The 57,671-nt window shown below is 43.4% G+C and carries 57 protein-coding genes (1 of these 57 only partly in view); 35 read left to right on the top strand and 22 right to left on the bottom strand.

Features of this window, described 5'->3' with window-relative positions:
* Together MP3633_RS02440 and MP3633_RS02435 are read right to left on the bottom strand one after the other, a co-directional pair.
* A protein-coding gene (locus MP3633_RS02440; protein ID WP_176334334.1) for a 4'-phosphopantetheinyl transferase family protein crosses the window boundary here: on the bottom strand, positions 1 to 23 show its start. It extends 625 nt beyond the left edge of the window; 23 of the gene's 648 nt are visible here — the first part of the coding sequence; the start codon lies at positions 21 to 23; its stop codon lies beyond the left edge, outside the window.
* Positions 24 to 210: 187 nt separating this feature from the next.
* Positions 211 to 648 carry an excinuclease gene (locus tag MP3633_RS02435; protein ID WP_176334333.1) on the bottom strand — a complete coding sequence of 146 codons (438 nt, stop codon included), beginning with the start codon at positions 646 to 648 and terminating at the stop codon, positions 211 to 213.
* Between the two features lie 383 nt (positions 649 to 1,031).
* Between MP3633_RS02435 and MP3633_RS02430 the strand changes: the two genes are divergently transcribed.
* From MP3633_RS02430 to MP3633_RS02340, 19 genes are all read left to right on the top strand, one after another.
* Positions 1,032 to 1,748: a beta-ketoacyl synthase chain length factor gene (locus MP3633_RS02430; protein WP_176334332.1), complete on the top strand. Its 717-nt coding sequence runs from the start codon at positions 1,032 to 1,034 to the stop codon at positions 1,746 to 1,748.
* Positions 1,749 to 1,754: 6 nt separating this feature from the next.
* Complete coding sequence (locus tag MP3633_RS02425; protein WP_176334331.1) at positions 1,755 to 2,522, top strand: lysophospholipid acyltransferase family protein; 768 nt, start codon at positions 1,755 to 1,757, stop codon at positions 2,520 to 2,522.
* Positions 2,515 to 2,778, top strand: coding sequence for a phosphopantetheine-binding protein (locus tag MP3633_RS02420; protein ID WP_112136499.1), 264 nt, complete (start codon positions 2,515 to 2,517; stop codon positions 2,776 to 2,778). Before MP3633_RS02425 ends, MP3633_RS02420 begins: the two co-directional genes overlap by 8 nt.
* Positions 2,779 to 2,787: 9 nt before the next feature.
* Complete coding sequence (locus tag MP3633_RS02415; protein ID WP_176334330.1) at positions 2,788 to 3,036, top strand: acyl carrier protein; 249 nt, start codon at positions 2,788 to 2,790, stop codon at positions 3,034 to 3,036.
* A gap of 11 nt (positions 3,037 to 3,047) precedes the next feature.
* Positions 3,048 to 3,587 carry a COG4648 family protein gene (locus MP3633_RS02410; protein WP_176334329.1) on the top strand — a complete coding sequence of 180 codons (540 nt, stop codon included), beginning with the start codon at positions 3,048 to 3,050 and terminating at the stop codon, positions 3,585 to 3,587.
* Positions 3,584 to 5,281, top strand: coding sequence for an ApeI family dehydratase (locus MP3633_RS02405; RefSeq protein WP_176334328.1), 1,698 nt, complete (start codon positions 3,584 to 3,586; stop codon positions 5,279 to 5,281). Before MP3633_RS02410 ends, MP3633_RS02405 begins: the two co-directional genes overlap by 4 nt.
* A complete protein-coding gene (locus MP3633_RS02400) occupies positions 5,259 to 6,023 on the top strand; it encodes a glycosyltransferase family 2 protein (RefSeq protein WP_244959785.1) in 765 nt (254 codons plus the stop codon). Before MP3633_RS02405 ends, MP3633_RS02400 begins: the two co-directional genes overlap by 23 nt.
* On the top strand, positions 6,016 to 6,969 hold the full coding sequence (locus MP3633_RS02395) for a lysophospholipid acyltransferase family protein (RefSeq protein ID WP_176334327.1): 954 nt from the start codon (positions 6,016 to 6,018) through the stop codon (positions 6,967 to 6,969). The genes MP3633_RS02400 and MP3633_RS02395 overlap by 8 nt, the downstream gene beginning before the upstream one ends.
* Positions 6,970 to 6,999: 30 nt before the next feature.
* Complete coding sequence (locus MP3633_RS02390; protein ID WP_176334326.1) at positions 7,000 to 7,407, top strand: acyl-CoA thioesterase; 408 nt, start codon at positions 7,000 to 7,002, stop codon at positions 7,405 to 7,407.
* Positions 7,404 to 7,967, top strand: a complete 564-nt coding sequence (locus tag MP3633_RS02385) for an outer membrane lipoprotein carrier protein LolA (RefSeq protein WP_176334325.1) — start codon at positions 7,404 to 7,406, stop codon at positions 7,965 to 7,967. Before MP3633_RS02390 ends, MP3633_RS02385 begins: the two co-directional genes overlap by 4 nt.
* A complete protein-coding gene (locus tag MP3633_RS02380) occupies positions 7,964 to 10,282 on the top strand; it encodes an MMPL family transporter (RefSeq protein ID WP_176334324.1) in 2,319 nt (772 codons plus the stop codon). Before MP3633_RS02385 ends, MP3633_RS02380 begins: the two co-directional genes overlap by 4 nt.
* Positions 10,283 to 11,512 (top strand): NAD(P)/FAD-dependent oxidoreductase, encoded by a 1,230-nt coding sequence (locus tag MP3633_RS02375; protein WP_176334323.1) that lies wholly within the window; start codon positions 10,283 to 10,285, stop codon positions 11,510 to 11,512.
* Positions 11,500 to 12,054 (top strand): DUF3261 domain-containing protein, encoded by a 555-nt coding sequence (locus MP3633_RS02370; protein WP_176334322.1) that lies wholly within the window; start codon positions 11,500 to 11,502, stop codon positions 12,052 to 12,054. Before MP3633_RS02375 ends, MP3633_RS02370 begins: the two co-directional genes overlap by 13 nt.
* Positions 12,051 to 13,217 carry a beta-ketoacyl-[acyl-carrier-protein] synthase family protein gene (locus tag MP3633_RS02365; protein ID WP_176334321.1) on the top strand — a complete coding sequence of 389 codons (1,167 nt, stop codon included), beginning with the start codon at positions 12,051 to 12,053 and terminating at the stop codon, positions 13,215 to 13,217. The genes MP3633_RS02370 and MP3633_RS02365 overlap by 4 nt, the downstream gene beginning before the upstream one ends.
* On the top strand, positions 13,217 to 13,675 hold the full coding sequence (locus MP3633_RS02360) for a hotdog family protein (protein ID WP_176334320.1): 459 nt from the start codon (positions 13,217 to 13,219) through the stop codon (positions 13,673 to 13,675). The genes MP3633_RS02365 and MP3633_RS02360 overlap by 1 nt, the downstream gene beginning before the upstream one ends.
* The gene (fabG, locus tag MP3633_RS02355) at positions 13,668 to 14,393 is read left to right on the top strand and encodes a 3-oxoacyl-ACP reductase FabG (RefSeq protein ID WP_176334319.1); all 726 of its coding nucleotides are present in this window, start codon (positions 13,668 to 13,670) and stop codon (positions 14,391 to 14,393) included. The genes MP3633_RS02360 and fabG overlap by 8 nt, the downstream gene beginning before the upstream one ends.
* Positions 14,393 to 15,622, top strand: coding sequence for a beta-ketoacyl-ACP synthase (locus MP3633_RS02350; RefSeq protein ID WP_176334318.1), 1,230 nt, complete (start codon positions 14,393 to 14,395; stop codon positions 15,620 to 15,622). Before fabG ends, MP3633_RS02350 begins: the two co-directional genes overlap by 1 nt.
* A 215-nt stretch (positions 15,623 to 15,837) precedes the next feature.
* On the top strand, positions 15,838 to 16,575 hold the full coding sequence (nfsA, locus tag MP3633_RS02345) for an oxygen-insensitive NADPH nitroreductase (protein ID WP_176334317.1): 738 nt from the start codon (positions 15,838 to 15,840) through the stop codon (positions 16,573 to 16,575).
* A 357-nt stretch (positions 16,576 to 16,932) separates the two neighbouring features.
* The gene (locus tag MP3633_RS02340; RefSeq protein WP_176334316.1) at positions 16,933 to 18,585 is read left to right on the top strand and encodes an EAL domain-containing protein; all 1,653 of its coding nucleotides are present in this window, start codon (positions 16,933 to 16,935) and stop codon (positions 18,583 to 18,585) included.
* Position 18,586: 1 nt separating this feature from the next.
* Here MP3633_RS02340 and MP3633_RS02335 read toward each other — a convergent pair whose 3' ends face one another.
* Both MP3633_RS02335 and MP3633_RS02330 read right to left on the bottom strand, forming a co-directional pair.
* Positions 18,587 to 20,128 carry a cache domain-containing protein gene (locus MP3633_RS02335; RefSeq protein ID WP_176334315.1) on the bottom strand — a complete coding sequence of 514 codons (1,542 nt, stop codon included), beginning with the start codon at positions 20,126 to 20,128 and terminating at the stop codon, positions 18,587 to 18,589.
* 186 nt (positions 20,129 to 20,314) lie between these two features.
* On the bottom strand, positions 20,315 to 21,253 hold the full coding sequence (locus MP3633_RS02330; RefSeq protein WP_176334314.1) for a LysR family transcriptional regulator: 939 nt from the start codon (positions 21,251 to 21,253) through the stop codon (positions 20,315 to 20,317).
* A gap of 170 nt (positions 21,254 to 21,423) precedes the next feature.
* On the opposite strand from MP3633_RS02330, the gene MP3633_RS02325 reads away from it, so the two are divergent.
* Entirely contained in the window at positions 21,424 to 22,077 is a 654-nt protein-coding gene (locus tag MP3633_RS02325) for a nitroreductase family protein (RefSeq protein WP_176334313.1), read from the top strand.
* Between the two features lie 111 nt (positions 22,078 to 22,188).
* On the opposite strand, the gene MP3633_RS02320 is transcribed toward MP3633_RS02325, so the two are convergent.
* From MP3633_RS02320 to hutU, 5 genes are all read right to left on the bottom strand, one after another.
* Positions 22,189 to 22,725, bottom strand: a complete 537-nt coding sequence (locus tag MP3633_RS02320; protein WP_176334312.1) for a DUF924 family protein — start codon at positions 22,723 to 22,725, stop codon at positions 22,189 to 22,191.
* Between the two features lie 24 nt (positions 22,726 to 22,749).
* Positions 22,750 to 23,565 (bottom strand): N-formylglutamate deformylase, encoded by an 816-nt coding sequence (hutG, locus tag MP3633_RS02315; protein ID WP_176334311.1) that lies wholly within the window; start codon positions 23,563 to 23,565, stop codon positions 22,750 to 22,752.
* A complete protein-coding gene (gene hutI, locus MP3633_RS02310) occupies positions 23,565 to 24,800 on the bottom strand; it encodes an imidazolonepropionase (protein WP_176334310.1) in 1,236 nt (411 codons plus the stop codon). The genes hutG and hutI overlap by 1 nt, the downstream gene beginning before the upstream one ends.
* Before the next feature lie 81 nt (positions 24,801 to 24,881).
* Positions 24,882 to 26,420, bottom strand: a complete 1,539-nt coding sequence (hutH, locus tag MP3633_RS02305; RefSeq protein WP_112136455.1) for a histidine ammonia-lyase — start codon at positions 26,418 to 26,420, stop codon at positions 24,882 to 24,884.
* A gap of 66 nt (positions 26,421 to 26,486) precedes the next feature.
* Entirely contained in the window at positions 26,487 to 28,184 is a 1,698-nt protein-coding gene (gene hutU / locus MP3633_RS02300) for a urocanate hydratase (protein ID WP_176334309.1), read from the bottom strand.
* 309 nt (positions 28,185 to 28,493) lie between these two features.
* Between hutU and MP3633_RS02295 the strand changes: the two genes are divergently transcribed.
* Positions 28,494 to 29,903: a formimidoylglutamate deiminase gene (locus MP3633_RS02295; RefSeq protein ID WP_176334308.1), complete on the top strand. Its 1,410-nt coding sequence runs from the start codon at positions 28,494 to 28,496 to the stop codon at positions 29,901 to 29,903.
* Positions 29,893 to 30,504: a HutD/Ves family protein gene (locus tag MP3633_RS02290; protein WP_176334307.1), complete on the top strand. Its 612-nt coding sequence runs from the start codon at positions 29,893 to 29,895 to the stop codon at positions 30,502 to 30,504. Before MP3633_RS02295 ends, MP3633_RS02290 begins: the two co-directional genes overlap by 11 nt.
* On the opposite strand, the gene hutC is transcribed toward MP3633_RS02290, so the two are convergent.
* Both hutC and MP3633_RS02280 read right to left on the bottom strand, forming a co-directional pair.
* On the bottom strand, positions 30,481 to 31,236 hold the full coding sequence (hutC, locus tag MP3633_RS02285; protein ID WP_244959783.1) for a histidine utilization transcriptional repressor HutC: 756 nt from the start codon (positions 31,234 to 31,236) through the stop codon (positions 30,481 to 30,483). The two genes, MP3633_RS02290 and hutC, sit on opposite strands and share 24 nt — an antisense overlap.
* An 85-nt stretch (positions 31,237 to 31,321) precedes the next feature.
* Positions 31,322 to 31,981 carry a cytochrome b/b6 domain-containing protein gene (locus MP3633_RS02280; RefSeq protein WP_176334305.1) on the bottom strand — a complete coding sequence of 220 codons (660 nt, stop codon included), beginning with the start codon at positions 31,979 to 31,981 and terminating at the stop codon, positions 31,322 to 31,324.
* A gap of 182 nt (positions 31,982 to 32,163) precedes the next feature.
* On the opposite strand from MP3633_RS02280, the gene MP3633_RS02275 reads away from it, so the two are divergent.
* From MP3633_RS02275 to MP3633_RS02255, 5 genes are all read left to right on the top strand, one after another.
* Positions 32,164 to 33,195, top strand: a complete 1,032-nt coding sequence (locus MP3633_RS02275) for an SRPBCC family protein (protein WP_176334304.1) — start codon at positions 32,164 to 32,166, stop codon at positions 33,193 to 33,195.
* A gap of 387 nt (positions 33,196 to 33,582) precedes the next feature.
* A complete protein-coding gene (gene pepQ, locus MP3633_RS02270; RefSeq protein ID WP_244959781.1) occupies positions 33,583 to 34,872 on the top strand; it encodes a Xaa-Pro dipeptidase in 1,290 nt (429 codons plus the stop codon).
* Positions 34,873 to 35,157: 285 nt separating this feature from the next.
* Positions 35,158 to 36,153 (top strand): tripartite tricarboxylate transporter substrate binding protein, encoded by a 996-nt coding sequence (locus MP3633_RS02265; RefSeq protein ID WP_176334302.1) that lies wholly within the window; start codon positions 35,158 to 35,160, stop codon positions 36,151 to 36,153.
* A gap of 80 nt (positions 36,154 to 36,233) precedes the next feature.
* Positions 36,234 to 36,749 (top strand): tripartite tricarboxylate transporter TctB family protein, encoded by a 516-nt coding sequence (locus MP3633_RS02260; RefSeq protein ID WP_176334301.1) that lies wholly within the window; start codon positions 36,234 to 36,236, stop codon positions 36,747 to 36,749.
* A 7-nt stretch (positions 36,750 to 36,756) separates the two neighbouring features.
* Entirely contained in the window at positions 36,757 to 38,265 is a 1,509-nt protein-coding gene (locus MP3633_RS02255; protein WP_176334300.1) for a tripartite tricarboxylate transporter permease, read from the top strand.
* A 265-nt stretch (positions 38,266 to 38,530) separates the two neighbouring features.
* Here MP3633_RS02255 and MP3633_RS02250 read toward each other — a convergent pair whose 3' ends face one another.
* The gene (locus tag MP3633_RS02250; protein WP_176334299.1) at positions 38,531 to 40,384 is read right to left on the bottom strand and encodes a bifunctional sugar phosphate isomerase/epimerase/4-hydroxyphenylpyruvate dioxygenase family protein; all 1,854 of its coding nucleotides are present in this window, start codon (positions 40,382 to 40,384) and stop codon (positions 38,531 to 38,533) included.
* A 309-nt stretch (positions 40,385 to 40,693) separates the two neighbouring features.
* Here MP3633_RS02250 and pcaQ point away from each other — a divergent pair, with 309 nt between their 5' ends.
* Both pcaQ and MP3633_RS02240 read left to right on the top strand, forming a co-directional pair.
* Positions 40,694 to 41,659, top strand: a complete 966-nt coding sequence (gene pcaQ, locus MP3633_RS02245) for a pca operon transcription factor PcaQ (protein WP_176334298.1) — start codon at positions 40,694 to 40,696, stop codon at positions 41,657 to 41,659.
* A 34-nt stretch (positions 41,660 to 41,693) separates the two neighbouring features.
* Complete coding sequence (locus MP3633_RS02240) at positions 41,694 to 42,635, top strand: AEC family transporter (protein ID WP_176334297.1); 942 nt, start codon at positions 41,694 to 41,696, stop codon at positions 42,633 to 42,635.
* Between the two features lie 47 nt (positions 42,636 to 42,682).
* Here the strand turns inward: MP3633_RS02240 and aroQ are convergent, their stop codons facing one another.
* From aroQ to MP3633_RS02220, 4 genes are all read right to left on the bottom strand, one after another.
* Positions 42,683 to 43,135 (bottom strand): type II 3-dehydroquinate dehydratase, encoded by a 453-nt coding sequence (gene aroQ, locus MP3633_RS02235; RefSeq protein ID WP_176334296.1) that lies wholly within the window; start codon positions 43,133 to 43,135, stop codon positions 42,683 to 42,685.
* Between the two features lie 47 nt (positions 43,136 to 43,182).
* Positions 43,183 to 44,115: an AEC family transporter gene (locus tag MP3633_RS02230; RefSeq protein ID WP_176334295.1), complete on the bottom strand. Its 933-nt coding sequence runs from the start codon at positions 44,113 to 44,115 to the stop codon at positions 43,183 to 43,185.
* An 86-nt stretch (positions 44,116 to 44,201) separates the two neighbouring features.
* On the bottom strand, positions 44,202 to 44,900 hold the full coding sequence (locus MP3633_RS02225) for a GntR family transcriptional regulator (RefSeq protein ID WP_176334294.1): 699 nt from the start codon (positions 44,898 to 44,900) through the stop codon (positions 44,202 to 44,204).
* 159 nt (positions 44,901 to 45,059) lie between these two features.
* Entirely contained in the window at positions 45,060 to 45,914 is an 855-nt protein-coding gene (locus MP3633_RS02220) for a shikimate dehydrogenase family protein (protein ID WP_176334293.1), read from the bottom strand.
* A gap of 347 nt (positions 45,915 to 46,261) precedes the next feature.
* Here MP3633_RS02220 and MP3633_RS02215 point away from each other — a divergent pair, with 347 nt between their 5' ends.
* From MP3633_RS02215 to MP3633_RS02190, 6 genes are all read left to right on the top strand, one after another.
* A complete protein-coding gene (locus MP3633_RS02215; RefSeq protein WP_176334292.1) occupies positions 46,262 to 47,476 on the top strand; it encodes a LysR family transcriptional regulator in 1,215 nt (404 codons plus the stop codon).
* 152 nt (positions 47,477 to 47,628) lie between these two features.
* The gene (locus tag MP3633_RS02210) at positions 47,629 to 48,576 is read left to right on the top strand and encodes a Gfo/Idh/MocA family oxidoreductase (protein WP_176334291.1); all 948 of its coding nucleotides are present in this window, start codon (positions 47,629 to 47,631) and stop codon (positions 48,574 to 48,576) included.
* 106 nt (positions 48,577 to 48,682) lie between these two features.
* Entirely contained in the window at positions 48,683 to 49,663 is a 981-nt protein-coding gene (locus MP3633_RS02205) for an aldo/keto reductase (protein WP_176334290.1), read from the top strand.
* A gap of 254 nt (positions 49,664 to 49,917) precedes the next feature.
* Positions 49,918 to 50,715, top strand: a complete 798-nt coding sequence (locus MP3633_RS02200) for a PAS domain-containing protein (RefSeq protein ID WP_176334289.1) — start codon at positions 49,918 to 49,920, stop codon at positions 50,713 to 50,715.
* Between the two features lie 32 nt (positions 50,716 to 50,747).
* Positions 50,748 to 51,898, top strand: a protein-coding gene (locus tag MP3633_RS02195; RefSeq protein WP_176334288.1) for an IS3 family transposase whose coding sequence is annotated in 2 segments (ribosomal slippage) — positions 50,748 to 50,985 and positions 50,985 to 51,898 — 1,152 coding nt in all. Because the reading frame shifts where the segments join, the coding sequence is not laid out codon by codon here.
* A gap of 90 nt (positions 51,899 to 51,988) precedes the next feature.
* Entirely contained in the window at positions 51,989 to 52,465 is a 477-nt protein-coding gene (locus tag MP3633_RS02190) for a methyl-accepting chemotaxis protein (protein WP_280526396.1), read from the top strand.
* Between the two features lie 92 nt (positions 52,466 to 52,557).
* Here MP3633_RS02190 and MP3633_RS02185 read toward each other — a convergent pair whose 3' ends face one another.
* Genes MP3633_RS02185 through MP3633_RS02160 form a run of 6 tightly spaced genes read right to left on the bottom strand, consistent with a single transcriptional unit; the run spans position 52,558 to position 57,539 of the window.
* Complete coding sequence (locus MP3633_RS02185; protein WP_176334287.1) at positions 52,558 to 53,412, bottom strand: class III extradiol dioxygenase family protein; 855 nt, start codon at positions 53,410 to 53,412, stop codon at positions 52,558 to 52,560.
* Positions 53,412 to 53,774, bottom strand: a complete 363-nt coding sequence (locus MP3633_RS02180; protein ID WP_176334286.1) for a protocatechuate 4,5-dioxygenase subunit alpha — start codon at positions 53,772 to 53,774, stop codon at positions 53,412 to 53,414. The genes MP3633_RS02185 and MP3633_RS02180 overlap by 1 nt, the downstream gene beginning before the upstream one ends.
* 43 nt (positions 53,775 to 53,817) lie before the next feature.
* On the bottom strand, positions 53,818 to 54,690 hold the full coding sequence (locus MP3633_RS02175; RefSeq protein ID WP_217909038.1) for an amidohydrolase family protein: 873 nt from the start codon (positions 54,688 to 54,690) through the stop codon (positions 53,818 to 53,820).
* Positions 54,691 to 54,742: 52 nt separating this feature from the next.
* Positions 54,743 to 55,831, bottom strand: coding sequence for a 4-oxalomesaconate tautomerase (locus tag MP3633_RS02170; protein ID WP_176334285.1), 1,089 nt, complete (start codon positions 55,829 to 55,831; stop codon positions 54,743 to 54,745).
* On the bottom strand, positions 55,824 to 56,501 hold the full coding sequence (locus tag MP3633_RS02165) for a 4-carboxy-4-hydroxy-2-oxoadipate aldolase/oxaloacetate decarboxylase (protein WP_176334284.1): 678 nt from the start codon (positions 56,499 to 56,501) through the stop codon (positions 55,824 to 55,826). The genes MP3633_RS02170 and MP3633_RS02165 overlap by 8 nt, the downstream gene beginning before the upstream one ends.
* 30 nt (positions 56,502 to 56,531) lie before the next feature.
* Positions 56,532 to 57,539, bottom strand: coding sequence for an amidohydrolase family protein (locus MP3633_RS02160; RefSeq protein WP_176334283.1), 1,008 nt, complete (start codon positions 57,537 to 57,539; stop codon positions 56,532 to 56,534).
* Positions 57,540 to 57,671: the final 132 nt, after the last annotated feature.

The following is a 57,671-nucleotide window of genomic DNA, read 5'->3' as shown; positions in this document are numbered from 1 at the left end:
AAAATTTGTATGTCACGCAGCATAAAAATCCATATGATTCTTGATATTGTTTTTGCCGTTGCCACAAGACGTATAGTTAATAAGCGGCAGGGTAACAGTATTTAATTTATAGCGTTATTTCTGAAACGAAAAAACCGCTTTCACGGCTTTTCATTTCAAAAAATAGTGCCACATGGAATCGCCATACACGCATTATTTGTTAGCCATTATTTATTCTAGTGTCACAACCTTGCCTGTCAACGCAACGCCAGCCATAACCGCACCTGCACCACATTGAAACGTTTCAGAACTGGAAGTCAGGTTGTTTTTGTAGTTAGACTTGATATCCACCACCGCATTACCACCTTCTTTTATCGCTCTTTCTTTAAGTGCAATCATTGCAGAAAGAAAAACCCAATTACAGGCATCTTCATCGCTCTTAGCAAAAGCATTCGTTTTTTTATTGGTCTTAAATCCACCAAAATCCTTAAGCGCTTTACCATAGGACTGATCACCAAAATAAAACGAGACATCCGTTCCTAACTTTGATTTGGCTACCTCTGAACTCATGATACTGGAAATTGAATAAGCCCTAATAGAATCACGGGCAAAGCTGTAAGGTGAGCAGAAAACAAGAACTGAAAGGGCTAGAATTGCAGCTTTCTTCATAATAGTCATTTCCATTTAAATATTAATGTAGCCGAATGATAACGCTCAATGAATTTAGCAGCAATACACCTACAGCAGCCTCTTTAAGCCGACTAGCTCCAGTTCAAAAACCATACTCACGAAGGACATTATCAAGTTGTCATAGATCAGTGGATCTAAGCGGCTTAAAGATAGGGGCAAGCTACTCACCATCATTCTTAGTGATTAAAATCGCCATCAAATATAGCCGACCACACCCACCTCATTTAGGTCTGTGTTTTTAATTACCCGACCCTTAAAATATGTAAATCCTATGTAAATATAGATAAAAAAACAGTATCCTTAACGGATATTTAGAAACAGGATCGCTGTGTAAAACACAGTCAAATCAGGGATAATTATCAGTGTTAAGCTTTAAAATACGCGGTTGGAATGCCTATACTCCAGGCTTAGAGTCTGCAGAGTCTTGGGGGAATTGGTTACAAAAAAAATATATTTTGCCCACTGACGCACCAAAACCCGGATTAAAAAACATCCCTTTAATGCTCCGAAGACGCTTTACCACCATTGGCAAGTATTCAGTAGAAGCGGCGATGCCAATATTAGCTGAAAACGAACATATACCCTTGGTTTTCGCTTCTCGTCATGGTGATGTTGAATTAACACTCTCTTTACTTCAATCCATTGCCAACAATGAACCACTTTCTCCCACTAGTTTTAGCCTAGCAGTGCACAATGCAATAAGCGGGTTATTTTCAATTGCACGCAAAGATCGAAGTGAAGCGACGGCAATATCTGCAACAGAAAACCTGATTCCATTTGCCTTAATAGAAGCCGCGACTCAGTTGCAAGATAATAAACAGGTGTTATGCATCATTTGTGAATCCCCGCTACCTGATTTATACAAACCATTTGCTTCTTCGCCCCCCTTTCCTTACGCCATTGCAATGGTGTTAAGTCGTGAAGAAGGAGACACCTTTCATTTGAAAAGCGCGCCTTCAACAGTTTCTGAACAAGGCCAAAACAATGAGCTAGAAGAGCTAATGGCACTTCTTTTATCTCATCGTAATTGCGCACGCTTCCCTACCACTCAAGATGTCGAGTGGATCATACAAAGGTAGGGTATTATGCTCGATATAATCAAATACTATTGGCGCTGGCTAGCAACGGTGTTTAGCTTCATTATTTTTGGAGTCGGGGGCGTTTTGCTCCCTATTATTGCTTTGCCTATTTTATATTGTGTTCCAGCGACAGCATTGATTAGAGAAGAGAGAGCCCATGCTGTTATTCATCACACATTTCGTTTTTATATCGCAATGATGAGACGCTTGGGCGTCTTAAGTTATGACATTGAAGGGGAATCCAAACTAAAGAACGCACAGCTTATTCTAGCAAATCACCCGTCACTCATTGACGTTGTGTTTTTGATTGCCTTAGTACCAAACGCAAACTGTGTCGTAAAAGGGCGTTTAGCGAAAAACGTCTTCACTCGCGGCTCAATACGAACGGCAGGGTACATTATTAATGACAACAATGAGCATGTCATTGAAATGGCCGCAGACGCTTTTTTAAAAGGGCATGCGTTAATTGTTTTTCCTGAAGGAACACGATCTACACCAGAAGAAAAATTAACACTGAAACGCGGTGCCGCGAACATTGCTATTCGTGCAAAAGCAGAAATAACCACGGTTCTTATTGAGTGTAAACCGGCCACGCTCACAAAGAGTGATCCTTGGTATAAAATCCCAAAGACGAAAGCCCATTTCAAAATCCAAGTAAAAGATAAAATTGATGTACGCACTTACTTAGCGGAAGGTCCGCCTTCCGTTGCAGCAAGAAAGCTAACCGCCGATTTAACAGATTATTTTAATACGGAGTTAATATTGAATGACTGATTTGAAGTTAGACATAAAGAACATGATTATTGATGCGCTTGAACTAGAAGACATTAGCCCCGATGAAATTATAGATTCAGATCCTCTTTTTGTAGATGGCCTTGGCCTAGATTCAATTGATGCACTTGAAATTGGTTTAGCTTTACAAAAAAAATATGGCATTAAACTAAAGGCTGATTCTAAAGAAACACACGAACACTTCGCTAGTGTGAATGCATTAGCCGCATTGGTTGAGTCCTACAAAGAAAAAAATTAAGAGACAATTATGAGTAGTATTAATCAAGACGTGTTTGACAAAGTATCGGGTGTTTTACAAGAGTTGTTCGAGTTGTCTGCTGAGGACATTCACCCTTCTTCAAATTTATATCAAGACCTTGATATTGATAGTATCGATGCCGTTGATTTGGTCGTCGAGCTCAAAAAAATGACGGGGAAAAAGATCAACCCTGAAGATTTTAAATCCGTTCGAACTGTTGAAGATGTGGTTATTGCCGTAGAAAAACTGTTTGTATAAGGTCTTCAAAAGTGCCCCTCAAAATTATTTTAGTGATAGTCACCATTGTTTATCCTTTTATTGTCTATTTTGGGTTAGCGCACTTTGATTCGACTCTGGTCATGTTTTTCGTCATTGCTCTTTTGATGATAAGAGGTTTCACGGAGAAACAAAAAAACGCACGCAGCGTCATTTTCACATCGGCGTTTGGTGTATTGGTCGTGGCCTATTTTTGGGGCGACCAACAGGGATTAAAACTGTACCCGGTACTGGTGAATGCCTCCATGCTACTGCTTTTCGCCTCTAGCCTTTATGCGAAGCAATCGATCATTGAACGAATGGCAAGACTTAAAGAGCCCAACTTACCAGAAACTGGCGTTCAATATACTAGGAAAGTGACCATTGTTTGGTGTGTGTTTTTTACATTAAATGGCCTTACTGCCTTATTCACTGCATTCTGGACATCTAACGAAACGTGGTTATTTTACAATGGCTTTTTGGCTTATCTCCTGATTGGTTTATTGGTCGTTATAGAATGGATTGTAAGATTCAGAGTTAAGCATAAAGTATGAAAACGTTAACGCTTTTATCTCGATGGTTATTGGATGTTACAGATGAACACCCCATTGCAATGATGGATGACGTCATCGTAACAAAGGCACAAGTGTCTAATAAAGTGGCGATGTGGCAAGCCATTTTACCTTTATCATCAGGACAGAAATGGGCCGTGTACCATAGCGATGCGATTGAGTTTTTTACTCTTTTACTCGCCTTGTGGCAATCAAACTGCACTGCTTGCATTCCAGGTGATAATTGTACGTCGACGGTCGAACGCTTAGAAAATTCTGTGGCTGGCTTTCTAGGTGAGTTTGAAAACGCTTACTCTTCGGAGCAAAATAATAGTCAACTGACTAGAACAACATTTTCTTGGATAGAGATTGAACGCGGCTTTCCAGCAATAGAAGTTTATACTTCTGGCTCGACTGGAGAACCAAAACCAATCACAAAAACCATGGCTCAAATTGATGATGAACTGTGTTGCATTGAGGCTTTGTGGCCACTTTCTGACACGTCTATCGTTTTATCGACGGTTACTCACCAACACCTGTTTGGATTAACCTTTCGCTTATTTTGGTCATTAGCAAAAGGTCGGCTTTTACTTAGCAAACACAGTTCCTTCTCTGAAGAAATTTATCATCTTGCCTCACAATGTAATCAATTTATTCTGATCTCAACCCCCGCCCATTTAAAACGCTTAAATCATCAGCTTGACTGGTCGATTTTGCAGGGCAAGTGTGAAGCTGCCATTTCTTCTGCTGCACCGTTGCAATATGAAGAGAGTATGTACGCCGCTAAATTACTTTACACCCCGATATTTGAAATATACGGCAGTTCAGAAACCGGCGCGGTGGCGTGGCGGAATCAATCTAAAATAGAGGCAGATTACTGGACCTTATTGCCCCACATAACTTTGAACGAGACAGAAAAAGGCTATATTGTAAACGGGCCTCATGTATCGTCAGAACACCAGACTCTTTCAGATAATATAGAACAACTGACACCTGATTGCTTTCGCTTACATGGTCGAACAGACCGCATCGTCAAAGTAGAAGGAAAGCGTTTGTCTCTATCTAAAATGGAAAAGTGTTTAGAACAAAGTGATTGGGTTACCATAGCACGAGCCTTGGTTGTCACTAAAAAACGGGAAGAAGTGGCCATTGTCGCAGAGCTTAGTGACAAGGGAAGAGCGTTAGTCCAACAACATTCACAGAAATGGTTAATTGCGCGGCTCAAACAGAGCCTAAAAGCGTCTTTTGAACTTGTGTTGATTCCCAGAAGATGGCGCTTTGTCAGCACACTCCCCTACAACCAGCAAGGCAAGCTTCCTATGGAATCGTTACAGGCATTATTTGACAATCAAGAGATGAAATGGCCACAAGTACTAGATCGCACTCATACAAGCGAGAATACTTACCGGCTTAATTTTTATATTCCTAAAGAACTCATCTATTTTGATGGTCACTTTGAGAACAATCCTATTTTACCCGGCATTGCTCAAACACATTGGGCCCAGCATTATGGCAAAGAAGTGTTTGCTTTCAAGGGGCGTTTTAGTCGCTTAGAGGCCGTCAAGTTTCAGAGTGTTATCTTCCCGGATTCTAAAGTGACATTAACATTGGAATACCATCCCATTAAAGGGAAGCTAGTCTTTCAATATATATCAGAAAAAGGAGTGCATTCTAGTGGAAGAATCTGCTTTGAATAACCCGTTCAAACCGGCAATCGTTATCCCGGTGTACAACCATGAAGACGCCATCGAAAACACGCTAGAACAGGTGCTTGAATATGGCTATCCGGCGGTTTTAGTTGATGATGGTTGCGGCGCTAAATGTCGGGAAGTGTTAGAAAAATTGGCTGAAAAATACCGTGATCAGGTTTACCTAGTCCAGCTCGCTACTAATAGTGGTAAAGGGGGCGCTGTGAAAGCCGGTATGCGTTTTTTACTGGACCAAGGCTTTAGTCATGCTCTACAAGTGGATGCTGACGGGCAACATAATATTAGCGACTTGCCTATTTTTATACAGGCCGCGGAAAAAGAGCAAGAGAGCCTGATTTGCGGATTTCCTATTTATGATCACAGCGTTCCGAAACACCGCTATTACTGCCGTTATTTTAGCCATGTCTGGGTATGGATAAATACGCTGTCTTTTTCTATTAAAGACTCAATGTGTGGCTTTCGAGTTTACCCCTTGGTTAAGATCTGCAAGCTAATAGATCGTGCCTCTTGTGGTAACCGTATGTCATTTGATACCGAAGTTGTCGTACGCTGGGTCTGGTCTGGCCATAAAATAAAGAACATGCCGACCAAAGTTATCTATCCAGAAAATGGGGTTTCTCATTTTAATGCCATAAAAGACAATGTATTGATCAGTTGGATGCATACACGTTTATTTTTTGGCATGCTTTGGCGTTCGCCTGCTTTGTTATGGAATAAACGACATGGATAAGCATTGGTCAACAATCACTGAAACAGGAACGGTTTTCGGCATGCGTATCCTATTGATGTGCTACCGACTATTTGGACACAAAGGCTTCCGTCTACTTCTTGCGCCCGTCATTCTGTATTTTTATTTTAGAAAACACGCTACCCGAGCGGCGTCCAAAGAATACCTACAAAAAATTGCCCCTTTTTTACCCGAACATAAGCGCAAAAAACTCACACCTTTCCGCCACTTTTGGATGTTTGGTGAAGTGTTGTTGGATAAATTCTTGGTCTGGATGGGGAAAATCAAACCTCAAGACGTTGTCTTTGAAACTCCAGACACTTTTCAAAAAATCGAAGCGTCGAAACTTGGCGGTATCATAGTTGTATCACACCTTGGTAACACTGAAATTTGCAGTGCCCTTGCGCATCAATTACCCGATATTAAAGTCACCATGTTGGTTTATACCCAGCATGCACAAAAATTTAACAAGATGTTACAGCGCACCAACGCCAATGCCACCATTAACCTAATCCAGGTAACGGACATGTCTCCTGCAACAGCAATGATTCTTTCTGAGCGCGTTGTCGCGGGTGAATTTGTCGTTATCGCAGGGGATCGAACACCGGTTAATAATGGGGGACGCGTTTCTATTGTAGACTTTCTTGGGGCTCAAGCCGCGTTACCGCAAGGCGCGTTTATATTAGCTAGTTTGTTACGTTGTCCGGTGTATTTGATGTTCTGTTTAAAACAGGACTCTGCTTATCATATTTATATGGAAACCTTTTCGGAAAAGCTCTCTTTTGCTCGAAAAGAACGAGAACAGAAGTTAGAAGAAGCCGTGACGCTTTACGCTAAACGCTTAGAGTATTATTGCCAGTTGGCTCCGTTACAATGGTTTAATTTTTTCCCCTTTTGGCACGTGGAATCAAAAGACCAGCAGGCGTTAATAAACAACCGTGACGCATAGTTTTGTCTTCAATGACGGCAGGATAAAGTAATGATAGACGTTGAAATAGAATTAGAAATACCTTTTCATGACGTAGATGCTATTCGAGTGGCTTGGCATGGGCATTATGCCAAATACATGGAAATAGCCCGTTGTAAACTAATGGATAAAATCAACTACAGTATTGTTGAAATGGAAGAAAGCGGCTACGTGTGGCCAGTCATAGATATGCGCATTCGTTACGCTCATCCATTAATATTTGGACAAAAATTCAAAGTTCGAGCAACCTTAACCGAATGGGAAAACAGACTAAAAGTGGACTATGTCTTTCTTGATGCCCAAACTGATAAGCGCTTAACAAAAGCCTATACCATTCAAGTGGCGGTTGAAAAAACATCCGGTGAAATGCAATATGCCTCTCCTCCCATTCTCCTTGAAAGACTAGGTGTCTCTATATGAGAAAAATTTTCCTCGGTATTATTTTTTCTGTGCTAAGCATCTCAGTATTCGCCAATAATTTGGATGACTTGAAAGCGCTTACAACAACCCCTGAAAAACTGTCAGGAACGTTTTCACAAAGTAAATATTTAGCGCAATTAGAAACCTCAATAAACTCTTCTGGATCGTTCAATTATATACGCGATAAAAAAATTGTCTGGCATACCTTAACACCCATTAATAGCACCTTAGAGCTCACGCCAAAGACGATGTTGAGTTATCAAGATGGTGAACAGGTTAACAAACTTGATTCGGATACCAATCCGGTTGTCGCGGTGTTTAGTGACATTTTTTTTGGGGTTATGACCGCTCAATGGCAAATATTAGAAGCGTACTTTTCTGTTAGCGCGGAGGTTTCTGATGGCCAGTGGAAAGCAACACTTGTCCCCGTAGATGAGAGTATCGGTGGATTTATTAATAAGGTAACGCTGGAAGGTGATAAGTACTTACAACAAATTACTCTGTATGAACCAGAAGGCAATATCACTCACATTACGTTTGATAAATTGCAGCAAAAATGAAAATGAATTTTAAATTAGGCGCTCTCATTTGGGCCATTATAATTCTTGTGATTTGTATTTTCGCCGCATTAAAACAAACAGCCGTTGATACCAGTATCATGGCGTTATTGCCAAAATACGACCAAAAGCCTTTGGTCAACGAGCTGCAAGAGCAACAAACAGCAGAGTATGCCAACCATGTGTTTATTATGGTATCGGCAGATAATAAACAAAGTGCTCGGTCTGCCGTTAACACCATTTCATCAGAATTAGACGTACTTGTTGGCATCGCTGACCTCACCCAATTTGTTGATTCCTCTAGTACACAAATGGACGCTCTGTATCCATTTCGTTTTGCTTTATTAAGCGATTCTGTCACTAAAAAACTGCAAATAAAAGATTACGAAGGTCCATTTCAATCAGCATTAAATGCGCTATTTTCGCCTATTGGAGCCGGAAAAGCAGACCTAATAAAAGATCCATTCTTTTTGTATTCCGATATGCTGTTGGAACAAAAAATAAACATTCAGGTAAAAATAGAAGACACCCTGTTACGTTTAACCAATGTCGAAAAGCCGAGTTATCTTTTAGTATTAGAATTGCATAAGAACCCTTTCGACTTACCCACACAAGACCACGTGATGCCGGTACTGAAGAAGATCCAGCAACACATGGGCGAACAAGGTATCCGTGTTTCCTATTCCGGTTTATTACTCCACGCAGCGAAAGGAGCGGAGCAAGCTAAATTCGAAATTTCAACCATTGGACTAGGCTCTCTTCTGGGCATCGTTTTAATCATTTTATTGGTTTTTCGTCGTATTGTTCCGTTATTTCAAGTGTTACTTCCCGTCATGGTTGGCTGTCTGGTTGCAGTGGCTGTTACCTGTTTATGGTTTGAGCGAATACATTTAATCACCATCGCCTTTGGCGCAGGGTTAGTTGGCGTTGCGGTTGATTATTCTATGCATTTTGTCTGCGAAAGTTACCTATATACGGGGGTCGCTGTCGTACGTAAGCTCTTTTCGGGATTGTTATTGGGATTGATTTCCAGTGTATTAGCTTATGGTGGTTTAGCGTTAACGCCCTTCCCAGGCTTACAGCAAATAGCGGTTTTTTCAGCCACCGGCTTGATTGCGGCTTGGTTAACGGTCTTACTGTTTTTACCGTTAATGACCACAAAGAACGCGCCGAAAAATAAACAACGCCCACTGCCCGCCGCTCTCATCTTGAATCGCGGTAAAGACGCTTTTCCAACATTAGACAAGCACCCCAAAATTGCGAGCGTATTGGTCATTACGGTAGGTTTTATTTCTGTCGGTTTGTTTTTTTGGGCAACGCCACAAGACAGTGTGCGATTGCTGCAAACGTCCCCGCCTGCTTTATTACAAGAAGATCAAAAAGTACAGCAAGCATTAGGTAATAGCGTCAATTCTGCTTTTTTGATCGTGTCTGGAAGTAGCCGTGAAGCGATGTTAGAAAATGAAGAGCTGTTTCGACAACAACTAGACTCATTGGTGCAAAACGATAGGTTAGCCGGTTATCAGGCCATCAGTCAGTCATTGCCATCGTTGCAATGCCAACGACAAAACATTGCCTTGGTGACGCAATTGTACCAAGCCAAGCTTGATGCTTATGCTCATGCCATAGGGCTATCAGATTCACAAAAGACATTGGCTTATCAGAGTTTACAAGAAAATCAGCAAACCTTATCCCCTGAAACATGGTCAGCACTAGCGATGAGTGCGCAATGGCAAGGTGCATTGGAACCTCGTTCAACGGGTGAATACGCCTCAGTCATTAGGTTACAAGGACATTTGTCGGAAGCGACCATTCGTCAATTACAAGCAGACGCCGCCGCTGATAACAATATTAACTATGTTGACCAAGTCGCTGACATTAGCGCGACCTTGGCTCAATATCGCACCAAGGTTGCAGAGTGGCTGTTCATTGCTTATGGCATCATAACGGTGCTGTTATTTTTCCGCTATCGACTTGATATATGGAGAGTCATGTTGCCGCCTATCACAGGCTCGATTATTGCTTTGTCATGCGCGGTATTGATTAACGGTGGGTACAATATTTTTAACCTAGTTGCTCTGATGTTGGTGTTTGGAATCGGACTCGACATGGGTATTTTTTTACAAGAGTCTCGAGGCGGTGTACACACTTGGCTGGCGGTGTCATTGTCAACGCTAACCAGCCTGCTCGCCTTTGGTCTATTAGCACTGAGCCAAACACCCGTTCTATACCATTTTGGTATCATCGTTTTACCTGGGCTATTAGTTATTTGGCTGTTATCCCCTTTAATGCAAACCAGTCAATTGGAGACACGATAAATGGAAAAACCACGACGTTGTTATGATGTGGTAGTGATTGGAGCTGGCCCATCCGGTGCGGTAGCTTCATCAATATTATCGGAAAAAGGTTATCGAGTATTAGTATTAGAAAAACAACATTTCCCTCGCTTTTCAATTGGCGAAAGTTTATTACCTCAATGCATGGAGATTCTAGAATCTGCGGGAATGCTTCAAGCAGTGGTTGAGGCGGGGTTCCAATACAAAAACGGAGCCGCCTTTGCAACGAATAACCAGTACAGTTCTTTTGATTTCAGAGAGAAATTCTCGACCGGCTGGGGCACAACTTATCAAGTTCAACGCGCCCAGTTTGATAAGGTACTGGCTGATTGTGCAGCAGAAAAAGGAGTAGAAATACGTTATGGTCACGACGTGGTTGCCTACAAAGATATGAGGGATCAAGTACAACTCGATGTTATTTCTGAAGACAATACTTATCAGGTAGAAGCTAAATTTATATTAGATGCCAGTGGCTTCGGGCGCGTTTTACCAAAACTTCTGGGATTAGAAAAAGAGTCCACTTTATCTCCCCGTGTTTCCCTCTTTACGCATATTGAAGACGGTATCAACCATTCAGAATACGATCGTGATAAAATATTGATTTCTGTCTGCCCTGAAAACAACCAAATTTGGTATTGGCTAATACCTTTTAGCGATGGCAGAGCATCCGTTGGCGTTATCTTACCAAGAGAAATTTACGAACAAAATCAAATAAGTAATCACGACTTATTACATCAGTACATTTCAAAAACAACAACCATGAATGCATTCCTTGAAAAGGCAAAATTTGACACCGATGTGAGAAAAATGGACGGTTATTCCTGCGATGTAACCCATTTGTATGGTGATAAATTTGCTTTATTAGGCAATGCAGGGGAATTCCTTGATCCTGTTTTTTCTTCTGGCGTGACCATCGCATTAAAATCTGCCGACTTAGCAACGCACGTGCTAGATAAACAATTAAAAGGCCTCCCCGTAGATTGGGAGACGGAATACGCCCAACCATTAAAACAAGGCGTAAATACCTTTAGAGCATTCGTTGACGGTTGGTACGATGGTACTTTGCAGGATGTTATTTTCGCTGAGGATAAGTCGATTCAAATCAAAAAAATGATCAGCTCAGTATTAGCCGGTTATGCTTGGGACAAAAAGAACCCTTACGTAAAAGACCCTAATCGACTAAAGGTACTCGCCGAATTATGCCGTACTTAATCAGAATTTTTTTATTATTGAGCCTAGTCGTTTTGACTGGCTGTAGTGTAGTTCCTACGGCTGAAAAACCTATTGACGGCTTAATCTTACTAACACCGATTAAGGGGGCTAATACACAAGTTCTAAAACAAAAAGTAACATTGAAAAAATACACACAAGCAAAACAATTTCTTGCCGTCACACGCTTTTCGGCACAGGAAACAAAGCTTGTTGCGCTATTACCTACAGGGCAAATTTTTCTCTATTTAGTTCATGATGAAAATGGTTTTGAAGAAAAAAACGAGTCCGGTATAGCCTTACCCAGCAAAGACATTCTCGCCATGATCCAATTTACTTTTTGGCCTGAATCAAACATCAAATTAGGCTATCCAGAGTCACAAGGATGGCAAGTGGAAATAACGACGAATACGCGAAATTTATATTACAAAAAAACCTTGTTATTGGAAGTGAAGATAGAAGGTGAAAACGTGTCCATTATTCACCATGGCGATCATTATAATGTAGATATTCATACATTCGACCAAGAGGTTCTCCCACTTTGACTCGTTGTTTTTTAAACTCAATGTCGATGATCAGTGCCCTAGGCGCTGATACAAGTGACGTGAAAAATCGCCTGCTTAGTGGTCTCCCTAAGCTGGCGTTTTCTCAAAAATACCATTCAGCAGGAAACGCTCTGCCCATAGCCTTAGTACAAGAAGCGTTGGCGCCAATCCCTCTTGATGACCAAAAATGGCATAGCCGAAATAACCAATTGGCTTGGACGGCAGCACAATCAATACTGCCGGATATCCAAGCCTTAATTTCGACATTTGGAAAGGAACGAATTGGTATTGTCATCGGAACCTCGACTTCTGGTATTAGTGATAACGAACACGATATGCACATAAACGCCCAATCAGGTGCATTGCCTGATTCTTATCATTACGGCAAACAGGAGATGGGCGCACCTGCCTCGTTTTTGGGAGCTGCTCTTGGTGTATGCGGCCCTGTTTTTGGCGTCTCTACCGCCTGTTCTTCTGGTGCAAAAGCGCTAGCGTCTGCCCGTCGACTTATTCGTTCCGGTGTTTGTGATGCCGTTATTGCTGGCGGTGTTGATACGCTATGCAAATTGACAGTGCAGGGTTTTTCTTCTTTGGAGGCGATAAGCGAGGAGCAATGCAATCCCTTCAGCGTGAACCGAAAAGGAATTAATATCGGCGAAGCTGCCGCCTTGTTTATTATATCTAAAGACAAAAGTGATATTGAATTAGTGGGGGTTGGAGAAAGTTCCGATGCTCATCATATTTCAGCACCAGACCCATCAGGACAAGGCGCAATCCGCTGCATGACGGCGGCATTAAAAGACGCCAATATCACCCCAGATAAAATACATTATTTAAATCTTCACGGCACAGCAACGCAACTGAATGATCAAATGGAAGCGAAAGCGGTCGCTGAAGTTTTTGGTAATAATACCCCTTGCAGTTCAACCAAGCCTTTTACAGGTCATACCTTAGGTGCCGCTGGCGCACTCGAAGCCGCTATTTGCTGGCTCGCCCTAAAAGAGGGATTCATTCCTAAACATCTCTGGGATGGTTGTCACGATGATAGTTTACCTAGCATTGGTTTGAGTGAAGGAGAGCAAAATTGCACCTTACAGTACGCGTTAAGTAACTCTTTTGCCTTTGGTGGAAATAACATTTCGCTTATTTTGAGGAAAGTATAATGGCATCGGATTACAGCGTCGCAGAATTGGTGCCTCACTCTGGCAAAATGAGTCTCTTAACCAGAATACTAGATTATGGCGATGATTGGTTGTCTGCTGACGTTGAGATTAAAACGGATTCCATGTTTTCTGATGAACACGGTGTACCCGCTTGGGTGGGTTTAGAATATTTGGCACAAGCCATCGCCGCGTATGCGGGTTTACAAGAACGTCTTCATGGTGGCGCACCGAAACTCGGCTTTCTACTGGGAACGAGAAAATACATTTGCACCAAAGAATACTTTTCTATTGGTTCAATATTAACGATTACCGTCAGTAAAAACCTACAAGCTGAAAATGGATTAAGCGCTTTTGATTGCATATTACACAGCACCGATGACTGTGATGCGTCAGCGCGATTAAATGTGTTTCAGCCAGAAAATGCTGAAGAATTTTTAAAGGATGCACAGCGTGAATAAGACAATATTAATTACTGGGTCAAGCCGAGGAATTGGCAAAGCCATTGCTCTTCGATTAGCGAAAGATGGCTACGATATCGTACTGCATTGCCGCTCTAGAATGGAAGAAGCAGAAGCCGTTGCAGAACAAGTCAGAGCATTCGGAAAGGATGTTCGCATCTTACAGTTTGATTTAACCGATAGAGTGCAAGCCTGTACCATTTTAGAACAAGATATGGAGGATTTTGGTGCTTACTTTGGCGTGGTTTGCAACGCCGGAATCGCTCGTGATAACGCGTTTCCAGCCATGCCTGGGGAAGAGTGGGATGAAGTACTAAGAACCAACCTTGATGGTTTTTATAATGTCCTGCACCCTGTCATCATGCCGATGATTCGCCGCCGAAAACCAGGCCGCATCGTCACCATGTCATCCGTTTCAGGTGTCATGGGGAATCGTGGACAAGTGAACTACAGTGCCGCTAAAGCAGGCATTATTGGTGCAACAAAAGCGCTATCAATAGAATTAGCAAAACGTAAAATCACGGTAAATTGTGTTGCTCCCGGCATTATCGAAACAGACATGACTGAACACTTACCTTTAGAAGAAGCACTGAAAATGGTGCCCATGCAACGAGCTGGCAGTACCAGTGAAGTTGCGGGGACCGTTAGTTTTTTAATGTCTGAAGATGCAGGCTACATAACGCGTCAGGTCATTTCTGTTAATGGGGGAATGTTTTAATGAAACGAGTAGTCGTCACTGGAATAGCGGGATTCTCCCCCATTGGCAATGATTGGGATACCATCTATCGTCATTTAAAAAGCTATAAGACTGGCATCAAACGCATGGATGACTGGGATAAATACGATGGGTTAAATACACGTCTAGCGGCGCCGGTTACCGACTTTACCTTGCCAAAACATTACTCACGTAAAACCTTACGCAGTATGGGGCGGGTTGCTCAGTTTGCCGTCTGTAGTACCGAACGAGCGCTAGAAGACGCAGGGTTGCTCAATTCCCCTTTGCTTAGCAGTGGTCAAATGGGGGTGGCTTATGGCTCTTCCGCAGGAGACTCAATCTCCTACATTGATTTTGGTAATATGCTAACCAAGAACTCAACCGATGGCTTAAACGCTAATTCTTATATAAAAATGATGGCTCATACTGCCCCCGTCAATATTGGAGTTTTCTTTGGTCTACAGGGTCGAGTTTTCACCACCTCTAGCGCCTGCACTTCCGGTAGCCAAGGCATTGGTTATGCTTATGAAGCGATTAAATACGGAATGCAAACAGCCATGGTGGCGGGTGGTAGCGAAGGCTTGTGCGCCACCGAATCTGCAGTTTTCGACACCCTCTTTGCGACAAGTGTCAAAAACGACACCCCTCATTTAAGCCCTAGTCCTTTTGATAAAAATCGCGACGGTTTGGTTATCGGTGAAGGTGGTTGCTCCTTAATTCTTGAAGAGCTAGAGCATGCTAAAGCCAGAGGGGCTAATATTTATGCGGAGATCGTTGGGTTTGGCACGAACTCCGATGGAACCCATGTCACTCAACCCAATGCTAACACCATGCAAGAAGCCATTCGCTTGTCTTTGACCGATGCGAAAATAGAAGCGGCAGATATTGGTTATATTAACGCCCATGGGACCGCCACCGATCGCGGAGACATTGCCGAAAGTCATGCCACAGCAAACATCATGGGTAATAAAGTCCCGATTAGTTCATTAAAAAGTTATACCGGACATACCTTAGGGGCTTGCGGTGCATTAGAGGCTTGGTGCTCCATCGAAATGATGAGGAATAATTGGTTTTGTCCTACTGTAAATCTAACCACCCTTGATCCGCAGTGCGGTGATTTAGATTACATTATGACTGAAGGCCGTGAGATAGAAACGGATTATGTGATGAGTAATAACTTTGCTTTTGGTGGAATCAATACGTCCTTGATCTTCAAACGCTACCAACACTAAAACCTAAAAAAGTAAGGTAATGGAGCCCCCTTTGCCTTACTTTTTCAACGTTATCTCATACAATGCTCTATTAAGTTTATAAAACAACACGTTAAAAAGCATTTTGTACAGAGTTTAGCCTTTACACCGTCACTCACACTTTCCATTAATCCATTTTGACCCATCGTCACTAAGCCTCTACTATCTACACATTCAATTTTCAAAAGCGATTTATCATGAACGCCATTCTTCAAGCACAAAGCACACACAAATCCATTCGTCAGTACACAGACAAAACCATTGATGACGCTTTGCTCAAGCAACTTATTCAATGTGCACAAGGTGCTGCATCGTCTAGCTTTATTCAGGCGTACTCCATTGTTCAAGTCATCAACAAAGAAAACCGTGCAAAAATCGCCGCCCTCGCAGGTGGTCAAAAATGGGTGGAATCCGCAGCAGAATTTCTCATCATTTGCGCCGACCTTACTCGTGTTGAACTGTGCAGTTTAGAACAAGGATTAGGGGAATTAGAAGGCAACGCAGAGCATTTCATTGCGGCGACAACAGATGCGACATTTATGGCGCAAAACCTGATGCTAGGAGCCGAGTCTGTCGGCCTAGGCGCGGTATTCATTGGCGGCATTCGTAACGATCCAGCACAAGTGGCCGAGCTATTACACTTACCTAAGCAGGTCTATCCTGTTTTTGGGCTTTGCCTTGGCTATCCAGACACGCAGCCTGATTTAAAACCACGCTTGCCCGTGGATGTTATTCTCCACAAAGACAGCTACGACAGCAGCCGTTGCGCAGACGATGTAAAAACCTACGACGCTCAAATGCAAGTCTACTATCAAAGTAGAGGTAACAATCAAAAAATGAGTAATTGGTCAGAACAAACCGCCGCGGCCGTACAGAAAAAGAAACGCGAACATATGCTAAGCTTTCTACAGGATCAAGGTTTCTTAAAACGTTAATCTGAATGATGAAATCCGTTAAATAGCGTAATACTTTAAAGTGTAGCCAGACTCAGATACCAGTCTTAAAAATCGCCAACTAAGGCATAATCTAAAGGAGTGTCGATACTGTCCAAAACGTCATCATTGGGTGACGTTTTTATCCAAATGCTAAGGTAAATAAACATGTTTCTATCCACTAGTGATACTTTGCCCTTTTTAACTTGAAAACGTGAGCTAGTTTGCCGTCTATATACAGAAAACATCTAAAACATTACAAATTCAAATTGCTTTTCGCTTTATCATTAACTCACTCTAAAAGATGATGAGTTAAGTGCTTTTAAAAATATCTAGACATACCCGTTTGAGGAAACCACGATGTTAAAATATGTTAGGAAAAAAACTATCATATTGGACATGATTCTATCCGCTCTTGTTTTACCTTCGTGGAAGAACCTACTTTTTTTCGTTCTATTTACTTTGTGCTTTAGTCTTTACATCCATCATTGGAGCGCGTTAACGGCTGAAAAAAAGAAGCTAGAATCCTACGTTAAAAAAATAACGGATCGAACGCAACAGTCTGTTTTTCAATTGAAAACCAGCTTAACACTGGCCAACCAGAGCAAAGCCGCTAGCTGTTCTCCTGAAGACATCAACATGCTGCGTGACATTCTAGCCAACTACCCTTATGTTAATGATATAGGTCGAATATCTTCCGCTGATGAAGTCACCTGCAGCGTGTTATGGGGCGTCTTATCTGAACCAAAAAAACTCCCCAATAAAAGCATTCAAGACAGCAGTTTTCAAAAATCATGGACAGAAGTAAGTGGCTTTTTTTCGGCTAACCAACAACGCTCTATTTTTAACATAGGCCATTCGTTTGCCGTTTCTTCACCAACGACTTTTTTAGACATAAGTCGGCACTCACAAAAAATAGGCGGAGTGCTTTACACTCCCACTGAAAAAAAGATTCATCATCTCTTTGATGACATCACTTATCAGCAAGCGCAAAGTGTTATCACTTCGCCGCCAAAACAGCATTTATGGTTACCTATTCCCAATAACTTTTTAGTTTCTACCTCCTGTCCTCCGCATTATGAATTTTGTGTCACGGGAATAGACACAAGGATAGGGATTTATGACATGAATATTATTGAATGGTTGAAAATAATCATCTCTGGCATTTTAGCTGGTGTCGTTCTTTCTTTTGGTGTCAGACTGTTCAAGTCAAACCGACGCACCTTAATTTACCGCCTAAAATACGCGATTAAAACGGATGAAATCTATTCTCTATATCAGCCTAAAATACATCTCAAAACAGGCAAAATTATTGGCGTAGAAGCGCTCGCTAGATGGGACGACAAAGAATTGGGGAGCGTATCTCCTGACGTATTTATTCATTGCGCCGAAGCGAATCAGCTGATTACGCCATTAACCAAAAAATTGATTGTAAAAAACCTAAAAGAAATAGGTTCTTTTTTAAAAAACGATCCTACTTTTCTGCTCAGTATAAACCTCTCGGTACAAGACTTATCGGACCAAAGCTTTCTGAATTTCGTCGACAATCATGTCAAAAAAAATGGCATAAACGCCGAACAAATCATCTTTGAAGTGACAGAACGCTCTGCGGCCGAAAATAACGTATTGAAAAGAGCCACAAAGCACTTTTTACGCAAAGGTTACCAAATCTCATTGGATGATTTTGGCACTGGCTTTTCCAACTTGTCTTGGCTAACCACATTTGAGCCAAATGAAATTAAAATAGATAAAATGTTCGTCCAATCAATAGGAACACAGACCGTCAGCCAAATCGCCTTAAACGGCATATTTCAATTGGTAGGTAACTTAAATGTAGCGCTTGTATTTGAAGGCATAGAGTCCGTTGAAGAAGCCCGTTACGTACTTCAGCACTCACCCAACGCCATTGGGCAAGGCTGGTTGTATTCCAAAGCGATTGATGTAGAAGCACTACAACATCTACTGGACACACAACCTTACATGGATGTGTCTTTTCTAGAGAGCCAGAAATAGGTTAAAAGTAAATGCTATCCAAATCATGACTCATTTTATCGGACGTTGTTTTGTATTCATCAATCGACTCTGTAATGATCACTAAAGAAGATAGAATCACATCAAAATGTTGATCTAATCCATTAGGCATTTCATCAAGCAAGCACGTTTGAGCCTGCACAACCTGCTCTATGTGCAGTTGCACACTGGCTAGATTTTCACCCAAAGACACTAAAGATAACCTCTGCTCTCCAAAAGAGTTTAAGTATTGAGCCAATCCCCTTTCAGATTGCTTTATTGATCCTTTAAGTGCTTCCACCCCTGCATCCAATTCAGACAACACCGCTTTAGCCTGCGCCACTGCTTCTGTATGTTTGACAAAAAAAACAGGGGGAGTATTTTCTATGGATATGTCTAGAGACGTTTCCACTGCCCCATTATCTGACGACTGATATTGATCATAAAAATCGTTAAACGCCTCAATTATCGTATCAAAACGGCGCAAGTTTTGGCTTAATTTAACTAATTCATTGGCATCACTGGCAATAGACGCTTCTATTTTTTGAATCTCTTTCTCATTATTCGTATTGATAATAATACTATCGGTGACTCGACTCGCCACAACCTCTAAATATTGCCCACTGCTCGCTAAGCTGGAATGGGTCTGCTGTATCTGTTTTTTATTCTCTGTCAGATTATCACCCACTCGCTTACCTTCAAGAGAGGCGGCATCTATCAAGCCTTCAAAACGTTTAGCGGAGCTGACCAGCTCGACGCTATTTTTTGAAATTGACTGATTTTGATGACGTAATGAGTCCAATACTGAATGAATATGTTGATAAAAGTTACTCATTAAATACAGCAAACTTGTTTTAGAATAAGACTCGTCAGTCGTACTGTGAAAACCTTCATGTTCCGCCCTAGTCACTAACTCAATCACTGTTAGAGGGTCGTCTCCCAACTGATTAATCACACTGCGATAAACCCAAAAGACAGCGCCAAAAATAACTACAAACATGATCAGCGCCGCGAAAATAAGAGACATAGCAAATTGATGTAATTCTGCCTCTAATTCATCAACGTACACTCCGATGCCCAATATCCAGTTCCATTCTGGCAACAGTGTCATCCCATTCACTTTAACGTACAGCGTATTTGAATTAGCTTTCTCGCTTTCCCCGACAATGAACATAAAGGGGTTTTGCTCAAGATAACCAATGTATTTGGCATATGATGATTGGAATACGCCAATAACACTGTCTTTAATGTGTACCCGAGCGATACCATTCGCATCATTTGCCCACAAAAAATAATTACCCTCTCGCATTTCAGAAAATATACGAATTACGTTTTTTTCTGCTTCCTCACGCGTTATTTTATTGGCTTTTTCGAGTTCCACAAAGTGACGGGCTTGGTTAACAGAAAATGTTAAAATAGATTGTATTTCATGTTTTCTAGAATCAATTAAATTGTTTTTCAGTATATTCATTGCAAATACACCAAAAAAAACCATGGTCACAATCAGCACCACAGCCACAATGCTAATTTTCCTAGACAGTTTCATACACTCTCACTTTGAAGATAAATAAGTAATTTAAAATAACTATACGTTCCAAACTCATGAAAAGAACGTTTATTTATGTATCAACTTGAAAAACGGCCCACCAATCAGAATGCCACATTGAATTCTACCAATAAAGAAACAGTCACAACCCTGTATAAAAGGCATTGTGACAATAAACAATACTCTTCAATCTTTTAAAACATCCGTGGCTAAAAAACCTTTTTCGACCAACTGTGTCAGCAGAGCCTTGGTTCGCTCTCTAAACATATCTCGCAATAAACGCACCGTTGGCGTAATGGATTGCCGACTAGGGCAAACCAACCAAAGCTCGCCTACATCAACTTTATAATCCGGCATTAAAGGCACCACACGACCCGCCAGCAAATCTCCCGCAATGTCCAACGAAGACTTTATCGCGACACCTTTTCCAGCCACACACCAACGGCGTACAAGGTCCCCATCGTTCGCTGCACAATAGGCTTTAGGTTTGATTTTGTAGGTATTATCCACGTCAGATAACCGCCACGTATCGTTCAAAATATCCTGTAGTTGATAAAAGAGACCTTGGTGATTCATTAAATCTTTAGGGTGTTGCGGCGTGCCATACTTTTCAAGGTACTCGGGACTAGCACCAAGAATACGCGGCACGTTACAAATTTTGAAACCATACAAATTCGAATCCGCTGGTGGCCCATAGCGTAACGCCATGTCCAATGCATCACGATAAAAATCAACATTACTATCACTAATGTGTACTCGTAATGTCACGTGCGGATGCAACGCCATAAACTCATCAATCCAAGGAATCGCAATGTTCCGCCCTAAATCCGACGACACGGCAATGCGTATTTCTCCGCTAACCTCACCCGAATCGGTGAATATTGTTTGTTTAGCTTGATCTAGCATAGAAAGCGCCGCCATACATTGCGGTAAATAGCGCTCACCCGCACTCGAAAGCCGGAGGTGCCGTGTAGTTCTCACGAACAACTCCACGCCTAGCGCCGACTCTACTCGCTTAACAGCAGCACTGGCGGTGGCCACTTGCATGTCTAAATGCGTCGCCGCTGCCGTAATACTACGAAACTCAGCCACCTTTAATACTACCTGAAGATCATCAAGCTGCATTACCTCCTCCTAAGAAAGTCAATTACCAACCTATTATCAAATATTTTTTGATAATAACTCAATCAAAACCCTATTTTTCCTTTCATAAAGTCTCGTTACTATGGCGCCATCAATGTCAGCGCTACTTATTTTGATAGTGCTGAACACTCAACTTTTTATGGAGACAAAACATGTCACATCAGATTATTACAGACCTAGAAAACCGCCACACAGTAAAGCACTACGATGCCTCTAAACGCATTTCTGCAGCAGATTTAGAGGTTATTTACGAAGCCTTACGCCTATCACCTTCTTCGATTAACTCTCAACCATGGAAATTTATCGTGATTGAAAGCGACACAGCAAAGCAACGCCTTCACGACACCTTTGCGAACAAATTTCAGTTCAACCAAAAACACGCGAAAACCGCATCACACACCATCTTGTTCGCCCACAAAACAAACTATCTTCGTGCCGATTACGAAAAAGTCATCGACACAGACATTCAAGCAGGCCGAACTAAACCAGAGAACAAAGAGCAAGCCTTTGGCGCTTTTGCTTTCGTTGATATGAACACAGACGATCAAGGCAACAACGCAGCTTGGACAAAATCACAAGCATATCTTGCCCTTGGTAGCACCATGCATGCATTAGCACGTCTAAACATCGACTCAACACCAATGGAAGGTGTCGACCACGAATTGATCAGTGAACTATTCCCAGAACTTGAGGGTTACCAGTGTGACGTCGCACTCGCAATGGGCTACAACGACGCCACTGAAGACTATAACGCTGCTTTGCCAAAATCACGCCTAGCGCTAGAAAACATAATGACAGTCTTGTAACTAATGAGTTAAAAACTCAAACACGTGTTAAAAACAAGAAAAGCTAAAAAAAGAGCAAGCCATGAAAATGGTTTGCTCTTTTATATGACACTTAGGTGGAAATAACTTTTCCTAAAAACTCGAATTGGGCTCTTGTAAAAAAGCCAACTCTTCAGCTGACGATGTCCGCCCCAAAATAGTATTTCGATGTGGATAACGACCAAAACGATCCACAATTTTTTTGTGTTTTAACTCAAATCCCAAAGTATTAGACGTTTCCAACGTCGTAAACAAAACCACCGCTATCTCATGTATTAACGCAGATTCACTGTGCATAAACGGCATATACAAAAAGCTTCGCTCTGATGAAGACAACGCCTTATCAAACCCTTTATCAATAGCCGTTTGCGCCAGCGCCAAAGCCATCGGATCCGCTGCAAATGATTCAGCTTGATCGCGATAAAGATTACGAGAAAATTGATCGAGCACAATAATCTCCGCCAACGCTCCTTGTGCCGTATCACGCCAAGAGAATAACTCCCCTTGAATCGCTTGCTGATGAAGCGCACCGAATCGAGTTTGGATGCTTTTGTCGAAATCGAGGTCTTTTTGAAACCATTTTTTTGGATCAATCTCGTTAAACCAAAAATCTAAAACGTCTTGATACATAAATCCCGCCAAAAAATGAATGAATTAAAAAGAAACGTGCTGACAGGCTTCTATGACGTCCTTCAATTGTTGCTGGATAAAAGCGCGTTTACTGTCATCAAGCTGATACTCTGACTGTTTAGCAAGTTCGTCGTTTATGTAGGTCGCTTGGGACAGTTCAAGCTGGATAGCATGAATACCATCGTTTGGTTGACCAAAGTGGCGAGTAATGTAGCCACCTTTAAAGCGGCCGTTTAGGACTTGTGTGTAGTTCGGTCGCATGATTTGCGTGACCGCATTCGCAATGGCCACATCACAAGATTCACCGGCATTGGTTCCCCAGTTAAAGTCCGGCAGTGTGCCGTCAAATAACATAGGCACTTGCGCAGCGATGCTGTGCGCATCGAATAAAATTGCGTAGCCAAATTTGGCTTTTAAACGCGCCAGTTCTTGCTCGATTGTCGAATGATAAGGCATCCAAATCTGTTCTTTACAAAACGCTTTGTGTTCGTCGCTCGGTGCTTTTTTCTCTACAAAAACCGGACTGTCTTCAAACAAAATATCTGGAAACAAGCCTGTGGTTTTCGTCGCATAAAGAGGTTTGTCGTCATAAGGTCGATTAAGATCGATGACATAACGAGAGTAGTTAGCTTTGATAAAACCCACACCCAGTGATTCTAGAAAGTCATAAAGTTCAGGAATATACCAATCTGTATCAGGTAATTTTTTAGCTTGATCAGACAAACCGGCTTGCACCTCGGCAGTCAGGTTTAATCCCGAATGCGGCATGCTAACCAATAAAGGCGAATCCCCTTGACGAAATTCGAATGCGGGTACGGTTAATGAGACCTGCGTTGCCATTATGCTTTTTCCCCTTGATGTTCTTCACCATGATAAACGCGATGTTTGACTAGGTTGCCGCCTAACCAATAACTTAGTTCACCTGGACTTTCTACGTCCCAGCAAACAAAGTCCGCGGTTTTACCGACTTCCAAACTACCATGAGTATCGCCCATCCCCAGCGCTTTTGCTGCATGAACTGTTGCGCCAGCGAGGGCTTCTTCTGGCGTTAAACCGAATAAGGTGCAAGACATGTTCATCATCAAGCGTAACGACAATGCCGGAGACGTCCCGGGGTTCGCATCCGTCGCAATGGCCATAGGAACATCGTATTGACGAAGTAAAGTAATTGGCGGGCGCTGCGTTTCTTTTAAGGTGAAAAATGCCCCCGGCAATAACACTGCCACCGTGCCCGATTCTGCCATGGCTTTCACGTCTTCTTCTTCGATAAATTCAATATGATCCGCCGACAAGGCTTTGAACGAAGCCGCCATGCGAGTTCCGCCCAAAGAAGAAAGCTGTTCTGCATGGATTTTTACGGGTAAGCCTAGTGATTTAGCGGTTTGAAAATACCGCTCAACTTGCTCTGTGCTAAACGCAATGCCTTCGCAAAACGCATCCACCGCGTCCGCCATGCCCAGCGCTGCCACCTTTGGTAATACCGTATCACACAGGAAATCAATGTAAGCGTCTTTATCATCAAATTCTGGCGGCATCGCATGAGCGGCTAAACACGTACGTTTGACCGTTACTGGAAATTGATTTTCCAATTCTGTTGCCACGCAGAGCATTTTTAGTTCGCTGTCGAGCGACAAACCATAGCCAGATTTGATCTCAATAGTGGTAACACCGTCTGCCATCAAACTTTTCAAACGACGTGATGCGCTGGCGATCAATTCCGCTTCACTGGCATCACGCGTGGCTTTTACTGATGACGCAATCCCGCCGCCTTGTTTGGCAATGTCTTGATAACTCACACCATTCAAGCGCTGCTCGAATTCCCCTGCTCGATTACCGCCAAACACCAAGTGTGTATGGCAATCAATCAAGCCGGGCGTAATCCAACCGCCGCCTAAATCATGCTCTTTCTGAGTCTGATACGTCGGTAAGTTGCTGGCGTCACCAATCCAAACAATACGACCATCTAACACGCCTATTGCGGCGTTTTCGATCACACTGTAATGGCCATTTTTCATGGTCGCCACATGCGCTCCACGCCAAAGACTGTCTAGCATTATTGGAGTTTCGTTTGTCATACCTTTCCTTTATAAAAGCCCACAATTAAAAAAGGGCAGCTCTAAAAGAACTGCCCTTATAACTCGTTCCGATAAAACCGATTAAACCACGAAGCTTGGCAACAAGCCTTCTGGCATCGTCTCGTTATGAACCGCTTCCAATAATAAATCATTGGCTTTTTCAATGTCAGTCGCGAAATAACGATCTTTGTCATAGAAAGGCACACGAGCACGCAACGTTGCACGCGCATTTTCTAAACGTTTAGTCGATTTCAACGGTTTACGGAAATCCAAACCTTGTACCGCAGACAGAATCTCCACCGCCAAAATACCACGGGTATTTTCCGCCATGTCTTTTAAACGACGTGCCGCAAAGGTTGCCATAGACACGTGATCTTCTTGGTTTGCCGACGTTGGTAAGCTGTCGACTGATGCAGGGTGCGCGTAGCTTTTGTTTTCACTCGCCAATGCAGCAGCCGTTACTTGGGCAATCATGAAGCCAGAGTTCACACCACCGTTGTCCACCAAGAAAGGCGGTAATTTACTTAGGTTCGTGTCGATCAATAACGCCATACGACGCTCAGACAAACTGCCAATTTCAGCAATCGCCAAGGCCAGATTATCTGCTGCCATCGCAACGGGCTCTGCGTGGAAGTTACCACCTGAAAGAATGTCGCCTTCGGCCGCAAACACCAATGGGTTATCAGAAACTGAGTTAGCTTCGATACACAAAACACTAGACGTGCTGCGAATTTGCTCTAAACATGCACCCATTACTTGTGGCTGACAACGCAGTGAGTAAGGATCTTGAACTTTTTCACAATTCTGATGAGAATCGCCCAATTCACTAGTTTCGCCCAGAAAGTGACGATAAGCCGCCGCCGCGTCGATTTGCGTTTGATGTCCACGAACCTCATGGATACGGGCATCAAACGGGCTACGGCTACCCAATGCGGCTTCAACAGACAAAGAACCACACACAATGGCAGAGGCAAACAAATCTTCCGCTTCAAACAAACCTTCTAACGCGAATGCCGTTGACGCTTGCGTCCCGTTTAGCAACGCCAAACCTTCTTTTGGTGCCAAGGTAATTGGCTCAAGACCGGCGATAGACAAGGCCGCTAGACCAGAAATCACTTCACCACGGTAACGCGCTTTCCCTTCACCTAATAAAATCGTACTCATGTGAGCCAAAGGCGCCAAATCGCCAGATGCGCCAACCGAGCCTTTTTTAGGAATGCATGGATACACTTCTTTGTTAATTAGCGTTAACAAGGCTTGAATTACTTCTAAGCGAATACCAGAAAAACCACGCGCTAGACTGTTTACCTTCAATGCCATGATCAGCTTAACGGTTTTGTCTTCCATCAAAGCGCCAATGCCTGCGGCATGCGATAACACGATACTACGCTGCAATTCGTCCAAATCTTCTGGAGCGATACGCGTATTCGCTAACAAACCAAAGCCCGTGTTAATACCGTAAACTGTACGGTTTTCTGCAATCACATCATTGACGACTTGAGTGCTGGCATGGATCGCTGGAAACACGGCTTCGTCTAGGCTTAGCTTAACTTTGCGGCGACTGATTTGACGCAATTCGTTTAGGGTCAATTGGCCCGGTTTAATCATTAATTCAAACATTATATTCTCTCTAATTTGAATGCGATGTTCTGCAATAGTATTTTTAAATTTGTTATCTACTGACGTTTATTTGGTTTGATTGCCCGTGATCATTGGCAAATTCAACCCCTGCTCTTTCGCACAATCTATAGCAATATCATAACCTGCATCGGCATGACGCATCACGCCGGTCGCTGGATCATTATGAAGAACACGTGCAATACGCTCTGCCGCATCGTCGCTGCCATCACAAACAATGACCATGCCTGAGTGTTGTGAAAAGCCCATGCCTACGCCGCCGCCGTGGTGCAAAGACACCCACGTCGCGCCAGACGCGGTGTTCAATAATGCGTTCAATAATGGCCAATCGGATACCGCATCGGAACCGTCTTGCATGCCTTCTGTTTCACGGTTTGGACTTGCAACAGAGCCTGAGTCTAGGTGGTCACGACCAATAACAATCGGGGCAGACAGTTCGCCGCTGCGAACCATCTCGTTAAAAGCCAGACCAAGTTTCGCACGCTGACCAAGACCCACCCAACAAATACGCGCTGGCAAACCTTGGAACTGAATACGCTCACGCGCCATGTCCAACCAATGATGCAAGTGCGCATCGTCTGCGATCACTTCTTTTACTTTCGCGTCAGTTTTATAGATGTCTTCTGGATCGCCAGACAAAGCCACCCAACGGAATGGACCAATACCACGACAGAAAAGCGGACGAATGTAAGCCGGAACGAAACCTGGGAAATCAAACGCATTTTCAACGCCTTCTTCCATCGCCATTTGACGAATGTTGTTGCCGTAGTCAAAAGTAGGGATGCCCATTTTTTGAAAATCTAACATGGCTTGAACGTGCTTTGCCATGGATTGCTTCGCTGCTGTAACGATTTCTTTTGGCTGAGTTTTTGCTTTTTCTCGGTACTCTTCCCAGCTCATGCCGCTTGGCAGGTAACCGTTTAAAGGATCGTGTGCAGAGGTTTGATCTGTCACCATATCTGGACGAATACCGCGCTTTACCATTTCTGGCAAAATATCAGCGGCGTTGCCACACAAAGCAATCGAAACCGCTTCGCCTGCGTCTGTGTATTTTTTGATGCGAGCCAGTGCGTCGTCTAAGTCAGTCGCTTGCTCATCCACGTAGCGGGTTTTCAAACGGAAATCGATACGGCTTTGCTGACATTCAATGTTCAATGAACACGCACCTGCAAGTGTTGCTGCCAATGGCTGAGCACCACCCATTCCACCAAGACCAGCGGTTAATACCCAACGACCCGCCAGTTTACCGTCGTAATGTTGACGACCGGCTTCGACGAAGGTTTCGTACGTACCTTGAACAATGCCTTGGCTACCGATGTAGATCCAAGAGCCCGCTGTCATTTGGCCATACATCGCCAAACCTTTTGCGTCTAGCTCGTTAAAATGTTCCCAGTTAGCCCAATGTGGCACTAAGTTTGAGTTGGCAATCAAGACTCGTGGCGCGTTGCTGTGGGTTTTGAAAACACCCACTGGCTTACCGGATTGAACCAATAAGGTTTCGTCGTCTTCTAGCGCTTTTAGAGACTCAACAATTTTGTCATAACTTTCCCAATCTCGCGCCGCACGACCAATACCACCGTAAACCACCAATTCTTCTGGGTTTTCTGCTACTTCAGGGTCGAGGTTGTTCATCAGCATGCGCATTGGCGCTTCGGTGAACCAAGATTTTGCGGTCAGTGTTGTTCCTGTTGCGGCTTTTACTTCACCAGTACGGAATCGTTTTTGAGCAATCGTTTGTTTTGTCATCTTCTCTACCTTAGTAATGAGCCTTAGTAAAAAGCTTTAAAAATTACGTCGTTTTAAAATCAAATGTATATACAACTTAACCAAAGATAAAATCTTACTTTTTTAGATGCAAGGATTTTTTTTAAAAGTACTCACTTGATTGCCCATAAAAAAGCGAATCAAGAGGAATTAACAAGCGTAAAAACCATATAAAACAATGACTAAATTAAGGCATAGGCTGCACTCAGGAAAAAACGATAAAAACCAACTTGTATATACAATATATTATCTATTACACTGAAATCATTCAAATCGACCTAGGAATGACTTGTGACTCGTCTTAACCCATCGCATTTAGACACCCAATATTATTTCGCCGAACGCGCCTTGCTTGCTTCTGGCTGGGCCAGCAGCGTGCTTTTTTCGGTGAAAGACGGCCAATTCCATTCTATTGAAGCTGACAGTACGCCAACAACCGATAGTCACCGGTTATCCGGCCCTGTGTTACCAACGATGGCAAACGTGCATTCTCATGCCTTCCAGAGAGTGATGGCGGGTGCCGCAGAAGTCAGCCTAAACCCAAACGACAGCTTCTGGAGCTGGCGTGATTTAATGTACAAAATCGTACAGAAGCTCACGCCAGACGATGCGCGCGTGATCGCAACTCAACTCTATATTGATATGCTAAAAGCGGGTTACAGCCAAGTTGGCGAGTTCCATTATTTACACCACGACATTGGTGGTCATCAGTATGGTCAGCTTGGCGAAATGTCGAACCAAATGATCGCAGCAGCAGATGAATCTGGCATTGGTCTAACCTTGCTGCCTGTGCTGTACTCTCATTCTGGCTTTGGTGGTCAAGCCCCAAATGCTGGACAAGCGCGCTTTATTAATTCAACTGACTCCTACTTAGCACTGCATCAAGAATGCGCTCGTCAGTTAGTAAATCATCCTCGCCATCAGCTTGGTATTTGCTTTCACTCTTTGCGTGCCGTTACCAAACCACAAATCGAAACGGTGTTAGCGGCATTAGATACTCCCTTAACGAACAACAGTCCCATTCATATTCATATCGCCGAGCAGCAGAAAGAAGTCAAAGACTGTATAAATTGGAGCGGACAACGCCCTGTCGAATGGCTAAATAATGAAATTGGTTTGAGCGATCGCTGGTGCTTGGTTCACGCCACACACCTTGATAACAAAGAATTGCACGCCATCGCCACCAGCAATGCCATTGCCGGTTTATGCCCAACTACAGAAGCCAACTTAGGCGACGGTATTTTCCCTGCCGTTGAGTTTGAAAAAGCCAATGGACGCTGGGCAATTGGCTCCGACAGCCATGTGAGCCTGTCCATTGTTGAAGAATTACGCACATTAGAATATGGCCAACGCCTGCGCGATCAGCAACGCAACCGACTGCATAGACCTGATCAAAATAGCATTGGTGACAATCTCTTTCAGCAAGCTCTCCTTGGCGGCAATCAAGCCTGCGATGTATCACTTGGATTGGCGCAAGGAAACCGTGCTGACTTTATGGTGTTGGACGATTCGAATCCTTTTGTCGCGGCAAGCGAGTCTAAAGATCTACTTAATCGCTGGCTATTTGCCACTAATGACAACGTGATAAAAGACGTTTTTGTCGCTGGTAAGCACACCATCAAAAACTTCAAACATGAACACGAAGAAACCAGTCGCCATGCGTTCACTCAAGTCATCAAAAAGGTGATGTATGACATTTAATACCCATTCAAATTATCAACTCACTACACAAAACGACTACAAACGTATGCCGTGGAAAAATGGGTTAGGTGAAACCCTAGAAATTTATCTAAGCGAGGACGAAAGCGGGCAGCGTTATCGCATCAGCCAAGCGGCGGTTAAAGACGACGGTGTATTTTCAAATTTTGAGGGGCTGAGTCGCACCTTGGTTTTACTCAGTGGCCAAGGAATACAGCTTAGTCATAAAAGTATCAAAGGAAATGTCGCGGAACATTGCTTGAAGTCACCGTTGGACATGGCTCGATTCGCCGGCGGTGACGAAACCCTCGCCACACTAAACAATGGCAGCATCGAAGATTTGAACATCATGGTGCGTGAAACGGATACAAAAGCAAACGTTACCGCTTGTTTTGCGCCGTTTAACTGGGAAATTAAAATATATAAAGACCGCTTATTATCGGCTTTTTATGCGAATCAAACCTGCACCATTACTGTGAACGAAACAGAAAATGTGGTGTTAGAAAAAAACAGCTTTTTAAATATCAAACAGAACGGAACGCTGAGTTTAATGGAAGGTACTGGGGTTTTTATCGAGGTTTTATCGACCAAAGTGGCCGAATAACTGAAAACGTGAGCCTGGGTGCAATAATCGAGCGGCGGTGACAATGTCGTTTCCTGCCCAGGTTCGGCGTTGAATCTGCAAACACGGCTCCGTGGGAGCAACCTGCAAACGTTCACACTCTTGTGGTGTCGGCAACACCGCCTCCACCAAATGCTCTCCTTCTGTCATGGGTGCCACGCGCATTAAATATTCGTAAGAGGTTTGAGTTAAAAAGTCTTGTTCCTCGTATTCTGGCGCCAAGCTTGCGTTAACCACACGTTCTTCAATTTGGATCGGTAAATCATTTTCATAGTGCAAAACCACTGAACGAAAAATACTGTGGTTGGTGCGAACCCCCAGCATCATGGCTTCTTCTACGGTGGCTTTCGCCGATTCAAGCACTAACAATTCGGAACGATGTTTATGACCGCGAGCGGCGATTTCTTCCGCTATGTTGTGTACTTCGAACAACGCAGAGTGAGCTTTTTTCTCAGCAACAAACGTACCCAAACCTTGATGACGAACCAAAAAACCTTCCGCTGTTAATTCCCGCAACGCGCGATTCACTGTCATCCGGCTCACACCTAACGCTTTAACAAATTCAGATTCCGATGGAACTCGCTGATTAACTTCCCACACGCTTGATGATATTTTTTGCGAAATCGCCTGCTTTAACTTGGCGTAAATCGGCTGAGGCACATCGGGTAAATCATCAAATAAGTTGGTTAATCTAGATACAATCGGTTCAGACACAAGGTATTCCATGGCTTATAGGTAAAAGTGATTTCTATTGTGAGTCAGTCATGGGAAACAATCAACTCGTCTATACAACAAAGCGTTAGATTGGAATCATCCATAACGCCGCGAGCCAAGAAAGCCCCATAATCAAGGAAAACACAACGCCCCAACGCGGTGTTTTTACCACCACAGGCGCGGTATTATGACTTTTTTTACGACCGTATATCATCGCGCTAACAAGACGTTCTTTTAAACAAAGCTCATGATAAAGCACGGCTAAAACATGCAACGCGACCAAACCAAGCAATATATTCGGTAAAAAGCGATGAATAGACGCCAGCTGCTCGGCGAGTGTTTCAGGAATCAGTGAATAAAAAGGCCCATACGTAAGCACTTCATCACTGTTAAACAGACCTGTTCCCCACTGCACACTCAACGCGACCAAGAGAGCCACCACCATCAGCGCCCCCACAGGATTATGACCTAAGTAGTGCCTAGGTTTGCCTTTTAAAAGGGTTTTCAAATAGCGAATGACAATACTCGGACCTTTGACAAACTGACGAAAGCGAGCGTAATAAGAGCCATAAAAACCATACAAAACACGCGCAATAATAACGGCAGACAAACCATAACCCATGTAGAAATGGTATTGCAGATAATCTTCTTCAGATTTTCCGGTGAGGATCAAACCAGTGAACAGCAACACCATCAGCCAATGACTGATGCGAATAGGCCAATCCCATACTAATGTTGATCTCATCTTAGTGATCCTCTCATGCTCTCATTGGGTATGTAGAATAGGTTGATAATAAACACTCGCTTGCTAAAGAGTGACATTAAACATTATGCTGTGAAAAGCAACATTCTCTTTCGCTATTCGGCTTAGCGACAAGATAAATAGGCTTTTCAATACATCATAAACTCGTGAAGGATAAGACAAATATGATCGTTATATTACTGCTAATAATGATTTTTGGCCTTGCTCTACTGTCTTATTTATTATTGTTTAACGGGCGTTTTTTCAGCCGACAAAGCGCCGTTATCGAAGCGCCTATCGACGTTATCGCAGAGGATTTAAGCGACCTAAGCAATTGGCCTAATTGGCTTCCTTGGCTGATCTTTGAACCTGATGCCGAGGTAACATACGAATACCTCAATTCCGGAATTCTGTCTGTATTACCGTCTTGTTTGGTCTGGCGTGGGGCTCTGATTAAAGAAGGGTATATATCATTGGAACCTGCGCGATCCAGTGCCCATTATTTTCATACTTTATTGGAAGCGCCCGCGTTTTACCCAAGCGACGTCCATTTTAATATCAATTTAACGAAGCAAAAAAAACGCACTTCCGTCACGATTCAAATAACCGGAAAACTGCCTTTTTTCAAACGCTGGAAACAAGGTAATTACCGAATTAGAGCCAATAAAGACGCTGAATTAGCGCTGTTGAAAATATTGGCGTATCTGAGTAAGTACAACACAACGTCTGATCATGATTACAAAGCGCCCTCCTTTGAATGGCTCGCAAAGACGACGTTAGATACAGTAGATGCTGTTACTCGTCCTTTTGTTGTAAGCAACCAACCCATGTCGCAAAAAATGGATCAAGGCTTCCACGATCTACTCACTGATCTAGGCCCAGAGAACCCACCTGCCGGCCCCAGTTTTGCGCTGTATAAAAAAGTAGACCTTGCACACCACTATTTCTCAGGTCGATTAGGCATTCCTGTGCAGAATTTAGTACCTTGCCCGCTATGTCCTGAACGCATCGTATTGCATGGCCACTATCTGCACTTGCGCTATGTTGGTAGCTACCAGCATTTATCTTTAGCTTGGCATGTTTTATACAGCTTCATGAGATTACATAAGCTCAAAGTCAATCGTCGGCGCTATGGCGTTGAAACGTTTGAAGTTGGGCCATTACAAACCAACAGTTCGAAAGACTTTGTCACATTAGTGTGTTTGCCCATCAAATAATTGGCTTAACCGTCGTTTTATGGGAGAGTCTGACTTTAAGTATTCATAAGGAAAGCAAACAGTGTTTACCTCTCCCAGCGTTATGCAACTCGTTGATAGTCTGATCCGAATCGTTTTGACCATCGCTTTTTTCTATACGTTTAAAGCCTATTTAGACGTACAGAATGATTTATTAGTCGCGTTCGGCTCAGTACTTTGCTCATTCATTGTATTTAAAGGATCTGTATTTCTCTTCAATAAATGGGTGACAAAAAAGAGCCCTTCTTAATCTTAAGGGTTCAGTATTTTACGTATTCTAATGCTTTCAATCCCCCTGAATAAATAGCGCAGATTAAATGGATACAAGTCAGCGTTCTCACTAACTTTCAGATAAATATGAGTCTTTCTATGACCACTCTCTATCAAGAACATATTGCGGTTCTTACCAATCGCTATGAAGACGCCATGGTACATTTTGGCCTCGATGCCATTGTTTTAGCTTCAGGGGAAAAAAGTTATTATTTTCAGGATGACCATACACACCCTTTTCAAGCCTATTCAGGTGCGCAACAATGGTTGCCTTTTACAATAGGCGCAGAAACCTACATTTTGCTACAAACAGGTAAAAAACCAACGCTTGTTTGGCCCGTTCGTGACGATTTTTGGCACGCCCCAAACCCTATTCCCAGCGGGGATTGGCAGCAAGACTGGGACGTTTCGTTGGCCAGAAGAACCGACAAATGGTTCACCGCCTTACCCAAAAACGTGGCTTGGCTTGGTCCACAACCAATGACATTTGCCGTTCCTTGCGAGGGATTAAAAGCCTATGTGGATTTTGCTAAAGCGGTCAAAACACCTTTTGAAATCCAAGCAATGCGACAAGCAAACCTGCGTGGTGCAACTGGCCATATAGCCGCAAAAGAAGCATTTTTAGCCGGCATGAGCGAACTTGAAATCCACCTCGCCTTTTTACAGGCCAGTCAACAAACTGCGGCCCAAGAACCTTATCCCGGCATTGTCGGTTTAAATGAACACGCCGCAGTGCTGCATTATGAACACAAAGCCATCGAGAAAATGGCGAACTCTCGCACCTTATTGATCGATGCTGGCGCCAACGAGCACGGCTATGCCAGTGATATAACTCGGACTTTTGTACGTCATGATGACGACTTTAGTGCCTTGGTAAATGACCTTGATACAATGGAACAAAAGCTTTGTCGCAGTGCGGTGGCTGGTGTGTCTTTTCGAGACCTACATAAAGACACCTTAGCAGGCATTGCAACCTTGCTGCACGATCATAAGATTTGTACTTTAGGCGTGGAAGAACAGTTAGCCAAACGCATTCCGCAGGTGTTCTTTCCTCATGGCTTAGGTCATTTGCTTGGCTTGCAGGTTCACGATGTGGGCGGCCACCAAGTTGATCAAGCCGGTACGCTAAGCTTACCAAACGACGATGCGCCTTTCTTAAGACTCACTAAAACCTTAGAAAAAGACATGGTGATCACGATTGAACCGGGGCTGTATTTCATTCCTATGTTGCTTGATAAAATGCAGGCCAACATAAAAGATCACGGCTGCGATATGACGCGCATTCAACAATTCATGCCTTATGGTGGAATACGAATTGAAGACAATGTGGTTGTCAAAAATGATTTACCGGAAAATTTAACCCGCGAAGCGTTTACCAACATAAGCTAATCCCCACTTTCTCTACCCATCGATATAGTACGCTTTATATTGATGGGTCTGTTCTTCTATCACTTCTCTTAAAAAATCGATTTTTCACATTTCTGCTCGGCTACTTATAACTAAAAGGTTATAAAATAAGTAAAATATGGAATAGATACTGTCTTTAACAACAGCAACTCTTAGGCTAAGGTTGTTGCAGTTGCCAAGTACGCATTCAATGATTGAGCTCGTATTTATAACTAAAACGCTAACTAAGCCAAGCAGTCCCCTTTTGGACACTACAGAGGCACCATAATGAAAAAAACAACAATTACGTTATTAGCAGCATTATCTCTTTCATCGACGTTAAGTTTTGCAGATTACCCAACGAAAGACATTCAAGGCATGATCCAATGGGGAGCAGGCGGCTCAACAGACACTGTTATGCGTTCTATTGCCCCTCACGTTGAGAAAGAACTTGGAACAGATCTTATCTTAACGAATAAAACCGGTGGCGTTGGCGCCATTGCAACAAAATACGTTAATGCTAAAAAAGCCGACGGCTATACACTGTTGATGGGCGCTGAAAACCCTCAAATGTACAAAATCCTAGGCCTTTCTAACATAGACTATAGCGACATGATTGCTATTAACGTCTTAGCTCGTGGCACACCAATCATAGTGGCAAACAACGATGCGCCATTTAATACAATGCAAGAATTCATCGACTACACGAAAGCCAACCCTGGTAAAGTTAAAATAGGCTCAACAGGAAAAGGCGGCTTAACCTCTATTATACTTGCCATGCTGGGCTCTCAGGTAAAACTGGATTACATCAGTATTCCATACAATGGTGATGGTCCAGCCCTAACCGCTATTCAAGGCGGTGCGATCGATGTAATGCCTGCTGTACTAGGTGCAACTATTGAACAAATTAAAGCAGGCCGTATGAAAGCCATCAGCATTGTTGATGTTAAAGCCAATAAACTTTTGCCTAACTTAGCGCCAATCACTGACGCACTACCAGGCATGAAAGCATACCTTCCATGGGGACCATTCTTTGGTGTCTTCGTGAAAAAAGGCACACCGGATGAAGCAGTAGAAAAATTACAAATGGCCTTTCAAAAAGCCGCTTACAACGAAGATTTTATTGATCTAATGCAAAAACGTGGTTTTACCATCATGAATATTTCAGGCGAAGAAGCTGACTACTTCCTAGAAGCGTACCGTTCAACGTCTTCTTGGTTAGTACATGATGCGGGCTTTAGTAAATACTCACCAGAAAAGTTCGGTATTCGCAAACCACAATAAGGTTTAAATACAGTTCTCATCTCTAGACGTGACTTGCTGAAAAGCAAGCGCGTCTCACTTTTGTTTTACCTGGAGTTACAATGTCCAGTCATCCCTCTTTGATAAAAACCCGTAAGCCCGGAGAACGAGTCTTTTGCTTTCTCTTGGTCATGGGCAGCATTTATTTGTTTTGGCAAGCTTACAAAATATCAGGATTCAGCGAACTAAGTTCTCCAGGGGCTTTTCCTCTTGCGGCATCAGCAACTATGATTTTGGCGTCCTGCATTGCGTTTATTAATACCTTGAAGCTGCCTGAAGCGGAAGGCGTTCGCTTTGTACATCACTGCTTTCCCCCTATCGTTGCGACCATCATGGCATTGATTTTGGTCTACTCAATCATATTAGAAAGTTTAGGATTCATTCTTTCCAGCTTTGCCTTCTTGTTTATTTCCATTCAGTTTTTATATCGATGCCGTATACTGACGACACTCTCGATTACACTTCTGGCCTTAGTGGTTGTATACATCGTATTTCGTCTCGTTTTTCAAGTTGTACTGCCTGAAGGCATCGTACCTGAGCGCGAAATCCTATCCTCAATAAAGTCTCTGTGGAGATAATCATTTTATGGATGCTTTACATTATTTCGCCATGTCTTGGCTGTCACCAGAATTACTCGCTTTAACAGCACTGGGCACTTTTTTAGGCATTTATGTCGGCGCTATTCCTGGCCTTTCGGTCACCATGGCAGTCTCAATATTGATTTCTTTTACTTTTTCATGGGATGTAAATTACGCACTTTCTCTCATGGTGGGCGTTTACATGGGCGGCGTCTACGGTGGCTCACGTACCGCGATATTGTTGAATATTCCAGGCGCACCTTCGGCCATCGCTACGGCGCTCGATGGCTATCCGTTAGCGAAAAAAGGCTTAGCTGGGGAAGCCATTGGCTTATCTACAGTTATGTCGGTTGTCGGTGGTTTTGTCGGTATTATCGTCTTGGCGATTGCCGCGCCGACAGTAAGTGAATTTGCCATCACCTTTCAACCACGAGATTACATGATGCTGGGAGTATTAGGCATCATGTTGGTTGGCTCTCTTTCTGGTAGTAGCTTAGCAAGAGGCATTTTCGCCGGCGCGCTAGGACTACTGATTGGTACCGTTGGACTCGATCCAATGACCGCCGAAGAGCGTTTCACGTTCGGCGTTGTTGAGCTTTGGGATGGAATCAATCCCGTCGCGGTAATGATTGGCATGTTTGGTATTTCTGAAGCCTTACATCAGTTACACCATATGGATAAAGCGGTGGTTAAACAGAAAATTTCTAGTGTTATTCCGAAATGGTCTGATGTGAAAAAATACATGCCGCTAAGCTTACAAACCTCTTTTATTGGTGTCATTGTCGGCGCGTTACCAGGTACAGGGGGCGACATTGCCGCACTCATGGCCTACGACCACGCTAAGCGGGTTACCAAAGACCCAGAAGTACCCTTTGGTGAAGGTGCGAAAGAAGGCTTAATTGCACCTGAAGCAGCCAATAACGCCGCTGTAGGCGGAGCCTATATTCCCATGCTTACACTGGGAATTCCCGGCGATGCCGTAACCGCAGTGTTTATCGGTGCATTATTTATCCATGGATTGAATCCCGGCCCCTTATTGCTGATAGAACAACCTCACATGTTTTGGTTCACCGTTGGTAATCTGACATTAGCGAATATTTTCGTGCTTATCTTCGGCTTAACCGGCATAAGGCTTTTCGCAAAAATTGTCGAATGTCCAAAAGGCATTTTGATTCCGTTGATATTCTTGCTGTCCATTGTTGGCGCTTACGCTATTAATAATGCCATCACAGACATTTGGTGGATGTTGGCCTTCGGGGTATTTGGTTACTTTATGCGTATTTACGGGTTCCCCGTTGGCCCTGTTATTTTGGGTGTCATTCTGAGCTCACTAACCGATGAAAACTGGCGTCGTGCGATTTTGACCGAACGCGGTTCAGTAAGCGACTTGGTCATCAATATATTCCATAGCCCACTTTCGACCGTATTGTTTAGTGTGATTATCTTTATCCTCGTCACCCAAACCCCTATTTGGACAAAATGGCTAAAGCCGTTAATCTCACCTAAATCGGCTTAATATTTCTGTAAAAAAAAACACCAGCCCTCTCTTTTCCATTGGAATTATGAGGGTGGTGTTCATCAGACCGACTCTTATCTAATCGAACAAGTCCCTGCTCTTTGTAAACATAAACCAATCCTTTTAACATCACCTTCACAAAGAGCGTTAAAAACCCAATAACAGACTAAGTACCAATATTTGACATAAAAAAACCGGAGATCGTTGCCAATCTCCGGCTGAAGAACACACCATGAAATAACTCACCCCCCGCAATGGAAATGAGTTATTTTTTCTCCTGGCGTGCTTGGGAGGCAAGACGCACAAAAGCATTCACTTCACCATAACGACTGTAATCACCCACTCTTTGTACGACTTCAAAAAAGACACCATGAACTTCTTCTGTGTAAAAATGGAAGAACTCACCCTCGTCATTTTGGTCATACATAATATTGTGTGACTGCAATTTTTTAATTAAGTCTGAAGACAAGCCAAAGCGCGCTTCAATATCACGATAATAGTTCTGTGGAATGGGCAGCTGCTTCTCGCTATCAATGTTTTTTGCTGCAGCAAAAATATCATCGCAAGCGAAAGCAATTTGATGCACACCAGAACCTTTTGATTTCTGAATAAAGCGCTGCGCCGAAGCACCACGAGCGTTGGTCATATTCAAGGGAATACGCACGCGTTTGTCTTTGCTCAGCGCCGTACGGCTAACCACTAATCCATGAATATCAGGCAGATCCTGACTCGCATCAATATCGAAGCCAAACAAGGATTTATAGAAGAAAGTCGCCGATAAAAAATCCGTGTTTGAAACGGTTTGTCCAATATGATCAAAGCGCGTTAAGCCAACGCCAGCTTCGCCTTGAATACCCTGAACTGGCTTAAAGTCGACATCAAAAAAACGCACAGCGGCATCCGCAGAAACCAGATAAACAAGGCTGTCGCCAATACCACGAACCGCCGGAATGTTTAACTCACCGGGGCCTGCTTGATTATCAAAACGCTCGACTAAATAACGTTCCGCAAGGGATAAAGTGGCTTTCACATCATCAGAAGAAAACGCCATCGCACACACAGATACGCCATGTTTTTGGAAATGCTCGTGCGCCTGACTCTTAGGCTCGCGATTCAAGATCAAATTGATATTGCCTTGTCGCATTAGACTGACATTTTTAGAACGGTGCCTATGGGTTTCTTCAAAACCCAGCTGGGCAAGTGTATTGGTCAGCGCTTCGCCACTTTCGCCTTCGATCGCGAATTCTAAGAATTCGACATCTTTCACTTGTGGCGCTTGAATAGGCGCGGTTTTTTCTTCACGTTTACTGACTGTTTGATCGTCTAACCAGATCAACGAACGCATACCATCAATGGCTTTTTCTAACGGAGAAGAGGAACGAAATTCGTCGTTAAAAATTTCATGAGACAAATAGTCATCAAACCCTTTGTCTTTCAGCACTTGTAAAAACTCGACCACTGGCATGTCGCCTTGACCGGGGAAACAACGAAAATGTCGGCTGTATTGCAGCACGTCCATTTGCAGGCTTGGCGCATCGGCCACTTGTACAAGAGCAATTTTGTTTAGCGGAATGTCATCACGTAAAACATCTAACGTATTACCACGAGAAAACATGTGGAACGTATCTAAAATAATACCCAAATTCGGATGATCAACACGCTTAACCAGATCCCATGCTTCATGGTAATCGGCAATATGATAACCCCAAGCAAGAGCTTCATAACCCAGCATGATGCCTTCTTTTTTTGCTATTTCGGCAAGCGCAAATAAGTCCGCCGCGCAAACGTCACGATCCGCAGAAGAATAAGGCTGCACGTTACTGCAAAACAACAGACGATTCGTACCCAACTCATGAGCAACATCAATCTTATGCTGCAACATCTTTGCCTTTTGCGAACGCATCGGCTCAGGCATGCCTTCCATATCACGAAATGGTTGTAAGGCAATAATTTCCAAACCTAGATCTTGCGCCATACGACGCACATCTTTTGGCGAGCCATCGAACTGAGTTAAATCATTCTCGAAGATCTCTACGCCTTGAAAACCGGCTTTTGCCGCCGCTTCGAATTTTTCTCTCAGCGTGCCAGATAAGGTAACGGTTGCGAGTGCTGTTTTCATTCTTACGCCCTGACAGTCTAGGTTCCATAACGAAATCGATATATGAGAAACAAAACAGTTTTTTGCTTCTATATTTACTAAGATTGATGCTAGCACAAGATTTTTATCTTGAGCGTCATTTGAAGAATGAAATAAAGCGCCAAAAATATATCGAAAAAGGAATACATAGCGTCTTTCCAAAGACGTGACATAGGAGTGTAATATAAGAAAATTATTCCTTTATTAACGCGTGTCATGCGCCTTAGTACTTCTTATTTAGCAACTGATTATCAGCCACTAAAACCATGCGTATACGACGGAAGACTTTTTATGCTAGAAAACCGTATCAAATATCGCCACCTTCAATGCTTTTTAGAAGTTACTCGCCAAGGTAGCGTTGTTCGCGCCGCCGATGTTTTGGCACTTACTCAACCCGCTGTCTCAAAAAAACTGAAAGAACTGGAAGATATTCTGGGAGTCAGGCTTTTAGAACGTAGTAAAAGAGGCGTTGAACTTACGCCTTTCGGCAATGTATTTCTGGAACATGCAAGCACCAGCGTTGCTGCATTACGAGAAGGCACAGAACGTGTCGCTCAAGCCCAACAAAAAGGCATCAGTCGAATAAGTATTGGGGTACTACCAACCGTCGCAACCAGCATTTTGCCAGAATCCGTAAAACGCTTTCGCACTGGGGGAATTGATGTTCGTCTACATTTAGTTTCAGGCCCAAACGCGTTATTGATGAGTCAGTTGCGAGTCGGCGAATTGGATTTAGTGGTTGGACGTTTAGGCGTTCCGGAAGCCATGTCTGGCCTGTCGTTCCAGCATTTGTATTCTGAACAAGTGACGTTTACGGTTCGACCTAATCATCCATTGCTGACAAAAGAAAACTTCAAAATCAGCGATATTGCCAATTACACCGTACTCTACCCGCCAAAAGGCTCTATTACTGCCCCCTATGTGGATCGTTTTTTATTGTCCCAAGGCGTTAGTACACTTACCGATAGAATCGACACTGTCTCAGACTCATTTGGTAAAGAGTTTATTCGTAACAACGATGCGGTCTGGATCATTTCTCGTGGTGTAGTGGCTCGGGAGATTTCTGATGGAGAACTGGATGAATTACCTATTGATACCAAAGAAACACTAGGTGCGGTTGGCCTCACTACGAGAGCAGACTCTGTTCCGTCGATGGCACTGAAGCTGTTTATGAATGCGATTCGAGATACCGCACAAACATTAGACAGCTATTACAAACCGATTGATCATCACCATAAAAATGAGCCCGCAATTTAAACTGCTCTTTTAGCTACCAAAACAGGAACCTTAGATGCTGACTATTATTGCGATCACAACCCCAATTTTTATCATGATAATGTTGGGGTATTTTGCTGTTCGTAGTTCGCTTGTGCCTAGCGTAACGATTGCTGGCATGGCAAAAATCGTCATGTATTTCACACTACCAGCATTGATTTTTAGCACCTTAGCCAGAATGGAATTCAATGAGGTTATAGTTCCAACCTATCTTGCTACTTACGCCATCGGTTCCGTATTAACCATGCTAATCGGTGTATTTATCAGCTTAAAAGTGATGAATCGTTCTTTAATCGAGAGCACATTAAAAGGCGTAGGGATGGCAAATTCAAATTCTGCCTTCTTCGCCTATCCAGTGATGTTGCTGGCGTTTAGTAATCCACCAACAGCAGCGTTCGCCATGTCATTAATCATCGAGAATATCCTAATTCTGCCTATCACTTTTGTGATTTTAGAAGTCTGTTCTTCCAGAGGACAAGGCCTCAAACCCACCTATATGTTCTATACTGTCGTAAAAAGATTGATCAAAAATCCGTTGATTTTGGCTGTCTCTGGCGGTGTATTAGCGTCGACCTTTCACCTAGAGTTACCAGCGGTCATTGATCGAGTTTTGGTAATGCTATCAGGCGCATCAGCAACACTCGCACTCATTGTGCTTGGTGGCTCATTAGTTGGAACCAGCCTAACCGGTAACGCCAAAGATATTTGCTTTGTCACGACCGGAAAACTGGTATTACACCCCTTGATGATTGCTGTCGTGGCGCTCTTTATGCCAGAAATGGACCGCAACCTTTTGCTCGGCGGCATCTTGATTGCAGCAGTACCGATGATGAGTATTTATCCGATTATTGGCAGTCAATATGGGTATCGTTCTTTATGCGCCAGTATTTTGTTGATCACCACACTGGCGTCTTTTGTCACACTGGCCATTATTTTGTCATTAATGGGTTTAAATTAGCTAAGAAAATCAGCACTTAAATGATGTAATGAGCGCAATAGTCATAATTAAGCTTTGAGCTTATACACTAAACCCTGAACCCCCAACACATACCCTTGCACGCCCATACCAACCACAATTCCCGCCGCCGCTGGTGATATGTAAGAATGATGACGGAAGGCTTCACGGGCATGGACATTAGAGATGTGGACTTCAATCACTGGCACATCAGCACCTTTTATTGCATCGTGAAGAGCAACGGATGTGTGAGTATAAGCGCCTGGATTGAATACCACGCCCAACACTTCGCCCGCTTTAATACGGCGGCCCGCTTCATGAATTAGATCAATCAATACGCCTTCATGATTCGATTGATGACATTCCACATCGTGGCCTAATGACAACGCCGCCTCTCGGCACATAGTTTCTACGTCCGCTAGGGTTTCGTAACCATAAGTTTCAGGCTCACGCGTGCCAAGTAAGTTCAAATTCGGGCCGTTCAATACCATGATGGTAGACATAATAATTTCTCCTAAGAGTCAACGTAACTGTTTAATAAAGCATACTTTCACACTAAAAAGCGCAGCAATACACTCAATGTAAAAAATGACAACACTGTCGTGATAAGCAGTGTACTGGCGCAGAAGCTTTGCTCTCCATATTCACCACCAATAATGGGGTAAATACTGAACATTGGCACTGATGCAAAAATAATCACTGCAACTTTTAAGTCACTTGGCATATTCGGTGTCAGCAACAGCAGAGCTGTCACAATTAATGGGAAGAAAATCAGTTTTGAAAATGCCACTAAAGACATTTGCCCAAGACTACCTTTAATTGACAGCCCTACTAGCGATCCGCCAATCACAATCAAGGCAGCAGGCGCCGAACCTGTAGCAAGCATATCCAATCCTCGCTCTATAAAAACGGGTAAGACTAGGCCAAGGGATGAGCAAACCACTCCAGTAAATACGGCTAATATGATCGGATTAGTCGCAATCCGCTTAATCACAGGCAACAAAATTGGCTTGCCATTTGCGTTACGTTTTCCAAGTACAGTTTCAATAAAAATAAGGCCGACAGGAAATAAAATAACGTTTTCCACCATCACCGCCATGGCAAAAGCATGCATCATGGGATGATCAAAAAACTGCAGTAATATGGGAAAGCCAATAAAAGCACTATTTGACATAGAGCTTCCTAGACCACGAATGCCACAGGCCTCCCACTGATCACGAAAGACCATTCGACTCACAACAATGGTGAATACAAAGGAAGACAGCCCCCCTACGGTATACACCATAATGTATTGCGGATTGATCAGTTCATTGAGGTCCATGCTTAATAATTTAGTAAATACCAGCGCAGGCAAGGCAAAGTACATGACAAACCGGCTCAGTCCAGGCAAAAGCGCCTTTGGGATGAAACGAAGACGGATACCTAAATAGCCCAAAAATATCAAAAAAAAGATCGGCGCTGTGATGTTGATTACGGCTTCCATGTCACCATGTCCTCGTAGTTGCTTACATCAAGTCGACTTGATGTCTCTGTATTTTTCATCCATTGGAATATCCTTACGGATGAGCATTAGGCGATAGCTTTAGATTCCGTTTTTAATTGAGGATCTGGCAACATAAACCCCTTTTGAATATGCAAGTCCAAAACAGCCAATACGGACTCTATTTCATCATCAAGAAGATGTTTAAGTAATTTTTGATGCTCTTCCACAGATGCTTGTCCACGAAAAGGTCGGCGGTGCAAAGCCAGTACTTGATAACGCATGTAAAGTTCTATCACCGAAGCATGATAACGAACAAGCTGCAGAGAACCGCAATGAGACACCATAGTAACGTGAAAGTCTCGATCTGCTTTTTCCCATGCCTGAACATGAAGACTTTCATTTTCCATCATCAGTTTCTCGACACAGTTCAGGCGAAAGTGTGCACTGATCAAAGCCGATTTCCATTCCATATGGCCTATTTTATTTTCCATCGACTTACGAACGCCCGACAGTTCTAACATCTGTCGCAGCTCTAATAATTCACGCAAATCCGCGGTAGAAACAGGTTTTACTGTAAAGCCTTTTTGATCAACAAACAGCACAAAACCGTCAGACACAAGACGCATCAAGGTTTCACGCAAGGTATTCACACTGGCACTGTAACGGAGACGTAAGGCATTTAGTTTAAGCTTTTCACCTGGCGCAAGCTTTCCCGTTACTATGTCTGAACGAAGTTGTTCATAGACAGATTGCCCAACCAATTTACGCTCATCGGAGTTAATCATAAAAAATTCTAAAGGCCTTTTCTTTTTCTTATAAGTCCTTTGCTCTATGTCGAAAGCAAAGGCCTTTTAATTGGTAACGAACCTAAAAGACGCCATCAGGCGTCTTTTTTTGGAGGTCTCATTACTCATTCTATGAGTTTATTTGCCTACCAACAATCTCTAGATCAACGAACTGACGACATCATACTTTTCGCGGAACTGATCCCAAACCGGTTTAACATCCGTCACTTCCTGACCGGTAAAGATTTCGAAGGCATCAATGCCTTGATAAAAGAACAAATCAAAGCCTGACACAATTTGCAGGCCTTTTTTATGACTCTCCAACAAAAACTCTGTATCCATCGGCGTATAAACGGCATCAAACGCCCATTTCTGCCCTTGAATCAACTCAGCCGCCAATGGCATACCAGGACTTTTCAAATGCCCTACAGGCGTACAGTTTACCAATCCATCCGCTTCTGCCGCTGCCGCGGAAATGTCTTCTTTTGCAACGAAGCGTGCTTTGTAACCCGCTTCGTTAATAGCATCAACCAGCGATTGCGCACTGCGCTCACTCAAATCGGTAACTAAAATTTCTGTTGCACCCACTTCAAACAGGGCAAAACCAATAGCTCGGCCCACACCACCAGCACCAATCATCAGTACTTTGCCGGCAGGCAAATCACCAACTCGGCCTTTATAGCCTCGAATAAAACCGGTGTAATCCGTATTGAAAGCACAGACTTTGCCATCTTTTAGTAACAAGGTATTGCTCGCACCGACTTTCTTAACCGCGTCGTTTACCTCGTCCGCGCTGTCGATTGCAATTTGCTTATAGGGAAACGTCACATTAGTGCCGACAAAGCCTAAGGCACGAATTTCAGCCAGCTTAGCGTTAAAGGATTCCGCCGTATTATTTTCAGGCTCTTGCAACTGGTAATCCACTGGTAGCTGATTGAGTTCACCCAGCATCATGTGCAAAGAAGGAGAGCGTGAAGCCGCAATAGCCTGACCAATTAGACCTAAATGTAACATTGTAATTGTCCCCAACATGTTTCAAAAATGAGCAGAGAGTTATCGCGTCTTCTTTCCGCTCAAAACACCAAAATAATATTGTCAAAGCCTATACTAAGAAGCCGCTTTTGAATCATGAAAGTTTTGGTATACATAAATACAAAAAATTATAGATCTGACAATGCTTCTTTTAAAATTCACCATTACAACGCGTTTCATTTAACGCACTTCATTTGAAAAATAGAATGGATAATGCCTTCAATGGAATTAAAAGCATGTCTTATACACCTCATATAACAAAGAGTCCGTGTTTTATTTTTATTTATTCGGTATTCATTTTTGATATAGTTTAAAAAAAAGGAGGTCTTATGGATATTGCTATTCCAAATTTACGGCATTTGCGTGTGTTTCTCGCAGTTGCGGAGTTAAAGAGTATTACCCGAGCTTCCGAGAACATCTTTTTATCGCAGCCGGCCATCACTCAAGCCATTGCTAAACTAGAAGGCTTACTCGGCGCCTCCCTCTTTGAACGCCACTCAGATGGCATGTATCCAACCGCATCGGGTGAGGTATGGCAAAAACGGGTGAGCAGAGCGATAGATTACATTCAGACCGCGACTCAAGAAATAGTAAAAGACAACACACAAAAAGAGCGCATTCCTAAAAATCTGGTTGCGTTGATCAGTACAACGCAGTTAAGAGCGCTTGTCGCTGTGAGCGAAGCACAAAATTTTAGTATTGCCAGCCGAAACTTAGCGGTTTCTCAATCTGCTGTACATCGTGCTGCGCGCGACTTAGAAAGGTTACTAGGGGTGATTTTGTTCGAAAAAAATAGCCTAGGCACCCGCGCAACTAAAGCCGCTCAAACGTTATCAAAGGCGACCAAACTTGCCTTCAGCGAGTTACGCCAAGGTATTTACGAGATAAATGCCTTACAGTTTAAAGACGTCAGTACTATTACCGTCGGTAGCATGCCCTTGGCTCGTATGACCATTTTGCCTAAATCCATTTTGCAGTTTAACGAACGCCATCCTGATGTGAATATCAACGTCACTGAAGGTCCTTACTCCGATCTACTTCACCATCTGCGTCAAGGTGACATCGATATTATATTAGGTGCGTTGCGTCACCCTTCTCCTGCTGATGACGTCATTCAGGAAGAGTTATGGGCACCTCCGTTGTCCGTTGTGGCTCGTAAAGACCATCCATTAATGGCAAAAAGTGTTATTAGTGCACAGGATCTCGCCGAGTTTGCTTGGGTGGTACCAGCCACAGGTACGCCAACTCGACAGGCTTTTGAAAGAATTTTTAACGAAGCTGACGTTTCCCAGCCAACAAGATTGGTTGAATCCAGCTCGCAAATACTGATTCGTGAACTGTTGATCGAAAGTGATCGACTGACATTGATTTCAGCACACCAAGTAGAGCGTGAAATCAATATTGAATTATTAACGGTTCTCCACTTTCCATTAGAGCACACACGTCGTCCAATCGGCCTTTGTGTTCGAAAAAACTGGCTTCCGACCGTGACTCAATCCCATTTTCTTAGCCTATTAAGAGAGATTTCTGAGCGTTTCCGGTGACATTTCAACATACTCTATTGCAGAAAATGAATGACTAATGCGGTTTATGGATTATCCTCACGCTAGTGTGAATGTTAGATTTGCGATCAATATCGTACTAGAGAGTGTAAAACCCTCTAACAATAAACACTCGCACTGTTAGGAGTAGATTAATGAGAATTTGTATTGCTGGTGCATCTGGCGCTTTCGGCATGAAACACATGGACGCCATTGCCGCTATTGAAGGCGCTGAAGTGGTTTCTGTCGTTGGTACAAAAATTGATGCGATTAAAGCCTTCGCTGAAGACCGTGGTGTTCTTCATTACACAACTGACCTAGCTGAAAGTCTAGCCCGTGATGATGTGGATGCGGTGATCTTAGCCACTCCGACTCAACTGCACGCGGCACAAACTATCCAATGCCTTGAAGCGGGCAAACACGTGATGTCTGAAATCCCAATGGCTGACACCATTGAAGACGCTCGCAAGGTCGTTGAAGCTCATAAAAAAACGAATCTAGTTGCCATGGCGGGTCACACTCGCCGTTTCAATCCTTCTCATCAGTGGATTCACAATAAAATCGAAGCGGGTGAATTAACCGTTCAACAAATGGACGTGCAAACGTACTTTTTCCGTCGCTCAAATAAGAACGCGCTTGGCCAAGCGCGTTCTTGGACAGATCACCTGCTTTGGCACCATGCATGCCACACTGTGGATTTATTTCAGTACCAAACGGGCGAAACAGCCAGCAAGGTTCAAGCACTACAAGGCCCTATTCACCCAGAACTTGGTATTGCATTAGACATGAGCATTGGCATGAAAGTACCTAATGGTGCGATTTGCACTCTGTCTTTGTCGTTTAACAACGACGGTCCATTCGGGACCTTCTTCCGTTACATCTGCGATAACGGCACCTATACCGCACGTTATGATGATTTATATGATGGTAACGAAAATAAAATTGATCTAACGGGTGTTGCGGTTTCAAACAACGGCATTGAACTGCAAGACAGAGAGTTTATTGCGGCGATCCAAGAAGGTCGTATGCCAAACTCTTGCGTGACTCAAGCCATTGAAGCAATGGAAACATTACATCGTTTAGAAGAATGCCTAGAAGCATAATCTTAGTACAATAAAATTCAAACAGGGAGCCTAGGCTCCCTGTTTTCGTTACACTGTTTTGTTATGGTATCAAGCTAGTTAGATTAAATAACAAGGAGCCTTTTTTATGTCAAAACACTCACATTTGGCCAACCCAAACATCGGCCTAGGCTGCATGAATTTATCCCATGCTTATGGTTCACCCGTTGCAGAAGAACAAGCTATTAAAGCGCTTCATGCCGCCTTCGAAATGGGCTATCGCCATTTTGATACAGCCACCTTGTATGGTGGTGGTAACAATGAACTTTTGGTGGGTAAAGCGCTAAAAGATCGTCGCGATGAATTCTTCCTTGCTAGCAAGTGCGGCATGGCAATGGTCGATGGAAAAAAAGAGATTAACGGTCGCCCAGAAAACATTCGAAAACAGTGCGAAGATAGCTTAAAACGCCTGCAAACAGACCACATCGATTTATATTATTTGCATCGCTTAGACTTCAATGTGGCAATCGAGGAAAGCGCTGGCGCGCTGGGCGAATTAGTGAAAGAAGGTAAAATTGGTGCAGTGGGGTTATCAGAAGTTTCTGCTGAAACGCTAACTCGTGCCCATAACGAGTTTCCGATTACTGCGATTCAGTCCGAGTATTCTTTATGGACACGCAACCCTGAAATTGCAGTATTAGAAGCTTGCAAGCAACTAGACATCACCTTTGTTGCTTTCAGTCCGTTAGCTCGTGGATTCTTAACAGGCACATTAAAAGACATTGCCGATTTAGAAGCAAAAGACATTCGTAACAACATGCCACGCTTTAGTGGGGAGCATTACCCTAACAATCTCGCCTTGTTGAACGACTATTTTTCCCTAGCGAAAGACATTGGCTGTACGCCAGCTCAACTCGCTTTGGCTTGGCTAAAAACAAAAGATGATAATATTGTCTCTATTCCGGGCACTCGCTCGGTTAATCATATGAGAGAGAATTTTGAATCAGCACAATTAACGCTGGATGCAAAACAAGTCAGCTTACTAGACGAAATAATTAACCAAAGTAACGTACATGGCACACGTTACACAGCCGCACAACAAGCTGAAATAGACACTGAAGAGTTCTAACAATATCCCCCTTTGTGCTAACAAAGGGGGATATTGTTGCTATATAAACAGAGCAAAATGTAAAAACCTAAAAAATGAGAACCACAGCTACTTCCACTCACTTAAGTTTGCATTTCATTACCTTTTAAAAACACTTCAGAAACATCTAATTTTTTAAAAATGAACTATATTCCCACACAATACGTAGGATAAACCCTACAAGGTGGCGATGCTTTTCCTCACAAAAAGCACCAAAGTGAATAGAGAGTAATATTATGTTTTTTACCCGAAAAGACAAAAACACAAACAATGAAAAACCAACCGTATCTGAAAATGATGTCTTGGTTAATGCTATGAGCAATTTTTGTGCAACTATTTACTTTCTACCTGATGGCACTATTACCGATGCAAATCCGCTGTTTCTTAGCACTGTCGGTTATTCGTTAGAGGAGCTTAAAGGGCAGCATCATTCAATGCTATGCCCTCACGAAATTACCTCCAGCGAAGACTATAAAAAATTCTGGCCAAAACTTGCCTCTAATCAATGTCAGCAAGGCACCTTTTTACGTAAGAAAAAAGACGGAGCCGACCTTTGGCTAGAAGCCACCTATTTCCCAATAAAAGTAGATGGTGACGTCGTAAAGATCATGAAAATCGCTTCTGATATCACCACAGCAAAACAACTTGCCGACAATCAAGAGGCGGTCTATAACGCCATAAATCGCTCCAATGCAATGATTGAGTTTCAACCTGATGGCACTGTAATTACAGCCAATGATAATTTTTTATCTGCCATGAAATTTAATTCCGTCAAGGAAATTGCAGGTCAACACCATAGAAAGTTTTGTAAAGATCAATTTTATGAAGCTCACCCACATTTTTGGGCTGAACTTGCTCAAGGTGAATTCAAAACAGGCCAATTTGAACGTATAAATAAACAAGGGAATACCATTTGGTTAGAAGCCAGCTACAACCCTATTTTTAATCACGCAGGCAAAGTCGTTAAGATCATTAAAGTGGCATCAGATATTACCGATCAATGGTATGGACCCACTTTTGTAGACATCTCATAGCTATATAATAATAGGTAAAGATGAGGTGAATTATGAGTGGGAAACGCTATACCGAAGAGTTCAAAATTGAAGCCGTTAAACAAGTAACAGAGCGTGGTTATAAGATTGCTGAAGTGGCTGAGCGACTTGGCGTTAGTTACAAAAGTATGCATGATTGGATTGCTCGATACCGCAAACCTGAAGCAAGTCGAAAAGCGGAAGATTCCGCTCAGTCAGAGATCCAACGGCTCAAAGCGGAGCTTCAGCGGGTGACCGAAGAGAGGGACATTCTAAAGGAGGCCGCCGTGTACTTTGCCGGGGAGTCAAAGAAAAGTACACGTTCATAAAATCACGGCTCAACGACTATTCTATTGTTGTCTTATGTCGAACACTGCAAGTCCATAGGAGCGGTTTTTACGCTTGGCTGGACCGCCCAAAAAGTCGACGAGAACAAGAAGATGACCAACTTGCCGTTACGATTAAAATGCATTGGCTTGAGAGTGGTTGTGTTTACGGCTACCGCAATATCACCAAAGACCTAAAAGGAGAAGGTAAGTCTTGTGGAAAGAATCGAGTGCTAAGAGTGATGCGCCGTGAGGGCCTAAAAGCGCTCATAGGCTACAAACGTCACCCTGTTTTTTATAGTGGCGCTGAGCGTAACACAGCGCCAAATACACTAAATAGAGAGTTTATTGTCCCAGAGCCAGATCAAGTCTGGGTAACTGATTTTACGTATATCCGGACAAAAGAAGGCTGGCTTTACGTCACCGTCGTTGTGGATCTATTTTCTAGATTGATCGTAGGGTGGTCAATGAGATCAAGAGCAACAGCGGAGTCGGTTATTGATGCTTTACTCATGGCTATTTGGCGGCGACGTCCCACAAAAAAAGTACTGGTACACTCTGATCAAGGCGCTCAATATACCTCGAAAGATTGGCAAACCTTCTTAAAAGATAATAATCTGGAAGCCAGTATGAGCCGTCGTGGTAATTGCCATGATAATGCCGTTGCGGAAAGCTTTTTCTCATTGTTAAAAAAAGAAAGAGTACGCAATCGAACCTATCAAACAAGAAGCGATGCTCGTTCAGAGATTTTTGATTATATCGAGTGCTTTTATAATCCAAAGCGACACCATGGATCCAATGATGGATTATCGCCACTGCAATATGAAAAGCGATATTTTACGGAGCTAGAAACTGTCTAGGAAACTGGGTCCATACCACAAGTAAACGAACAAAAAGCCATTCAGCACGCCGCCGAAGTCGCGCACTCTACCTCTGTTGAAACCGCTCAAGTGTCAGAAAGTGGTTCGAAAATACTGCGTCAAACAGTAGAAACGTCCAATAAAATTGTCTCTGATATTGAGGTATCCACCAATTTAATCGAGCAGTTGAACAAACAATCTGAAAACATCGCCAAAATAGTAACGACTATCGGCTCTATTGCCGATCAGACAAACCTACTGGCACTAAACGCCGCTATAGAAGCAGCCCGGGCAGGTGAACATGGTCGAGGCTTTGCGGTGGTTGCCGATGAAGTCAGAACACTCGCCGCCAGAACAAGCACCTCAACCATTGAAATCGAAGAAATGGTTGCACAAAACAGCAATCTAACTCGTCAGGCGAAAGCAAGTATGGTTCAAGTAAGCGAACGTTCTGGGGAAAATGCGATACTGATAGAAGAAGCATCTGGCATCATAGATGAAATATTGGCGGGTGCAGAGCATGTCGCCAACACCGTTAATAAGCTGCTCAACATCGACAAAAAATAAACGTTTCCCCTCGACAATAAAAAAAACCGATGCCTTTTTCCAGACATCGGTTTTTTTGTGCTTACCTTTCCAAATTAGAGGCTACGACACGCTCACTCAGCGGTTGAAATTTCATTCTCTAACAACATCAACCCAGAGCCTGTATTTGAAATCGGCGCATGGTAGTTACGATGCCGCTCTGTCACTTTCCCTAATAAGGTACCGCGCATGGCAATCAGCATGTTCAGCTCAACAGCTTGAGCGCCGCCTTGCTCAACCAAATCCATATTAGAATATTTCGTCAAGGCTTCAGGGTCCGACACCAATTTGTCGAGGCAATCAATGTCAAATGCACGATTGATAAAGCCCGCACGTTCGCCATCCAGCTGATGAGACATGCCGCCAGTACCAAAGACGACCACATTAATGTCTTCTTCGTAAGACGCCACAGCACGACCAATCGCTCTGCCCAGTTCAAACGTACGCCAAGGCTGAGCCATCGGGTACTGTTCACAATTAATGCACACCGGAATCACTTTAACATGACCGTATTGATGACCTGGCCACATTAAATTAAGCGGTACTGTTAAACCATGATCGACCTTCATTTCTTGGCAAATCGTCATGTCAAAACCTTCGTCGACAATGCTGTTGGCAATGTGCCAAGAAAGGTCTGACTCGCCGGTGACTGGCGGAATCGTTGGAATACCCCAACCTTCATCTGAGTTGTAATATTCGTCTGCCACACCTATTGCGAAAGTGGGTTTCTTATCGATAAAAAACTCTAAGCCATGGTCATTGTAAAAAAGAATGATGACGTCAGGTTTTTTCTCATTTAGCCAATCCCGTACCGGTGGATATCCATCAAAAAAAGGTTTCCAGTAGGGTGTTTCTTCCAATCCATTCGCCATTGCGTTCGCAATCGCCGGAATATGGGAAGTCGTTACTGCTCCAATAATTTTAGCCATTAGACTTCTCCTCGACCGTTTTTTTCTAACATTGCTTTGAATTCATCCGTGCTCATGCCCGTTTGCAATCCACCAATGTCTTGCATGTTTAGTTTTAGTAAGCCGGTAAACTTTGCTAAATAATAGATACTGCCACCTTCGCGCAAAAGTCCGATCACATCTTTATTACGAATCGCTTCTTTTTGTGCTTCCGTAAGTTTGAATTTCTCACAGTAGGCTTCTGGGTCCGCATTAAATTCATCACGCGCCACTTGATCATTAAACGAGTAACACATTTTGTTTAAGCCATAGCCTTTTTTGGCCATCTGACCATCAAAAAGGTACGTGCCTTGAAATTTTCGATCTGTATAGTTACTAGCCATGTTGGGTAACCTCTATTTTTATACATTTGTCGCGTTATTAGGATTATTTCCAATAAAGACGCATTGGATTGTCCACCAACAATGCTTGTTGCAGCGCATCAGTTGGCGCAATCATCGGAATGACATCGACTAAGTGACCATCATCAGGCACATGAGTTTTCATGTTTGGATGTGGCCAATCCGTTCCCCACAAAACACGATTCGGAAACTGCTCAACCAAGGTACGTGCAAAGGGCACAACATCAGAATAATCCGGTGCTTGCAGCGTTAAACGCTCTGGGCAACTGACCTTACACCAGACATTGTCGTTGTCTGCCATGAAGTTAACAAAGCGTTTGAAATCGGGATGATCTACGCCATTGGCAACGCTTGGCGTTCCCATGTGATCCACAACGATGGTGGTATTTAATTCCTTTAAGAAAGGAATCAATTCTTCGAGTTCGGCAGCTTCAAAATAAACCACAATGTGCCAACCAAACGGTCTGATCTTTTCAGCAATCGAGAAAAACACTTCTTTTGGCGTACTGTCCACAAGACGTTTTACAAAGTTAAAACGCACACCTCGAATACCCGCCGCGTGCATTTTTTCAAGTTCAGCATGTGTAATGCTGTCATCGACAAATGCCACACCTCGAGCCAAATCCCCTGCGGTTTCTAACGCATCGATCAACGCGGCGTTGTCGGTGCTATGACAAGACGCCTGAACAATCACATTACGAGAAAAACCTAAATGATCACGCAACGCGAACAGCTGCTCTTTCGAGGCATCGCAAGGCGTATATTTACGTTTCGGGTGGTAAGGAAATTTATCCGCTGGACCAAAAACGTGACAATGCGCATCTACCGCACCCGCTGGTGCCTTGTACTTTGGCTTACTTGGGGCGGGATGAAATGGAAGATAATCTTTGTCCATCATGTTCAAATACCTATTTAATAATTCGTTATGTCGTCAAGTAAGAAAACCCGTATCAAAGACCATTATTGTGAGCAAAGACTTGCCCATCAAATAACTTCCTCGCGGTACGTAAAATCGCTGCTGAGCCTATATCGCCATTTTCTTCTTGATCCAAAATTACGGTCATAGCACCAATTGGATGTTCAACATCCAATGTCATGCGTGAAGCAGACTTAAACTTAGCCACTTCATTGGCGGGCGAGCCTTTTAATACCGCCGCCGTTGCGACACTCACCGCACCCAAAACACCGATCGATGCATGACAACGATGAGGAATGAACGTACGTGTCGAAATCGCACCGCCATGGGTTGCCGCGCTCACCATGGTCATTTTAGGCACTGATTTGTCTTTCACATCGCCCAAATTCATCATCGGGCCGACTTGCAAACGGATCGACTCTAACTTTGCACGCAAGGTATCGTTGGCTTCCAACTCTTCACGAGACTCTTGCCCCGTGATGCCCATGTCAACAGCTCGCAGGATAACCACAGGCATGCCGTTATCAATACAAGTCACCTCAATACCATCAACCACATCGACCACGTTGCCGGTCGGCAACAACGCACCACAAGTTGATCCGGCTGTGTCTTGGAAAACAATCGGCACTGCCGCCGACAAGCCAGGTACGCCGTCAATGCGAGCATCGCCTTCGTACTGCACTTCACCGTCTTTAACCAAGACACGAGCAACCGCGATTTGTCCGGTGTTTTCCATGAAGATTCGAACCGAGGTTTCACCTTCAAGACCGTTCACCAAACCACGCTCAATCGCAAACGGGGCAATGCCCGCTAAAATATTGCCGCAGTTTTGTGCGTCAGTCACAATCGCCTGATCAACAAACACCTGCAGAAACAAATAATCGACATCGGCGTCATCGCGTTCCGATTTTTTCACCACGGCCACTTTAGAAGCAAGAGGATCTGCGCCGCCGATGCCATCAATTTGACGTTCATCAGGCGAGCCCATGACGCGTAATAAAAACTGCGCGCGCGCCTCGATATCCGTCGGCAAATCCGCCGCCAAAAAATAAGCCCCTTTCGAGGTGCCGCCACGCATCCACATGCAAGGCGCACTTTTTAGAACGCCTGCTGTGTTAGACATACTTAAGGCCTTTTTCTTTTAAACGTGGGCGCATGTCATAAATGTCCAAGCCCAGTTCGCCATTTGCCATGCGAACGCGTTTTGCTTCTTCATTATCCATACGCTTACGCGCCAATTCGAGTACTTCTACGGCGTTTTCACGACGCACGACCACAACTCCATCATCGTCTGCAACAATCACGTCACCAGGGTTTACCAAAGCATCCGCGCACACCATAGGTACGTTGACAGAACCCACTGTTTCTTTAATTGTGCCTTCAGAAAAAATGGCTTTTGACCAAACAGGGAAATCCATTTGACGAAGATCACGAGTATCACGAACGCCGCCGTCGATGATCAAACCCACCACACCGCGTGACTGCGCCGATGTCGCCAGCAAGTCACCGAAAAAACCGTGATTAGAAGGCGATGTAGGTGCGAACACCATGACGTCGCCCGCTTTACATTGCTCAATCGCCACGTGCATCATCCAATTGTCGCCAGCGGCGCCTGAAATGGTGATTGCGGAACCGGCAATGGTTTTGTCCATTTGGATCGGTCGTAGGTAATGCGCAAGCAAGCCAACACGACCCTGAGATTCATGAATCGTCGCCACGCCGCACTCTGCCAAACCATCGATTACCGCTTGGTCGGCACGTTCTATATTTTGTACTACTACATTATTTCGCATGATTCTTTCCTTCCCTTTAAATCGAGAGCCTTATGCTTTCAATCGTGAAAAGACACGACGCGCGTTGCCTTCAAAGATGGCTTGTTTTTGCTCAGCATTCAACACCGTGTTGTTGTCGATGTAACGTTTCGTATCATCAAAATAATGACCCGTTTCTGGATCAATACCACGTACGGCACCAATCATTTCAGACGCGAACAAGATGTTTTTCGTTGGAATAATATCCAATAACAAATCAATACCACGCTGATGATAAACACAGGTATCAAAGTAGACGTTATTCAACACGCGCTCAGCCAGATCAAAACCTTGGTCTTGCGCCATACCACGGAAACGTCCCCAATGGTAAGGCACCGCACCGCCACCATGAGGAATGATGATTTTCAGTTCAGGAAAATCTTTAAACACATCCGACATCATTAGCTGCTGGAAGCCAGTCGTATCGGCACCCAAATAATGCGAACCCGTTGTGTGGAAACAATCGTTGCATGCCGCGCTCACGTGGATCATTGCAGGAATGTCGTATTCACACATTTTTTCGTAAATAGGGTAAAAAGAACGATCGCCTAAAGACTTATCTTGCCAGTAACCGCCGCTTGGATCTGGGTTCAAGTTGATGCCAAGGAATCCCATTTCTTCAATGGTACGGACAATTTCACCAACAGACTTAGCAGGATCAACACCAGGAGATTGAGGCAACTGAGCCACAGGGGCAAAATTCTCAGGAAATAGGTCACAGACACGGCGAATTAAATCATTCTGATGTTCCGTCCAATATTGGCTCGTGTATTCATTGCCAATGTGGTGTCCCATCCAGCTCGCACGCGGAGAGAAGATGGTTAGGTCCGTGCCACGCTCTTGTTGCAAACGCAGCTGGTTATTAATAATGCTGTCACGAATTTCGTCATCCGACACAATAACTTTGCCTTTTTCACCAACAAAGGCAGGATCTTTAGCAACCTGAGCTTTCTGCTTATCTCGGTATTCACCGACACCTGCAGGTGTCGTCGTGTAATGTCCATGGCAATCTATAATCATGTGACTACTCTCTATTCTTGTTTAAAGTAATAAACGGTTGTGCAATAGAAACGATCAATGCCATTCCATCACAATCTGCTAGGAGTATTCTTTTATGAGGCCAATTTGGCTATTTCAATTTAGCCGAAAGGG

It is taken from the genome of Marinomonas primoryensis (assembly GCF_013372285.1).
In the GTDB taxonomy this organism is placed as follows: Bacteria; Pseudomonadota; Gammaproteobacteria; order Pseudomonadales; family Marinomonadaceae; genus Marinomonas; species Marinomonas primoryensis.
This window is presented reverse-complemented; position numbering and strand designations above follow the sequence as displayed.

Bases quoted from the DNA above. Each gene is read 5' to 3' on its own strand.
- pepQ (WP_244959781.1), top strand. From the start codon at position 33,583: ATGACCACTCTCTATCAAGAACATATTGCGGTTCTTACCAATCGCTAT.
- MP3633_RS02175 (WP_217909038.1), bottom strand. From the start codon at position 54,690: ATGATGGACAAAGATTATCTTCCATTTCATCCCGCCCCAAGTAAGCCA.
- MP3633_RS02370 (WP_176334322.1), top strand. From the start codon at position 11,500: ATGCCGTACTTAATCAGAATTTTTTTATTATTGAGCCTAGTCGTTTTG.
- MP3633_RS02255 (WP_176334300.1), top strand. From the start codon at position 36,757: ATGGATGCTTTACATTATTTCGCCATGTCTTGGCTGTCACCAGAATTA.
- hutG (WP_176334311.1), bottom strand. From the start codon at position 23,565: ATGGCAACGCAGGTCTCATTAACCGTACCCGCATTCGAATTTCGTCAA.
- MP3633_RS02415 (WP_176334330.1), top strand. From the start codon at position 2,788: ATGAGTAGTATTAATCAAGACGTGTTTGACAAAGTATCGGGTGTTTTA.
- MP3633_RS02360 (WP_176334320.1), top strand. From the start codon at position 13,217: ATGGCATCGGATTACAGCGTCGCAGAATTGGTGCCTCACTCTGGCAAA.
- MP3633_RS02160 (WP_176334283.1), bottom strand. From the start codon at position 57,539: ATGATTATAGATTGCCATGGACATTACACGACGACACCTGCAGGTGTC.
- MP3633_RS02425 (WP_176334331.1), top strand. From the start codon at position 1,755: ATGCTCGATATAATCAAATACTATTGGCGCTGGCTAGCAACGGTGTTT.
- MP3633_RS02230 (WP_176334295.1), bottom strand. From the start codon at position 44,115: ATGGAAGCCGTAATCAACATCACAGCGCCGATCTTTTTTTTGATATTT.
- MP3633_RS02420 (WP_112136499.1), top strand. From the start codon at position 2,515: ATGACTGATTTGAAGTTAGACATAAAGAACATGATTATTGATGCGCTT.
- MP3633_RS02290 (WP_176334307.1), top strand. From the start codon at position 29,893: ATGACATTTAATACCCATTCAAATTATCAACTCACTACACAAAACGAC.
- MP3633_RS02335 (WP_176334315.1), bottom strand. From the start codon at position 20,128: ATGAAACTGTCTAGGAAAATTAGCATTGTGGCTGTGGTGCTGATTGTG.
- MP3633_RS02390 (WP_176334326.1), top strand. From the start codon at position 7,000: ATGATAGACGTTGAAATAGAATTAGAAATACCTTTTCATGACGTAGAT.
- MP3633_RS02350 (WP_176334318.1), top strand. From the start codon at position 14,393: ATGAAACGAGTAGTCGTCACTGGAATAGCGGGATTCTCCCCCATTGGC.
- MP3633_RS02330 (WP_176334314.1), bottom strand. From the start codon at position 21,253: ATGCAGCTTGATGATCTTCAGGTAGTATTAAAGGTGGCTGAGTTTCGT.
- MP3633_RS02180 (WP_176334286.1), bottom strand. From the start codon at position 53,774: ATGGCTAGTAACTATACAGATCGAAAATTTCAAGGCACGTACCTTTTT.
- MP3633_RS02435 (WP_176334333.1), bottom strand. From the start codon at position 648: ATGAAGAAAGCTGCAATTCTAGCCCTTTCAGTTCTTGTTTTCTGCTCA.
- aroQ (WP_176334296.1), bottom strand. From the start codon at position 43,135: ATGTCTACCATCATGGTATTGAACGGCCCGAATTTGAACTTACTTGGC.
- hutH (WP_112136455.1), bottom strand. From the start codon at position 26,420: ATGTTTGAATTAATGATTAAACCGGGCCAATTGACCCTAAACGAATTG.
- MP3633_RS02205 (WP_176334290.1), top strand. From the start codon at position 48,683: ATGTCAAAACACTCACATTTGGCCAACCCAAACATCGGCCTAGGCTGC.
- MP3633_RS02385 (WP_176334325.1), top strand. From the start codon at position 7,404: ATGAGAAAAATTTTCCTCGGTATTATTTTTTCTGTGCTAAGCATCTCA.
- MP3633_RS02250 (WP_176334299.1), bottom strand. From the start codon at position 40,384: ATGAAAACAGCACTCGCAACCGTTACCTTATCTGGCACGCTGAGAGAA.
- MP3633_RS02275 (WP_176334304.1), top strand. From the start codon at position 32,164: ATGATCGTTATATTACTGCTAATAATGATTTTTGGCCTTGCTCTACTG.
- MP3633_RS02170 (WP_176334285.1), bottom strand. From the start codon at position 55,831: ATGTCTAACACAGCAGGCGTTCTAAAAAGTGCGCCTTGCATGTGGATG.
- MP3633_RS02380 (WP_176334324.1), top strand. From the start codon at position 7,964: ATGAAAATGAATTTTAAATTAGGCGCTCTCATTTGGGCCATTATAATT.
- MP3633_RS02185 (WP_176334287.1), bottom strand. From the start codon at position 53,412: ATGGCTAAAATTATTGGAGCAGTAACGACTTCCCATATTCCGGCGATT.
- MP3633_RS02210 (WP_176334291.1), top strand. From the start codon at position 47,629: ATGAGAATTTGTATTGCTGGTGCATCTGGCGCTTTCGGCATGAAACAC.
- MP3633_RS02200 (WP_176334289.1), top strand. From the start codon at position 49,918: ATGTTTTTTACCCGAAAAGACAAAAACACAAACAATGAAAAACCAACC.
- nfsA (WP_176334317.1), top strand. From the start codon at position 15,838: ATGAACGCCATTCTTCAAGCACAAAGCACACACAAATCCATTCGTCAG.
- MP3633_RS02280 (WP_176334305.1), bottom strand. From the start codon at position 31,981: ATGAGATCAACATTAGTATGGGATTGGCCTATTCGCATCAGTCATTGG.
- MP3633_RS02395 (WP_176334327.1), top strand. From the start codon at position 6,016: ATGGATAAGCATTGGTCAACAATCACTGAAACAGGAACGGTTTTCGGC.
- MP3633_RS02260 (WP_176334301.1), top strand. From the start codon at position 36,234: ATGTCCAGTCATCCCTCTTTGATAAAAACCCGTAAGCCCGGAGAACGA.
- MP3633_RS02320 (WP_176334312.1), bottom strand. From the start codon at position 22,725: ATGTATCAAGACGTTTTAGATTTTTGGTTTAACGAGATTGATCCAAAA.
- MP3633_RS02165 (WP_176334284.1), bottom strand. From the start codon at position 56,501: ATGCGAAATAATGTAGTAGTACAAAATATAGAACGTGCCGACCAAGCG.
- MP3633_RS02240 (WP_176334297.1), top strand. From the start codon at position 41,694: ATGCTGACTATTATTGCGATCACAACCCCAATTTTTATCATGATAATG.
- hutU (WP_176334309.1), bottom strand. From the start codon at position 28,184: ATGACAAAACAAACGATTGCTCAAAAACGATTCCGTACTGGTGAAGTA.
- MP3633_RS02225 (WP_176334294.1), bottom strand. From the start codon at position 44,900: ATGATTAACTCCGATGAGCGTAAATTGGTTGGGCAATCTGTCTATGAA.
- hutI (WP_176334310.1), bottom strand. From the start codon at position 24,800: ATGACAAACGAAACTCCAATAATGCTAGACAGTCTTTGGCGTGGAGCG.
- pcaQ (WP_176334298.1), top strand. From the start codon at position 40,694: ATGCTAGAAAACCGTATCAAATATCGCCACCTTCAATGCTTTTTAGAA.
- MP3633_RS02340 (WP_176334316.1), top strand. From the start codon at position 16,933: ATGTTAAAATATGTTAGGAAAAAAACTATCATATTGGACATGATTCTA.
- MP3633_RS02405 (WP_176334328.1), top strand. From the start codon at position 3,584: ATGAAAACGTTAACGCTTTTATCTCGATGGTTATTGGATGTTACAGAT.
- MP3633_RS02325 (WP_176334313.1), top strand. From the start codon at position 21,424: ATGTCACATCAGATTATTACAGACCTAGAAAACCGCCACACAGTAAAG.
- MP3633_RS02215 (WP_176334292.1), top strand. From the start codon at position 46,262: ATGGATATTGCTATTCCAAATTTACGGCATTTGCGTGTGTTTCTCGCA.
- MP3633_RS02220 (WP_176334293.1), bottom strand. From the start codon at position 45,914: ATGTTACATTTAGGTCTAATTGGTCAGGCTATTGCGGCTTCACGCTCT.
- MP3633_RS02375 (WP_176334323.1), top strand. From the start codon at position 10,283: ATGGAAAAACCACGACGTTGTTATGATGTGGTAGTGATTGGAGCTGGC.
- MP3633_RS02265 (WP_176334302.1), top strand. From the start codon at position 35,158: ATGAAAAAAACAACAATTACGTTATTAGCAGCATTATCTCTTTCATCG.